General features: G+C 53.2%; 47 protein-coding genes (1 of these 47 running past the window's edge). 23 read left to right on the top strand and 24 right to left on the bottom strand.

The features are described 5' to 3' along the window. Together ABYA77_RS02950 and ABYA77_RS02945 are read left to right on the top strand one after the other, a co-directional pair. Window positions 1-690 carry the 3' portion of an AraC family transcriptional regulator ligand-binding domain-containing protein gene (locus ABYA77_RS02950; protein WP_372964452.1) on the top strand. Its footprint begins 231 nt before the window's first position, so the window shows 690 of its 921 coding nt (coding positions 232-921); its start codon lies off the left edge, out of view; the stop codon is at window positions 688-690. A gap of 150 nt (window positions 691-840) precedes the next feature. After that, complete coding sequence (locus tag ABYA77_RS02945) at window positions 841-2,052, top strand: L-lactate dehydrogenase (protein ID WP_372964451.1); 1,212 nt, start codon at window positions 841-843, stop codon at window positions 2,050-2,052. Here the strand turns inward: ABYA77_RS02945 and ABYA77_RS02940 are convergent. From ABYA77_RS02940 to ABYA77_RS02930, 3 genes are all read right to left on the bottom strand, one after another. Beyond that, a complete protein-coding gene (locus tag ABYA77_RS02940) occupies window positions 2,049-2,606 on the bottom strand; it encodes an SCP2 domain-containing protein (protein WP_372964450.1) in 558 nt (185 codons plus the stop codon). The genes ABYA77_RS02945 and ABYA77_RS02940 overlap by 4 nt on opposite strands. 69 nt (window positions 2,607-2,675) lie before the next feature. Continuing rightward, window positions 2,676-3,335 (bottom strand): two-component system response regulator NarL, encoded by a 660-nt coding sequence (gene narL, locus ABYA77_RS02935; protein ID WP_372964449.1) that lies wholly within the window; start codon window positions 3,333-3,335, stop codon window positions 2,676-2,678. A 29-nt stretch (window positions 3,336-3,364) separates the two neighbouring features. Beyond that, window positions 3,365-5,221, bottom strand: coding sequence for a histidine kinase (locus ABYA77_RS02930; protein WP_372964448.1), 1,857 nt, complete (start codon window positions 5,219-5,221; stop codon window positions 3,365-3,367). Window positions 5,222-5,406: 185 nt separating this feature from the next. Between ABYA77_RS02930 and ABYA77_RS02925 the strand changes: the two genes are divergently transcribed. The 8 genes from ABYA77_RS02925 to ABYA77_RS02890 all read left to right on the top strand — a co-directional run bounded on the left by ABYA77_RS02925 (window position 5,407) and on the right by ABYA77_RS02890 (window position 15,653). Beyond that, window positions 5,407-6,648 (top strand): nitrate/nitrite transporter, encoded by a 1,242-nt coding sequence (locus ABYA77_RS02925; RefSeq protein ID WP_372964447.1) that lies wholly within the window; start codon window positions 5,407-5,409, stop codon window positions 6,646-6,648. Window positions 6,649-6,821: 173 nt separating this feature from the next. Continuing rightward, window positions 6,822-7,571: a Crp/Fnr family transcriptional regulator gene (locus ABYA77_RS02920; RefSeq protein WP_372964446.1), complete on the top strand. Its 750-nt coding sequence runs from the start codon at window positions 6,822-6,824 to the stop codon at window positions 7,569-7,571. Between the two features lie 157 nt (window positions 7,572-7,728). Further along, entirely contained in the window at window positions 7,729-9,840 is a 2,112-nt protein-coding gene (gene nosR / locus ABYA77_RS02915; RefSeq protein WP_372964533.1) for a transcriptional regulator NosR, read from the top strand. Between the two features lie 73 nt (window positions 9,841-9,913). Continuing rightward, window positions 9,914-11,809: a TAT-dependent nitrous-oxide reductase gene (gene nosZ, locus ABYA77_RS02910; protein ID WP_372964445.1), complete on the top strand. Its 1,896-nt coding sequence runs from the start codon at window positions 9,914-9,916 to the stop codon at window positions 11,807-11,809. Between the two features lie 187 nt (window positions 11,810-11,996). After that, entirely contained in the window at window positions 11,997-13,265 is a 1,269-nt protein-coding gene (locus ABYA77_RS02905) for a nitrous oxide reductase family maturation protein NosD (protein ID WP_372964444.1), read from the top strand. After that, complete coding sequence (locus ABYA77_RS02900) at window positions 13,262-14,194, top strand: ATP-binding cassette domain-containing protein (protein ID WP_372964443.1); 933 nt, start codon at window positions 13,262-13,264, stop codon at window positions 14,192-14,194. The genes ABYA77_RS02905 and ABYA77_RS02900 overlap by 4 nt, the downstream gene beginning before the upstream one ends. Next, window positions 14,191-15,021 carry an ABC transporter permease gene (locus tag ABYA77_RS02895; protein WP_372964442.1) on the top strand — a complete coding sequence of 277 codons (831 nt, stop codon included), beginning with the start codon at window positions 14,191-14,193 and terminating at the stop codon, window positions 15,019-15,021. The genes ABYA77_RS02900 and ABYA77_RS02895 overlap by 4 nt, the downstream gene beginning before the upstream one ends. 23 nt (window positions 15,022-15,044) lie before the next feature. Further along, window positions 15,045-15,653 carry a nitrous oxide reductase accessory protein NosL gene (locus tag ABYA77_RS02890; RefSeq protein ID WP_372964441.1) on the top strand — a complete coding sequence of 203 codons (609 nt, stop codon included), beginning with the start codon at window positions 15,045-15,047 and terminating at the stop codon, window positions 15,651-15,653. A gap of 85 nt (window positions 15,654-15,738) precedes the next feature. Here the strand turns inward: ABYA77_RS02890 and moaA are convergent, their stop codons facing one another. Beyond that, complete coding sequence (moaA, locus tag ABYA77_RS02885) at window positions 15,739-16,731, bottom strand: GTP 3',8-cyclase MoaA (protein WP_372964440.1); 993 nt, start codon at window positions 16,729-16,731, stop codon at window positions 15,739-15,741. Between the two features lie 318 nt (window positions 16,732-17,049). On the opposite strand from moaA, the gene ABYA77_RS02880 reads away from it, so the two are divergent. Together ABYA77_RS02880 and ABYA77_RS02875 are read left to right on the top strand one after the other, a co-directional pair. After that, complete coding sequence (locus ABYA77_RS02880) at window positions 17,050-17,418, top strand: YbaN family protein (RefSeq protein ID WP_372964439.1); 369 nt, start codon at window positions 17,050-17,052, stop codon at window positions 17,416-17,418. A gap of 25 nt (window positions 17,419-17,443) precedes the next feature. Beyond that, window positions 17,444-17,884, top strand: a complete 441-nt coding sequence (locus ABYA77_RS02875; RefSeq protein ID WP_372964438.1) for an Rrf2 family transcriptional regulator — start codon at window positions 17,444-17,446, stop codon at window positions 17,882-17,884. Here the strand turns inward: ABYA77_RS02875 and ABYA77_RS02870 are convergent. Both ABYA77_RS02870 and ABYA77_RS02865 read right to left on the bottom strand, forming a co-directional pair. Further along, window positions 17,881-18,948: a fatty acid desaturase gene (locus tag ABYA77_RS02870; protein WP_372964437.1), complete on the bottom strand. Its 1,068-nt coding sequence runs from the start codon at window positions 18,946-18,948 to the stop codon at window positions 17,881-17,883. The genes ABYA77_RS02875 and ABYA77_RS02870 overlap by 4 nt on opposite strands. A 46-nt stretch (window positions 18,949-18,994) precedes the next feature. Then, window positions 18,995-20,101, bottom strand: coding sequence for a ferredoxin reductase (locus tag ABYA77_RS02865; protein WP_372964436.1), 1,107 nt, complete (start codon window positions 20,099-20,101; stop codon window positions 18,995-18,997). Window positions 20,102-20,299: 198 nt separating this feature from the next. Here ABYA77_RS02865 and ABYA77_RS02860 point away from each other — a divergent pair, with 198 nt between their 5' ends. Beyond that, window positions 20,300-20,923, top strand: a complete 624-nt coding sequence (locus ABYA77_RS02860) for a TetR family transcriptional regulator (protein ID WP_372964435.1) — start codon at window positions 20,300-20,302, stop codon at window positions 20,921-20,923. 10 nt (window positions 20,924-20,933) lie between these two features. Here ABYA77_RS02860 and ABYA77_RS02855 read toward each other — a convergent pair whose 3' ends face one another. Further along, entirely contained in the window at window positions 20,934-22,367 is a 1,434-nt protein-coding gene (locus ABYA77_RS02855; RefSeq protein WP_372964434.1) for a wax ester/triacylglycerol synthase family O-acyltransferase, read from the bottom strand. Between the two features lie 483 nt (window positions 22,368-22,850). Here ABYA77_RS02855 and ABYA77_RS02850 point away from each other — a divergent pair, with 483 nt between their 5' ends. Next, on the top strand, window positions 22,851-24,761 hold the full coding sequence (locus ABYA77_RS02850; protein WP_372964433.1) for a methyl-accepting chemotaxis protein: 1,911 nt from the start codon (window positions 22,851-22,853) through the stop codon (window positions 24,759-24,761). Between the two features lie 18 nt (window positions 24,762-24,779). Here the strand turns inward: ABYA77_RS02850 and ABYA77_RS02845 are convergent, their stop codons facing one another. The 4 genes from ABYA77_RS02845 to tmpT form a co-directional block, all read right to left on the bottom strand. Continuing rightward, entirely contained in the window at window positions 24,780-26,336 is a 1,557-nt protein-coding gene (locus ABYA77_RS02845; RefSeq protein ID WP_372964432.1) for a SpoVR family protein, read from the bottom strand. Further along, window positions 26,333-27,622, bottom strand: coding sequence for a YeaH/YhbH family protein (locus tag ABYA77_RS02840; protein WP_372964431.1), 1,290 nt, complete (start codon window positions 27,620-27,622; stop codon window positions 26,333-26,335). The genes ABYA77_RS02845 and ABYA77_RS02840 overlap by 4 nt, the downstream gene beginning before the upstream one ends. A 20-nt stretch (window positions 27,623-27,642) precedes the next feature. Further along, a complete protein-coding gene (locus ABYA77_RS02835; RefSeq protein WP_372964430.1) occupies window positions 27,643-29,565 on the bottom strand; it encodes a PrkA family serine protein kinase in 1,923 nt (640 codons plus the stop codon). 287 nt (window positions 29,566-29,852) lie between these two features. Further along, window positions 29,853-30,512, bottom strand: coding sequence for a thiopurine S-methyltransferase (tmpT, locus tag ABYA77_RS02830; RefSeq protein ID WP_372964429.1), 660 nt, complete (start codon window positions 30,510-30,512; stop codon window positions 29,853-29,855). Window positions 30,513-30,586: 74 nt separating this feature from the next. Here tmpT and ABYA77_RS02825 point away from each other — a divergent pair, with 74 nt between their 5' ends. After that, window positions 30,587-31,525 (top strand): D-2-hydroxyacid dehydrogenase, encoded by a 939-nt coding sequence (locus ABYA77_RS02825; protein WP_372964428.1) that lies wholly within the window; start codon window positions 30,587-30,589, stop codon window positions 31,523-31,525. Here the strand turns inward: ABYA77_RS02825 and ABYA77_RS02820 are convergent. Continuing rightward, window positions 31,516-32,781 (bottom strand): OmpP1/FadL family transporter, encoded by a 1,266-nt coding sequence (locus ABYA77_RS02820; RefSeq protein WP_372964427.1) that lies wholly within the window; start codon window positions 32,779-32,781, stop codon window positions 31,516-31,518. The genes ABYA77_RS02825 and ABYA77_RS02820 overlap by 10 nt on opposite strands. Window positions 32,782-32,988: 207 nt before the next feature. On the opposite strand from ABYA77_RS02820, the gene ABYA77_RS02815 reads away from it, so the two are divergent. Then, window positions 32,989-34,311: a YihY/virulence factor BrkB family protein gene (locus ABYA77_RS02815; protein ID WP_372964426.1), complete on the top strand. Its 1,323-nt coding sequence runs from the start codon at window positions 32,989-32,991 to the stop codon at window positions 34,309-34,311. 27 nt (window positions 34,312-34,338) lie between these two features. Here ABYA77_RS02815 and ABYA77_RS02810 read toward each other — a convergent pair whose 3' ends face one another. The 4 genes from ABYA77_RS02810 to ABYA77_RS02795 all read right to left on the bottom strand — a co-directional run bounded on the left by ABYA77_RS02810 (window position 34,339) and on the right by ABYA77_RS02795 (window position 38,938). Further along, window positions 34,339-35,376: an HDOD domain-containing protein gene (locus ABYA77_RS02810; protein WP_372964425.1), complete on the bottom strand. Its 1,038-nt coding sequence runs from the start codon at window positions 35,374-35,376 to the stop codon at window positions 34,339-34,341. A gap of 85 nt (window positions 35,377-35,461) precedes the next feature. Further along, on the bottom strand, window positions 35,462-36,691 hold the full coding sequence (locus ABYA77_RS02805) for a DUF445 domain-containing protein (protein ID WP_372964424.1): 1,230 nt from the start codon (window positions 36,689-36,691) through the stop codon (window positions 35,462-35,464). Between the two features lie 148 nt (window positions 36,692-36,839). Next, the gene (locus ABYA77_RS02800) at window positions 36,840-37,574 is read right to left on the bottom strand and encodes a 16S rRNA (uracil(1498)-N(3))-methyltransferase (protein ID WP_372964423.1); all 735 of its coding nucleotides are present in this window, start codon (window positions 37,572-37,574) and stop codon (window positions 36,840-36,842) included. A gap of 14 nt (window positions 37,575-37,588) precedes the next feature. After that, window positions 37,589-38,938 (bottom strand): adenosylmethionine--8-amino-7-oxononanoate transaminase, encoded by a 1,350-nt coding sequence (locus tag ABYA77_RS02795; protein ID WP_372964422.1) that lies wholly within the window; start codon window positions 38,936-38,938, stop codon window positions 37,589-37,591. Window positions 38,939-39,131: 193 nt separating this feature from the next. On the opposite strand from ABYA77_RS02795, the gene ABYA77_RS02790 reads away from it, so the two are divergent. After that, on the top strand, window positions 39,132-39,620 hold the full coding sequence (locus ABYA77_RS02790; RefSeq protein WP_372964421.1) for a DUF2505 domain-containing protein: 489 nt from the start codon (window positions 39,132-39,134) through the stop codon (window positions 39,618-39,620). A gap of 28 nt (window positions 39,621-39,648) precedes the next feature. Here the strand turns inward: ABYA77_RS02790 and ovoA are convergent, their stop codons facing one another. The 8 genes from ovoA to ABYA77_RS02750 form a co-directional block, all read right to left on the bottom strand. Then, the gene (gene ovoA / locus ABYA77_RS02785; protein WP_372964420.1) at window positions 39,649-41,820 is read right to left on the bottom strand and encodes a 5-histidylcysteine sulfoxide synthase; all 2,172 of its coding nucleotides are present in this window, start codon (window positions 41,818-41,820) and stop codon (window positions 39,649-39,651) included. Window positions 41,821-42,018: 198 nt separating this feature from the next. Then, window positions 42,019-42,765, bottom strand: a complete 747-nt coding sequence (locus ABYA77_RS02780) for an amino acid ABC transporter ATP-binding protein (RefSeq protein ID WP_372964419.1) — start codon at window positions 42,763-42,765, stop codon at window positions 42,019-42,021. Window positions 42,766-42,778: 13 nt separating this feature from the next. Continuing rightward, on the bottom strand, window positions 42,779-43,450 hold the full coding sequence (locus tag ABYA77_RS02775) for an amino acid ABC transporter permease (RefSeq protein ID WP_372964418.1): 672 nt from the start codon (window positions 43,448-43,450) through the stop codon (window positions 42,779-42,781). 71 nt (window positions 43,451-43,521) lie between these two features. Further along, on the bottom strand, window positions 43,522-44,277 hold the full coding sequence (locus ABYA77_RS02770; RefSeq protein WP_372964417.1) for a transporter substrate-binding domain-containing protein: 756 nt from the start codon (window positions 44,275-44,277) through the stop codon (window positions 43,522-43,524). 215 nt (window positions 44,278-44,492) lie between these two features. Further along, window positions 44,493-45,362: a methylenetetrahydrofolate reductase [NAD(P)H] gene (gene metF, locus ABYA77_RS02765; protein ID WP_372964416.1), complete on the bottom strand. Its 870-nt coding sequence runs from the start codon at window positions 45,360-45,362 to the stop codon at window positions 44,493-44,495. A gap of 12 nt (window positions 45,363-45,374) precedes the next feature. Then, window positions 45,375-46,748, bottom strand: coding sequence for an adenosylhomocysteinase (gene ahcY / locus ABYA77_RS02760; RefSeq protein WP_372964415.1), 1,374 nt, complete (start codon window positions 46,746-46,748; stop codon window positions 45,375-45,377). Window positions 46,749-46,808: 60 nt separating this feature from the next. Continuing rightward, window positions 46,809-47,999, bottom strand: a complete 1,191-nt coding sequence (gene metK / locus ABYA77_RS02755; RefSeq protein WP_372964414.1) for a methionine adenosyltransferase — start codon at window positions 47,997-47,999, stop codon at window positions 46,809-46,811. 117 nt (window positions 48,000-48,116) lie between these two features. Continuing rightward, window positions 48,117-49,145: a metalloregulator ArsR/SmtB family transcription factor gene (locus tag ABYA77_RS02750; RefSeq protein WP_372964413.1), complete on the bottom strand. Its 1,029-nt coding sequence runs from the start codon at window positions 49,143-49,145 to the stop codon at window positions 48,117-48,119. Window positions 49,146-49,326: 181 nt separating this feature from the next. On the opposite strand from ABYA77_RS02750, the gene tkt reads away from it, so the two are divergent. From tkt to ABYA77_RS02720, 6 genes are all read left to right on the top strand, one after another. Further along, window positions 49,327-51,327 (top strand): transketolase, encoded by a 2,001-nt coding sequence (gene tkt / locus ABYA77_RS02745; protein ID WP_372964412.1) that lies wholly within the window; start codon window positions 49,327-49,329, stop codon window positions 51,325-51,327. Continuing rightward, on the top strand, window positions 51,327-52,355 hold the full coding sequence (locus ABYA77_RS02740; RefSeq protein WP_372964411.1) for a type I glyceraldehyde-3-phosphate dehydrogenase: 1,029 nt from the start codon (window positions 51,327-51,329) through the stop codon (window positions 52,353-52,355). The genes tkt and ABYA77_RS02740 overlap by 1 nt, the downstream gene beginning before the upstream one ends. A gap of 38 nt (window positions 52,356-52,393) precedes the next feature. Next, on the top strand, window positions 52,394-53,554 hold the full coding sequence (locus ABYA77_RS02735) for a phosphoglycerate kinase (RefSeq protein WP_372964410.1): 1,161 nt from the start codon (window positions 52,394-52,396) through the stop codon (window positions 53,552-53,554). Window positions 53,555-53,602: 48 nt separating this feature from the next. Next, window positions 53,603-54,667 carry a class II fructose-bisphosphate aldolase gene (gene fba, locus ABYA77_RS02730; RefSeq protein WP_372964409.1) on the top strand — a complete coding sequence of 355 codons (1,065 nt, stop codon included), beginning with the start codon at window positions 53,603-53,605 and terminating at the stop codon, window positions 54,665-54,667. A 134-nt stretch (window positions 54,668-54,801) separates the two neighbouring features. Further along, window positions 54,802-55,851 (top strand): TRAP transporter substrate-binding protein DctP, encoded by a 1,050-nt coding sequence (gene dctP, locus ABYA77_RS02725; RefSeq protein ID WP_372964408.1) that lies wholly within the window; start codon window positions 54,802-54,804, stop codon window positions 55,849-55,851. Then, window positions 55,848-56,834: a diguanylate cyclase gene (locus ABYA77_RS02720; RefSeq protein ID WP_372964407.1), complete on the top strand. Its 987-nt coding sequence runs from the start codon at window positions 55,848-55,850 to the stop codon at window positions 56,832-56,834. The genes dctP and ABYA77_RS02720 overlap by 4 nt, the downstream gene beginning before the upstream one ends. The last annotated feature ends 837 nt before the right edge of the window (window positions 56,835-57,671 follow it).

Genomic DNA, 57,671 nt, shown 5'->3' with positions numbered 1-57,671 from the left:
TGCAATACGGTAGAGCAGGCGCTTGCGCTGGCTTTGAAGTACCTGCCTCTGACGTATGCATTCAGCGGAGTGGATTACCGTGAAGACGGCGATCAGGCGGTTTTGAGTTTTACGCCGCCGCCGCTTGAACCAGACATCAGTCAGTTTCTACTTGCCCGGGATATGGTTGCGGCAGTCCTTTTGGTTCGGGAGCTGGTAGGCGATAGCTTTAACCAGATTGTCAATTCCCCGGTTAGTTATGGTGCCGGCAGCAACGATGTTGTGTTCCCTAAAAAACTGCTGGACCGGAGTCTCCCTCAAGCCAATGCGGTTACTGCGGCCATGTGTGAGCAACAGTGCCGTGAGTTAATACATCGTCGCAGGATTAGTTCCGGGGTGACTGCGGATGTTGAGCAGTTTCTCCGTGGTCAGCGCTGGCAGAAACCTGTACTGGCCGAGGTGGCGCAGTACCTCAACATGAGTGAGCGTAGCCTGAAACGCCATCTGCAGCAGGAGGGGGCATCGTTTCGGGAGCTTGTAGAACAGTACCGCAGCTCTGAGGCGTGCCGCTTATTGCAGCAACATGATTTGCTGGTTAGTGAAATCGCGCTCAGGCTGGGTTTTAGTGACACCTCTACGTTTTCTCAAGCCTTCAAGCGGTGGCATGGGATATCGCCATCCAGCTATCAGAAAAAGTGCCGGAATCTTTAGTTCCGGTCCTGAAATGGCAAAGATACTGAAGACAATCTTGTGGTGGTTCTCAGGCTTACATTCTGGGCGAAAAAGTGGTTCTGCGTGGAAGCCCTTTTCCGATTGGCGTAAAGTGTAGGGCTCTGACTTCTAATAAAAACAGTGAGCTAAATGCTCCGTAATATGAGTAACTTCTCTATGCTCGCGCCTGCGTCTGTCTCTGATTACCGCGTGCTGGCAAAGCGTAAACTGCCACGCATGCTGTTTGACTACCTGGATGGTGGTGCCTTCTCTGAACATACTCAAGCGGAGAATCGCCGTGCGTTTACCCAGTGGTGTTTTCGCCAGCGGGTGATGAGTGATGTATCTCAGGTTGATACGTCCGCTACGCTGCTGGGTGCGCAGGCATCCCTGCCTTTGGTGATGGCACCCATGGGGTTAGCAGGCATGCTTGCGAAGCGGGGAGAAGTTCAGGCGGCCAGAGCCGGAGCCAGGGCGGGCATTCCGTTTTGTTTAAGTACCGTGGGCATTTGTTCGGCTGAAGAGGTCGCTCGGGGAGTGCCGGGCGCGGATCTCTGGTTTCAGCTTTATGTACTGAAAGACAGGGGCTTCTCAGCGGATTTGTTGGCAAGGGCCTGGCAGTCTGGGTTCAAAACGTTAGTGTTTACTGTTGACCTGGCTCGCCTGGGGTTGCGTTACCGGGATGTGCGCAATGGCATGAATGGAAATCTGCCGTTACCGGCAAAAGTACGCAAAGTACTGGATCTGGTAAGTCATCCGCGCTGGTTGGTGGATGTGGCTATCGGAGGCAAACCGCTGACGTTTGGCAATCTGGCCAGTGTGGTGCCTTCTGGCCGCAAACCAGAAGATTTTAAGGCTTGGGTTGAAAGCCAGTTTGATCCCTCCGTGACCTGGAATGATCTGGATTGGATACGTCAGAATTGGCCGGGCAAGCTGGTGATCAAAGGCATTATGGAGGTGGATGATGCACTGTCAGCGATTAATGTTGGTGCCGATGCAGTGGTTGTGTCTAATCACGGTGGACGTCAGCTGGATGGTGCGCCGGCAACTCTGAGTGTGTTGCCAGCTATTGCCGGTGCTGTAGCCGGAAAATCTCAGGTGCTGATTGACGGGGGCATTCAGACGGGACAGGATCTGGTGCGCGCACTGTGCCTTGGGGCTGACGGCTGTCTGATGGGGCGGCCCTGGGGTTATGCCCTGGCTGCAGGTGGGCAAAGTGCAGTAGAAGATTTACTGAACAACATTCGCCTGGAAACCGAGCTGACCCTGTCCTTGATGGGCAAAACCTCGATCGGCCAGCTCAGTCGGTCTGACTTGCTGTCGCTGGCGGAAGTGCAGGCTATGAGCAGCAGAGCCTGTTAGTTTTTCCGAAACAACAGATCCCGGAGGCTTAGGTCCCATTCCAGGCTATCGAGCAGGTTTTTCAAGGCCAGCCCAAGCTCTGTATCACCTTCAATGACCAAACGGCGCTGAAAAAACAGCTGGTCCGGGTCTTGTTTGCGTTCGGCCAGAGTTTTAAAGGCCGGAAGAGAGCCTCGAATGGTGGCTTCCCCGGGGCCTTCCAGCACCCGTAACCGACCGGCCCAAAAGCCCAGAGTTACGCCAGGATGGCCGCCGTTAACCTCAAGGCGAATCCGGCGTCCTTCAAAATCATCAAACTCTCCCTCAGCCATCGCCTCGGCGAACAGACGGTTCAGTGGAGCTTCTGCTGCCAGTTGTTTGACCGACGTTGGAATGCTGCGATCAATGGCCCCGAATAATGGGCTGGGAGATGGGAGGTATTCTTGCAAAACCGCCAGTGACTGGCTGAACAGCGAGCTGGCCTGAATGGATTGGCTCAGCGCCGACAGGGCTTCCTTGCCGGGTAACGAATGCAGGCTTGGGGGTGTCGGTAATTTGGGCAGGCTCAGGTGCATGTCGAACTCCAGCAGCACATTTAACCCTGGCAGAATAGTCGAATGCAGCCCTGAGCGATTTGATATAGCTCAGCTCTTATGCAGACCTTCTTCAACGGCCCATACAGCAACTTCCACCCGAGAACGCAGGCTTAGTTTTTTCAGCAGGTGTTTAACGTGAACTTTCACGGTGCCGTCACTGATGTCCAGCTTGCGGCCAATCATCTTGTTTGACAGGCCTTCGGCAATCAGCTTCAGGATGTCTTTTTCTCGCGGGGTCAGACTGTCGAAATCCGGGCGAGAAGATTTCTGAGGTTTGTTTGATCGAAGAGCTTCTGCCAGAAGGGTGGTTAAACGGTCGCTGATGACCATTTTGCCAACGGCCGCCTGGTGCAATTGGGCGATCATGTCGTCTGGTTCCATATCTTTCAGCAAGTAACCATCGGCGCCAGCCCTGAGGGCTGATACCACGTCATCTTCCTGGTCCGATACGGTAAACATAATGATACGGGAGCTGATGTTATGCTCACGCAACTGCTTCAGTGCCTCTATGCCGTCCATTTCTGGCATGTTCAGGTCCATCAGAATCAGGTCGGGCTCAAGGCGGAGGGCCTGCTCAATGCCTTCAAGAGCATTGCTGGCCTCACCAACAACTTCCATTTCCGGCTCTAATTCAATTAACTGTTTGATGCCCCGGCGAAGTAAGGGGTGATCGTCAATCAGCAGAATGCTTGCGGGTGTGTCAGCCATGGTTTATCTCGTCAGTGTGGTGTCTTGGCTCAGGCAGGCGTCGTCTGGGCCGGAATCAGGCTACGGCTTTTGGGAACAAATGTTAAGGTCACTTCCACGCCGCCTTCATCCCGGTTTTTTACGTGAATATCGCCGCCCAGGTTGCGGGCCCGGTCTGCCATGATGATCAGACCATAGTGATTGACCGGCTGGCCGCTATCGGGCAAGCCTTTACCGTTGTCGGTGATGCAGGCCCAGACCTTGGGCGACTCGAACATGACCCGTACAGAGATCTTGGTTGCATCTGCATGTTTAACTGCGTTGGCCAATCCTTCCCGAATAATCTGTAACGTATGAATCTCTTCATTGGGTGACAGCGTTTGAGGTGGCAAATTGTATTCAAACTCGATTGGTTTACCCAGACGTTCAGAAAACTCGTCGATGGTTTTATTCAGTGCTGCTGCCAGGTCTGGGGTGTCCAGTTTCAGCCGGAAGGTGGCCAGCAATTCACGAAGTTGCCGGTAGGCACTGTTCAGGCCAGTACTGAGCTCATTAAGGATGTCGTCGTGGACGGGTTTCTGGTCTCCATCAATATCCAGACGGCGCAAGCGTGTTACTTGCATCTTCAGATAAGACAATGACTGGGCCAGTGAGTCGTGCAACTCTCTGGCAATCACCGTGCGCTCTTCTGCCAGGGTCTGTTGCTGCTCCTCGGTAATTTGTTTTTCGAGGAAGATTGCGGTGGCCAGCTGATCCGTCAGGGTTTCCAGCAGCCGGCGAGTAGTATCTGGCAGCCCCTTGTCAGCGGGGTACCAGACTTCCAGAGAGCCTAATATGTGGCCTGGGATGCGAATGGGTAGCAACAGCCGCCGCCCATCGTTGTTGCTTGCTGGTAGTTCATCATAGGCTTCCGGGGTCACGAGGCAGGCGTTGCAATGATGGTCACGGCAATAGAATGGGCGTTTATTCGTGGCCGTGGTGACGGCCTCCACGGGCTTGTCGGTTTCTTTGTCGTGGAGATACAGGCGAATAGGGCCAAGATTCAGGATTTTCTCAAGTTCCTGAAGCATCGGAATGGCACCGCTGCACAGGTCATGGTTAGCAAAGAGATTTCGGCTGGTAGCGTGCATAACCTGCAGAGCGGTGTGGCTTATTTCCAGCTCTTCTGTTTTTTCCCGGGCTCTGTCTTCAAGCTGTTGATAGGTCAGGGCCAGTTCACTGGTCATCTGGTCGAAGGCCAGCCCTAACTGAGCCAGCTCGTCAGACCCTTTCAGATTGGCCCGCTGTGAGAAGTCTTTCTCACCAACGGCAGTTGCGATACTGACCAGTTTCCAGAGCGGTCGTACAACCCGGTTTTTGAGGTCCAGGAAAAGGGCTATCACGATCAATATGGAGAACACCATGCTAATGACCTGAATAACGTGCAGAAGGTCGATGCGCGCTTCTGTCCGCTTCTCCAGCATAAGAACCAGAGTGTCCACTTCTTTCGCAAACTTCTCCACGGCGGAAACCATGTTCCGTGTAATTTGGGTGCCTTCCGGGTGCGATTCAATCAGGGGCCTGAGTTGCGTCTTCCAGGAATTGATGATCAGGTGATGTTGTGTTGCCAGAGGATGGTCGCTGGCGCTTGGGATTGAGTGGGCAATAGCGTTGTCGGTCAGGCGCCGTTGGTAATTATCAAGGTATTCGGCGGTGGATGTTGTATCGTCCCGCTGACCCAGAGCCCCTGACCGGGCCACCAGCTGAAATGCGCCCATGCGAAGTGATCCGGCCACGTTAATGGCGGTTGCATTGCCTTCGATACTGTTGGATATCGCAAGGGTAGAGGCCATGCTGACGATAGCCGTCAACATGAGAGCGCTGATCACTATGGCAAGCCGGTTTACTAAAGGGCTTCTGGATGTCATGAAATAAATTGCCCGAAAGGTTTTGAAAGCTTGTCGTGCCGCCTGGGATTATGACCCATAACGCGGATCCCTGATACCTCTTTGAGGATAGCGAGTTACCCCAAGTGGTTGTAACCCATCATAGCCTTTGACCCTTTTGTCAGCAAAAGTTGAAACTGACGGGTGGCTTTCAGAAGGGTAAGGGAATGCTGGCACAACAAGAAAGGAAAGATGACAAGATTGCATCGCTGGCGATTATCCTGCCGCTTGCGGTGACAGGATTTATTGTTGCGGCCGGCTGCTGGACCCTGTTTGCTGTGGTGGGGGTTCACCTGAGAGCTGAGCTTGCGTTAAGTAGTTTGCAGTTTGGTGTATTGCTGGCGGCGCCAATGGCAGTGAGTGCACTACTGGCTATTCCAGCCGGCCTGGCTGCGCAAAGGTACGGTGCCCGCCTGGTCATGCTGTGGTGCCTTGCCGGCCTGGCTTTATGCATGCTGTTGCTGCTTGTTGCCAACAGTTTTTCGGGATATCTGATTGCCGCCAGTGGCCTGGGCTTAGCTGGTGGTTTCTACAGTGCGGGTTTGCAGTTTGTTACCAGCCACTGTGAAACCCGGTACATGGGGCTGGTGTTGGGCATATTCGGTGCCGGAGTAACCGGTGCTGGCGTCACTTACTATCTGGTGCCACTGGTTCATAACGCTTATTCCTGGCAGGGCGTGCCCTTGGCTTACCTGTTGGTCTTGTTGTTGGTTCTCGCCTTGCTAGTGATGGTGACGGATGACGATCCGTCAATTCGGGAATCCTCCCTCAAAACGCCCTTTCAGCAACTCTTCTCTCTTCTCTGTCATGGGCGGGCTTTATCGCTTTGTCTCTATTTTGGTGTTGTTGCAGGAAGTTTTTTTGCCTTGGCTCTGTGGCTGCCTGACTTTCTCTCTGCTCAGTTCCGGCTGCACTTGGGTGCCGGCGCAAGTTTAGCTCAGTGGTTTGTGATACCCGGGGCTCTTGCACAAATTGTCGGTGGCGGCCTGTCGGATCATTACGGTAGCACGAAGGTGGCTGCCCGGGCCTTGATTGTCTGCCTGCTGGCGTTGGCAGGCCTGTCATTCTCTCACGTGACGTTGTTTGTCCGAGGGGGAGGGGGTGTTATTGAGGTTCAGTTTGTTTTGCCCCTCGTGTTTGAAGCTGCGTTCGTAGTAGTGCTTGGTGTTGCCATGGGGTGTGCGATGGGAAGCCTTCAGCGCATGGTGATTCTGGCAAACCGGGCTGAAGCAGCATTATTTGCAGGTTTTTTATTAGTAGCAGCCTGTTCCGTGGCTTTTGTCTTGCCCGTTCTTTTTAGCGCCGTTTACCAGTGGTTGGGAATATCTACGGCGGTTTTCATGATTTTATTTCTTTTATTCAGTGGAAGTTTACTGATGCTGGCTCGGGATATTCGGTGTGATGGGTGAGTAAGGTTTTAAAAGATTGTTAGTTGGTTAGTTTTACAAACGATTGAGTTAAGTCAAATGTTGAGGATGATATGTGATTTATACCCCCATCGGGGGAGCGCTTTTTACAACCTATCCTTCTAGTATCAAAAAACAAGATTCTGAATACATGAATAAGCGCAGAGGATACGACCATGGCCGCAACACAAATCGCCGACAATCAAGCCAGAAAGCCGGTCCTTGTTGCTGTGAATAATTTTATGAATGAAGGCGACGGCCTAAAGGCTTTGCGCAGTCATACACTGTTTAATTCAATGCATACCGATGATTTGGAACGTGTGGTTCAACAATCCCGTCGTATTCGGCTTGGGCATCACCAGCTGTTGTATCGGCAAGGGATGCCTGCCCACCACTTTTTCTTTGTGATCTCTGGCCGCCTGCGCTTATACCGCCTGGACTCTTCAGGCATTGATCGCACGCTCGACAGCATAGCACCGGGTGACTGCTTCGCCGAAACAATGATCTACGCTGACCCGCCAAAGTACGCGTGTTACGCCGAAGCATTGAAATCCAGTGAGGTGCTGATGATTCCGGTGAGCGCCTACAAGGATCTTCTGACAAAGAACCCGATATATGCTCAGGCTGCTTTGCGGCATTACGCCATGCGTGCGGTTACCCGCTTTCATGATTTGGAAATCATGACGGTTCAGAATGCTCGGGATCGTTTAATACGCTATCTCATTGATTTGCTGCCCAACGGTGTGAATGAGGGAGGAGAGGTTGAATTGCCACTGCCCAAGTGTTTGGTGGCTTCTCGCCTGGCGATGCAGCCGGAGACATTCTCTCGCATTCTTGCAGATCTCAAATCAAGCGGCTTAGTGCGGGTAAATCGCAGCAAATTGTTTATTTCTGATCCGAAGCGTCTGGTTGCTCTCAGTCAGTAGGGGCAAGAAGTTTAAGGTGTGAGAGGCCTCTGAATTTAGCTGAGCTATTCAAATAGAGGTATGTTTTTTCTCAAGCATTTAATCCACCCTTTGTTGTATTCGATATGAGTTGGGGGTTTAAGTGATTACCGCATTACGTTTCTGTTTTGCACTGCTGATGATGGTGTCATCGGCAGTTATGGCTATGCCGTTAAAGAATTACGAGCCGATTTCAGGACGCCAGGTCATTCAGAAAGCGATGCCGGAGGTCACCGACTTCCAGCCCCGTGAAGATAATCGGGCAATCCAGGAGCTTTATGCTGGTGAGGAGCTTGTAGGCTTTGCTTACCAGACTCTCGACTTTGTGCAAACACCTGCTTATTCAGGTAAGCCTCTTAACGTCATGGTGGTGCTTGATACCACCGGCGCCATCAAGGGGGCCCGCGTTATTCATCACAACGAGCCGATACTTCTTATCGGTATTCCCGAAGCAAAAATGCATGCCTTTACAGATCAATATACCGGTTTGAAGGCAGACCAGCGCGTAACTGTGGGTGGTAAATCATCAGAGCGCCGTGTTGCGGTGGATGGTCTGTCGGGGGCGACGGTGACCGTCATGGTCATTAATGAAGTGATCATGAAAACGGCTCATCGGGTAGGGGGTGAGCTGGGGCTTATTGAAGTCGCTGCCGACAGCAAGCGTCCTCCCCTGGCTGAGGTCGATAAGAGCGTTTTTGAAAAGAAGAACTGGGAAGCATTAACTGGTGACGGTTCCATCCGGCGAATGCTGCTGACCCGGGGCATGGTCGATGATGCTTTCAAAGGCGGCCCTGCGGAAGGTATCGATACTGCAGATCCCGACCAGCGTGATGATACGTTTATTGACTTGTATGCAACCTACCTCGACGTACCTTCCATCGGTCGCAATCTGCTGGGAGACAGTCAGTACGAGTGGTTAATGTCTGAGCTGAAAGACGGCGAACACGCGATCGCCGTTATGGCGGATGGCACTTATTCTTTCCGTGGTTCAGGTTATGTGCGCGGCGGCATTTTTGACCGGGTGCAGATTCGCCAATTCGGTGACACCTTCAACTTCCGTGATCTGGACTATTACCGGCTCAGCGATGTTTATATCGAGGGCATGCCCCGGCTTCCGGAAATGGCGATTTACATCATTCGTCAACAATACAACTTCGACCCTGGCACGCCCTGGTCACTGGAGCTGACAATCAAACGCCAGACAGGTCCGCTGGACAGTGAATTTGCCGTGGTTCCGTTGGAGTATCAGTTGCCTGATCAGTACTACACCCGTGCTGAGGCCGTCGTGTCTGAAGAAGAGTGGCTGGAAGATCAGCCGCTGTGGGTTCAGGTCTGGTACCAGAAGGAGTTCCAGATTATTACTCTGGGCCTTGGTATTGCCGTACTGCTGTTCATCCTGTTTTTCCAGGATTGGCTGGTTAAGAAACCGAAGATGATGCGCTGGATTCGCCATGGCTTCCTGACATATACCCTGTTCTTTATTGGCTGGTATGCGCTGGGTCAGCTTTCCATCGTGAACGTGCTGACCTTCGTAAACAGTCTGATTGCCGGATTTAGCTGGGAAACCTTTCTGATTGACCCAATGCTGTTTGTGCTTTGGTCTGTCGTTGCAGGGATCGTGTTGCTCTGGGGACGCGCTGTGTACTGTGGCTGGCTCTGTCCGTTCGGTGCCTTACAGGAACTGATAAATGAAATTGCCCGGAAGTTAAAAGTACCCCAGTACACCGTGCCCTTTGCGTGGCATGAGCGCTTGTGGGCCATCAAGTACATCATTCTTTTGGTGCTTTTTGGCATCTCTCTTGAGTCTTTAGGGGCTGCGGAGCAAATGGCTGAAATCGAACCGTTTAAAACGGCCATCACGCTGCATTTTGACCGTAGTTGGCCTTTTGTTACATACGCAGCGCTGTTGCTGGTAGTGAACATCTTTACCCGCAAAGTTTACTGCCGGTACTTGTGTCCGCTGGGTGCTGCCTTGGCCCTGCCGACCAAGCTTCGGGTGTTCGATTGGCTCAAGCGTCGTAAAGAATGTGGTAACCCATGCCGCTTGTGCGACCACGAGTGTGAAGTTCAGGCGATTCACCCGGATGGCACCATTAATTACATGGAGTGCCATTACTGTCTGGACTGTCAGATGACCTATTTTGATGACAATAAGTGCCCGCCACTGATTGTGAAACGCCGTGGTAAACGGCGAGGCCAGAATGCGCCAGGGCGCCCGGAGGAAATCCCGGTCGTTCAGGTGCACGGGTAAGTACCGGAACCACTAAGAGTTTCGGACGGAATGAGAAGCTAAACCGCCATAACTAATAATGGAGTTGGACGCTATGAAGAAAAGAGATGAACTGAGCAACGACACGCCGGAGGCTCCGGACAGCGGTCTCAGTCGTCGCCGCTTTATGGGCGCTGCGGCACTGGCTGGTGTTGCAGGCGCGACGGGACTTGGTACGTCAATCATGAGCCGCGAAGCCTTTGCCGCTGCAGCCCAGGAAGCCAAGAACAAGGTCCACATCGAGCCGGGTGAGCTGGACGAGTATTATGGTTTCTGGAGTGGCGGCCACCAAGGCGAAGTGCGTGTTCTTGGTGTGCCATCCATGCGTGAGTTGATGCGTATTCCAGTGTTCAACGTAGACCCCGCTACGGGCTGGGGCATTACTAATGAAAGTAAAGAGATTATTGGCGGCGATCGCCAGTATCTGAACGGTGACTGCCACCACCCGCACATCTCTATGGAAGATGGTCGTTACGATGGCAAGTATCTGTTCATCAACGATAAAGCCAACACCCGGGTAGCCCGTATTCGTCTGGATATCATGAAAACAGACAAAATTACCCATGTCCCTAACGTTCAGGCTATTCACGGTCTGCGGCTGCAGAAAGTGCCTCGTACGAACTATGTCTTCTGTAATGCCGAGTTTGTTATTCCTCAGCCGAATGACGGCAGCGAATACAGCCTGGAAAACAGCTACACCATGTTCAGTGCTATCGACGCTGAGACTATGGAAGTAGCGTGGCAGGTCATCGTAGACGGCAACCTGGATAACACCGATGCCGACTACACGGGTAAATACGCAGCCTCTACATGCTACAACTCAGAGAAGGCCATCGATCTGGCTGGCACCATGCGTAACGACCGTGACTGGGTTGTCGTGTTCAATATTGAACGCATTGCTGCTGCTGTTAAGGCTGGTAAGTTCAAAACCATTGGTGACTCTAAGGTTCCTGTTGTTGATGGTCGCGGTAAGTCTGAGTTCACCCGTTACATTCCTGTACCTAAAAACCCGCACGGTCTGAACACGTCTCCTGATGGCAAGTACTTCATTGCTAACGGCAAACTGTCTCCAACCGCTTCTGTGATTGCAATCGATAAACTGGATGACTTGTTCGATGACAAGATCGGGCTGCGTGATGCCATCGTTGCGGAGCCAGAGCTGGGGCTTGGGCCTCTGCATACAACCTTTGATGGTCGTGGCAACGCATACACCACGCTGTTCATCGACAGTCAGGTTTGTAAGTGGAACATTGAAGACGCGATCAAGCACTACAACGGCGAGAAGGTGAACTATATTCGTCAGAAGCTGGATGTTCATTACCAGCCTGGTCACAACCACGCGTCTTTGACCGAATCGCGAGATGCTGACGGTAAGTGGCTGGTGGTTCTGTCCAAGTTCTCCAAAGACCGTTTCTTGCCGGTTGGCCCGTTGCATCCGGAAAACGATCAGTTAATCGATATCTCTGGCGAAGAAATGAAGCTGGTCCACGATGGCCCAACCTTCGCCGAACCGCACGATTGTATTCTGGTTCGTCGTGATCAGATCAAGACCAAGAAAATCTATGATCGTCAGGATCCGTTCTTTGCCAGCTGTCGTGAGCAGGCCAAGAAAGATGGCATTACTCTGGAGGCTGATAACAAGGTTATCCGTGACGGCAACAAGGTTCGTGTTTACATGACCTCTGTTGCCCCCATGTACGGTTTGACTGAGTTTAAAGTGAAGGAAGGTGATGAGGTTACGGTGTATGTGACCAACCTTGATACCATCGAAGACGTGACTCACGGTTTCTGTATGGTTAACCACGGCGTGAGCATGGAGATCAGTCCTCAGCAGACTTCATCTGTGACCTTTACTGCCGGTAAGCCTGGTGTGTACTGGTACTACTGCAACTGGTTCTGCCATGCGCTGCACATGGAAATGGGTGGTCGTATGTTGGTAGAGAAGGCTTAATTCGCTTCTCTTTGAATGGGGGCCCGGAGTTCGGGCCCCTGTATCTGTGCTTTGGAGTAGTAACCCAAGCGAAAAGCCCTTTCCAAAAACCGCTCCCATGGCTGCGCACATTTTTGGAAAGGGCTTTTCGCTTGGATTGCCGCACTGTGTTGCGTGCCTTCGGTTTTCACTTTTTAGAGAAACATAGATGTACCAAATATTGCGTTATGGGGTGGCCCTGTCAGTCGCTCTTTTATCGCTTGCCGCCAACGCGGACCTGCAAGAACAGCTCGATAACCTTGAACCGGGTTCGTCCATCGAGCTTCCGCCTGAAACACTTTCGTCGCTGGCTATCAGAGTGCCTGGGGTAACGGTGTCTTGTGTTCCGGAAACAGTAATTGATGGTGCCGGGCAGGGGAATGCGGTGGATATACTGGCCGAGGAAGTGACGCTTTCTGGCTGCCGGGTGCAGAACTGGGGTAGGGATCTGAACACGTTGGATGCCGGGATCTTTGTGGCTCGGGAGGCCCGGGGTTCAGTGATTGAGAATAACCACCTTCAGGGGCCAGCGTTTGGCGTATGGCTGGATGCAACGCCGGATGTCACGGTGCGGAACAATCACATTCGTGGGGAAATCAGTATTCGGTCTCAGGACCGGGGGAATGGCATTCACCTGTTTAATACTACCGGAGCGTTAATTGAGGGGAATGATATTTCCCAGACCCGGGATGCGATTTATATCGAAACGGCCAACCACAACAAGATCCGGAACAACCTGATGACGGATCTGCGTTACGGCATTCATTATATGTATTCGATGCATAACCTGCTGGAAGGTAACGTGACCCGGGGTACACGCACGGGGTATGCACTGATGCAGAGTAAGTATCTGACGGTGCTGAATAACCGCTCTGAAAACGACGAGAACTACGGCATTTTGATGAATTTCATCACCAACTCAAAGCTACGCCGTAACGTGGTCATTGGCGTGTCGGAAGGTCAGGGCGGGCGTGTGATGCTCTCCGGGGGAGAGGGTAAAGCCGTTTTTATTTACAACTCTCTGTACAACGTTTTTGAGGGCAACCTGTTTGCGGACAGCAATATCGGTATTCACCTGACGGCAGGCTCTGAAGACAACGATGTGTTTGATAATGCGTTTGTGAACAACGAGCGGCAGGTGAAATACGTGGCGACCCGCACTCAGGCGTGGTCGAAGGATGGTAAAGGAAATTTCTGGAGCGACTATCTGGGCTGGGATCGTAACCAGGATGGCCTGGGTGACGTCCCTTACGAGCCCAATGACAACGTAGATCGCCTTTTATGGAAATACCCGGAAGCCAAGGTACTGATGTTCAGTCCGTCAGTGGATATCCTGCGCTGGGTTCAGAATGCATTTCCCGTGGTGAAGTCTGCCGGTGTTAGTGACCCTCACCCTTTGATGCGAATTCCCGAGTATATGCAATCGGAGATCCGATGAACTGTTTTCAACTTGAGAACGTCAGCCACTGTTACGACAAAGCAACGGTGCTGCACGGTGTTGATCTGCGGCTGAAGCCAGGAGAGATTCTCGGGCTTTTTGGCCATAACGGGGCGGGAAAAACCACCTCGATCAAACTGATTTTGGGGCTGATGAAGCCAACAGTCGGCAAGGTGACCGTACTCGGCGGTGAAGCCGGAGATCCGCAGGTTACCCAGCATATTGGTTATCTGCCGGAGAACGTCATGTTTTACCCGCAACTTACCGGACGCGAGATTCTCCGCCACTTTGCCCGGCTCAAGGGTGCGCCTCTGCACCAGGTGCCGGACTTGCTGAAACAGGTGGGTCTGAATGATGCCATGGACGCTCGCACTAAAACCTATTCCAAAGGCATGCGCCAGAGGTTAGGGCTTGCTCAGGCATTATTGGGCAGGCCGAAATTGCTGATGCTGGACGAGCCTACCGTCGGCCTGGACCCGGTTGCAACAGCCGACCTGTATCGTTTGCTGCGCAGCCTTCGGGATGACGGCACCGGGATTGTGTTGTGTTCCCATGTGTTGCCGGGGGTAGAGCCGTATATCGACCGTGCGGCTATTCTGACCGACGGCACGCTGAAGGCCGCGGGTGACCTGCCATCACTACGGCAGCAAGCCAATATGCCGGTGACGCTTACAGTACAGCCGGCCGGTCACCTGGCTGATCTGGAAGCGGTGATGGGGCAGGCCAAGGTGAACACTGGCCTGGTGGTGAAACATGATCACGGAAGCTTGCTGGTGGATGTCCGACCGAACGACAAGATGGAGTTGATCAAAATTCTGATGAATTCTGGCGAAGTGGCTGATCTGGGGATTCATCAGCCCAGCCTCGAAGATATTTACGTACACTTTATTGGCTCGGGTGGCCTGGCACACCGGGGGGCGGCCCAATGAATGCTATCTGGACCATCGCCCGAAAAGAACTGAGCGACAGTTTCCGCAACCGCTGGCTTGTTGCGATCTCTCTTGTGTTTGCCACTCTGGCGCTGGGCATTGCCTGGTTTGGCGCGGCAGCATCTGGCCAGGTAGGCTATGCTTCCACGCCAGCCACCATAGCCAGCCTTGCGAGTCTGGGTATCTTCCTGATTCCTTTGATTGCTCTGTTACTTGCCTACGACGCTATCGTGGGAGAAGAAGAAGGCGGCACGTTGTTGTTACTGATGACCTATCCCCTGAGCAAAAGCCAATTGCTACTCGGTAAATTTCTCGGCCATGGCCTGACTCTGGCCTCGGCGACCGTTATTGGCTTCGGGGTTGCCGGTGTTGCCATCGCGTTATTAGTGGAGGACGTTGCTATTGGTGCGTTAGCTGCAGCCATGGGACGCTTTATCGGCTCCACCATCTTATTGGGGTGGGGCTTCATTGCATTGGCGTACCTGGTCAGTGTGCGGGTCAGTGAGAAGCCTGTCGCCGCCGGCATGTCCTTGGCTATCTGGTTCTTCTTTGTCCTTATTTTTGACCTGGTACTGCTAGGAGTGCTGGTTGCAAGCGAAGGTAAATTCAATCCCGAACTGCTGCCTTGGCTGCTCATGCTCAACCCCACAGATATCTACCGTTTGCTCAACATCGTCGCCTTCGGTGATAGCGGACAGCTAAGCGGTGTGTTGAGTTTAGGTTCCGATTTACCCATCGGCGCTGGCGGCCTTTGGCTTGGCCTTGCTCTATGGTGCGCTGTCCCGCTGACGGGTGCACTGTTGTTGTTCAAAAACCGAAAAATATAATTCAGACCGGAGAAATACGACACATGAAAACCCCAATCAAAACATGGCTGATCGCCGCTCTGGCCGCAGTCACACTGGCGGGCTGCTCTGGCGCAGAAGAAGAAACCCTGGCCAAGCCTGACCCGGTCCACTTCGAATCCGGTGACGAGTGCCATGTCTGCGGTATGGTCATCACCAACTTCCCTGGGCCCAAAGGCCAGGCGTTCACCGAACGCGAGCAGAACATCCGCAAATTCTGCTCAACGAAAGACATGTTCGCCTGGTTTCTTCAGCCCGAAAACGAAAATCGGGATCACACCCTCTATGTTCATAATATGGCTCAGACTGAGTGGGATCACCCGGAAGACACCCACCTGATCGACGCCCGTGAAGCCTTTTATGTAGTGGGTTCCGAACGCACCGGAGCGATGGGCCCAACCCTGGCTTCCTTTGCCTCGGAAGCCAGCGCAACCGATTTTGCCGCCCAGTACGGAGGCCAGGTGCTGGCATTCGAAGACATTACCATGGACCACCTGAACTCAGGCATGGCTATGCACAGCATGCATGGTGGCCATGACATGGATGCGATGGAAGGTATGCATGAAGAGCACGAAATGGAACACATGGCTGGTGATCATGCTGTAGAGCATTGAATCAGCGCTGATTTCGCTTTATGACGCTTCTGTACGGCGCATTCATGCGCGGGGGTACAGAAGCATCATAAGAGAGGTTTAAATCTCAGCCGCCAGTCATATTCATGAACCGGAGAATCTCCACATCGCCTTTACTGGAAAAATGATGCCGCTCTGGCTTCAAATCCATCGCTGCAATCATTGCCTCCCGAAGCAGCTCATCATCCCCGGGGTGCTCACGCAAAATCTGCAGTAAGTCCACCGAATGCTCATTCCCCAGGCACAACAGAAGTCGCCCTTCTACCGTCATCCGAACCCGGTTGCAGGCAGAACAAAAATTGTGAGAATGAGGAGAAATAAATCCGACTCGAATAGAACTGTCGGGCATCCGGTAATAACGGGCTGGCCCCCCGGTATCGTCACCCGTCAACTTAAGTTCATGATGTTGACCGATGATTGATCGCACCTCATCACTCGTGCACAAAGCCAGCCCACGGTCATGCTCAGAAATTTTGCCCAGGGGCATCTCCTCAATAAACGTGATATCCAGATTTCTGGTGCGGGCAAACGCGATCAGATCAGGAATCTCCTCATCGTTGCGCCCCTTCATCACCACCGTGTTGAGCTTGATCTTCTCAAATCCGGCTTCGCGGGCTGCATCAATGCCATCCAGAACCTGGCTGAGCGTTCCTGTACGAGTTATGGCATGAAATTTTTCGGCATTCAGAGAATCCAGGCTGATATTGAGCCGGTGCAGGCCGCCCTTACGCAGTTCATCTGCCAGGGCAGGGAGATGACTGCCATTAGTCGTCATGGCAAAATCACATAAACCATAGCTGCCGATTTCACGGACCAGATCGAGAATACCCCTTCTGACTAAAGGTTCACCGCCCGTCAGCCGGATCTTCCTGGTGCCCAGCGAAACAAAATTACGGGCAACCTGAGCAATTTCTTCAAGAGACATGATGTCGTCCCTTGGGAGAAATGTCATTTCTTCTGCCATACAGTACACGCAGCGAAAATCACAGCGATCGGTCACTGACAGACGAACATAATTCACTGTGCGGCCGAAGCGGTCTTTTAGTCCAGAGTGGGACATAGTGATGATCCTTATAGTGCTCAGGCGCTGCATTGATTGCTCAGTATGCCAAAGCCTGCGCCAGAGTCGATCTCCGTTTTTTACGAATGCGTGGATTTCGGTGGATTGACCCCGGCGATGTTAGTTCTTGCGACTATTTTGATTTACATCTATAACATGGATAGAAAATAAATGTTAATAGTAGGAAGGTGTCGTAGGGTCGTATGACACGTGGCTGGCCGTGCTATCAGAGGTGTAGTGACTTCGCTCGCGGTGCAGACCTACGCATCAATTAATAGTAGAATTAGGTTATAAGCAAACAGTCTTGAGGCTTGTGCTATGGCTGTGCAATCAGGTAAAACCGGATTCCGGATTCTTGCATACATATCAGCGGGGCTGGCGGTAGTGGGTGTTGTTTTGCCGTTATTGCCAACAACGCCTTTTGTACTGTTGGCAGCTTACTTTGCGAGTAAAGGTTCACCGGCTTTTGCTCAATGGCTTGAAAGGCATCCTCGGTTCGGGCCGGCGATTGAACAATGGCGACATCACCGTGCAATACCGGCCAGAGCTAAAATCCTGGCCTGCAGCATGATGGCTGTCAGTTGGAGTGTGTTGCTGCTACTTGGGTCGCCTCTGCTGGTTCTTGTTATATCCGGGCTTTTTTTATCGGTCGTCGCCGTTTATATGGTGACCCGGCCATCTTACTAATGTTTCCAAAATTCTGGAGTGTTGCATGCACATTACCCGTTATACGGACTATTCTCTGAGGGTTCTGATTTACCTTGCGGCACAGGATGGCGACCGCCTGTCGACTATTCAGGAAATTGCTGACAGTTACGGTATCTCCAAAAACCACCTGATGAAAGTGGTGCATCAACTCAACAAGAAGGGATACATAGAAACCGTTCGCGGCAAGAAAGGCGGCATGCGCCTTCACCGGGCCCAGAAAGATGTCAATATAGGTGTACTGGTGCGAGAAACCGAGCAAGATCTTAGCCTTGTTGAATGTTTTTCCGGGAACAATACCTGCAGAATCACACCTGTTTGTGGATTGAGGAATATATTTGACGAAGCGCTGCAAGCCTTCCTTAGCGTGCTGGATAACTATACGCTTGCCGATGTGGTGCAGGGTAAGCAGGAGTCTCAGTTGCTCCGGCTTCTGCAGATTGCTTAGCCTTGGCCTGAAAACCCTGGCTCCGGCAGGGAATAACGAAGTATTCGCTTCACCACAGTGCCGTACTGTTTGCTGAAACTACCCGTGTTGTATCGAATTCCATGTTTGCGGCACACCTCCTGAACCTTTTCTGAAATTTCAGGGTAGCGGTGTGCGGGTAAATCAGGAAAGACGTGGTGTTCAATCTGGTAGCTCAGGTGGCCGCTGAGTACGTGCAGCCATTTACCGCCGGTAAAATTTGATGAGCCTGTGAGCTGCCGGAGATACCAGTGGCCCTTGCTTTCCCCTTCGCACTCTTCTTCGGTAAATGTCTCTGCATCTTCAGTGAAGTGGCCGCAGAATATGACATTAGACGCCCAGAGATTTCGCATCAGGTTAGCGCCGGCATTGCCGGCTAAAACAACCGGTGCGACAGGCAATGTGAGCAGTGGAAAAAATACATAATCTTTGAAGGCTTGTCGGCCCCCTTTTTTGGCAGCCTCTTTCAGGAATGGCAACTTGTCGCGCAGGCTTAGCTCTCCGCTGGCCAGTTTTTCCGTTTCCAGTTCGTGCAAGCCCACACCCCATTGAAACAGAGTACTTAAAGCTGCATAGGTCAGGGGCTGGAGCAGATGCCTGGGTTTCCAGGGTTCATCGTTGCTCAGTCGTAAAACGGCGTAACCGTAATCCCGGTCTTTACCGATGACATTGGTGAACGTGTGGTGTTCAAAGTTGTGGGTGCGGCGCCAGGATGCACTGGAGCAGACGGTGTCCCATTCGTAGGTCTGCGAGTTCAGGCTGGGGTCGTTCATCCAGTCATACTGGCCATGCATTACGTTGTGGCCAATCTCCATATTCTCGAGAATTTTTGCGATACCCAAAGAGGCGGTAGCGGCCAGAAAGACCGGCGGAATGAAGCCGAAGGGCATCAGTACCCTGCCTCCAAGTTCCAACTTACGATGCAGCCGAACCATGTTGCGGATGTGTCTGGCATCCCGCTCTCCAAGGTCGGCCAGTACGTCGTTGCGAATGGTATCCAAATCCTTCTGAAGTTCGTTCAACTGGGTGTCATTCAGCTTTTTCATGGTCTGCTCCTTACGGCCGGGGCTGGCCGTAGTGAAAAAAAAGGGGTTATGCGTCCAGAACCACCGGGCCTTGTGGGATGGAAATGCAGAGTTGCACGCTTTCTTCGCCCGGTCCGGATACTTGCCCTGTGAGCCGGTTTACCACCGTGCCGCTGGTTTTCTGACAGCTGCATTGATGGCAGATGCCCATACGGCATCCATGTTGGGGCTTAAGGCCCGCAGCTTCGGCAATCTCCAGCAGGTTGGCATTGCCTTTGGAATCTATCTTGAGGTTGCTTAGGCTGAAGGTGATCTCTCCTCCAATTTGATCAGTTTCCAGTTGCGCGGCTGCGGGCGGCGCAAAGAAGGTGCTGTGAATCTGCTTGTCGTTCACGCCACGCCGGGCCAGTAAGTCAGAGGCAAGATCCATTAATCCTTTGGGACCACAGAGATACACCTCTCTGGCTTCAAGGTCGGTTATGGCCGTTAGGTCTGTGTCGCTCAGCAAACGCGGTTGTTTGCTTTCGTGGGTGCTGATGATGTGCAGAGAAAGGGCAGGATAATTTTTAGCCAACGTGGTCAGCTTTTCTTTCCCGATTACATCATGTTGAGTACGCACGTAGTAAAGAAGGGTGACTGGTTCCGGATAATTCCCGGAAGCCATAGTTTGCAACTGGCTGAGTACCGGGGTGATACCACTGCCGCCTGCAATAAACAGGACGGGTTTAGCGGGCTCTGGAATCAGGAATTCTCCAAAGGCATCCGTTAGCCCGATGACATCACCCTTCCTCAAAGTGCTGTGCAGCCAGCTGGTTACCAGCCCGTCTGGTAATCGCTTTATGGTCAGGTTTATTAGCCCCTGACGTTCCCAGAGTGTGGGTGAGCTGGAAAGGCTGAATGTACGGGTGCGACGAACTCCGTTGATGTCGATACAGATGTTCACATGCTGCCCGGCCCTGAAACCCGTCCAGCGTTTGGCCGGTCTTAGTACAAATGTTTTAGTGTCTGGGGTTTCTTCAGTAATACGCTCTACCATAGCCGGTGTGTACTGTTGTACCCACATGGGGTTGATGGTTTCGGCCAGGGGGTCAAAAAATGCGGCCGGGTCGTCACGGTTGAGTAATTGCTGGCCTAGCCAGTGTAAAGCCTTAGACTGCGTGATTCTTGTCAGCATCGCATTTCTCCGTGTTCGCGGCGCATGAAATATAATCTCATGTGTACAGTTGTTCACTTGTGTGTACAACTGTACACATGAGGTGCCAGGTGAGCAATGGGTGCTGCTGGAAGCTGGCTCAGAATGACAAGCTGTCTAGGTTTTTGGTCAATCTAATGTGTACACTTGTGAACTTGACCCTGTAGTGCGGACTAATCGATGTCAGAAGTACAAAGGCGAAGGCCTGGAGAAACCCGCGAGAAATTGATGAATGCGGCGCTGGCGCTGGTCGGAAAAGGCCGGCACTTTGCCAGTATTGGTATTCGTGAAATTACCAGGCAGGCAGGCGTTGTGCCCACATCCTTTTACCGGCATTTTCGGAGTGTTGATGATCTTGGATTGCAGCTGGTTGATGAGCTGGGGCTGGTCTTACGACGGATGATGCGGGAGGCGCGGGCAAATGTGCTGCATGCTGACAGGCTGATAGAGGAGTCTGTCGAAATTTTCGTAGCTCATGCTCAGGCTAATCGTAGTTTCTTTCTGTTTATGGCTCAGGGGCTGGCGGGTGAGAGCCGGGCGGTGCAGGAAGGTATTCGAAGTGAAATGCGCTTCTTTGCCAACGAACTGGCTAACGATTTGCGTAGACTCAGGCTGTTGGAGAATCTGAGTGATGCGGACCTGGATATGACTTGTGACCTGGTTGTCCGGACGGTGGCTTTCAGCCTTGCGGATATTCTCAGTATTTCGCCGGATGATGATTATCAGGTCGGGCAGGTGCGCAAGCGCACCACCCGTTTTCTGCAATTGGTCTTTCTGGGGGCTGGCCACTGGAAAAGTGGCTAGCCCCCATTCGTTATTTTTTCTTGCTGCCAGCTCGCTGCTTTTTAGGTTTGGGTGGCAGCATCAGGCTTTCAAGTTCGTCCAGCGCTTCACCGGTATAGACTGCGATTTTCTGCATGCTCGGCAGAGTATCCCGGCAGCCGGTGTAGCCAAAGTTGAGCGTGCCCGCATAGCTCAGGCAGGTGATGTTCAGCGCGCCACCATGGGCGATCAGCGACACCGGGTAGGTGGCTTCCAGTTTTGCACCTTCAAAATACAAGGTTTCATTGGGGCCAGGTACGTTGGAGATGGTCACATTGAATACCGGCCGCATACGCCCGCCCAGTCCTGACATCAGCTGCAGAATATACGGTGACATCAGAAGCATGGTGTACTGGGTCAGTGCGCTTTTGGGCAGCTTTTGCAGATGCTCCTTTGCACGGCAGCTGGATTCTTTGATTTGATGCAGGCGGGTGAGTGGGTCGGCTTCGTTTGTTGCCAGTGAGGCGATCATGAAGCTGATCTGCGTGCCTGTGCCCTGATCATCGGCAGGACGGATATTGACCGGAATCCCTGCTGTTAACGGGGCGTCTGGCAGGCTGTCCTGTTCCAGCAAGAAGCGGCGTAAGGCTGTTCCGCACAGGTACAGCACAATATCGTTCAGGGAGCCGCCAGAAGCATGAGCCAGCGCTTTAAGTCGGTCTAATTGGTATTGCTGAGTGGCCAGACGGCGCTGACCTTTTACCCGGTGGTTGAGAATGGAAATCGGGCCAGTGAAGGGTGCGGTGGGGCCATCCTCCGGGTGCCTGACCGAGTGCATCAGCCGGTTACCCGCCTGCCACAAGCGAGGGGCCATATCTGCCTGGATCTTTAACGCATCCATGGCCTGGGAAAAGGCGGCCGCGACACTGGCTTCCTGGTCAGACTTGCTGCCCCGACGCTTTTCCGGCCGAACCGACCAGGGCGGAGGCATGTTTCTCAGGTCCGGGTCAGTGGTTAGAACACGCTGCATCAGACGTACACCACTGATGCCATCAATCATGGAATGATGCATTTTGGTATACATGGCAAACCGGTTGTTTTCTAACCCTTCAATTACGTGGCATTCCCAGAGCGGTCGGGAAAAATCCAAAGGATTAGAGTGCAGGCGTGAAACCAGAATACCGAGTTCCCGCTCTCCACCGGGGCGTGGTAAGGCCGAATGTCTTACGTGGTAATCGAGATCGATATCCTTGTCTTTTTTCCAGGCCGGGGCGAGTAGGCGCCCGAGGAAGCCGGACCAGGCCAGCTTGTCTCCCCAGGGCGCTGCAACCTCTCCGGATTCCTTCATGCGGGTGACCATGTCCCGCAAAAATGTCTCAGACGCACCCTCTGGCAGCGAAAAGATCTGAAGCGTGCCCACATGCATAGGCGTGTCTTCAGATTCTACGGCCAGCCAGGACGCATCCAGTGTATTGAGACGTGTCATTCCTTTGTAATCTCCACGATTCGTCGCATTTCAATCAATGTTAGAAGTATAGCGTGTTGGTCTCAGTTGCACGACGAAAACTAAAGGTTACTTGCTGAGCTTATGAGGAGTTTCACGTTTACATAGTGCCTCTCCGGCTGTCGTAGGTTTGATTATTATTGCCAACGACACTCAAATTTCCGTCGCCCTGAGGTCGCTCTTCCCAGTATCAAAACGTAACGAAACTTTGCAATATTCGGCTAATGATCACTTAAGTAAGAAGTATGATTAATACATATATTAGAGGGTGCATGAAGAACGTCGCGTTTCTGATTAGTGCTCATAAAAATAAAAAAGATTCAGCTTAGAGGTTCCATCATGGAAGTCCTGTTACGACCCGGCACGGCACTGTTAAACAATCTTCGATACCCTCATAAATTCCTTCTGATTTCTCTCGTTTTTTTCATTCCCCTGTTTAGCCTCGGTTATCTGTTGCAGGCGGAAATGGCATCTCAGATTCGCTTTGTTGAAAAAGAGCGTCAGGGGCTTGAAGAGATTAATCTGGTTCGGGAACCGCTCGCGTTGATTCAGGAGCACCGAGGCTTTTCTGCGGCTTTTCACGGCGGCAATGAGGCCTTTCTAAGTGATATGAGGAACAAGGCTGCAGAAATCGAACGGTCTCTCTCCGGTCTGGAGCAACTGGTAAGCCGAAAAATCAGCACAAACGAGGTGGCTGGAAGTGTGAAGACCATTCAGAGGGATTGGGCCCGGATTTCAGGTTCTGTGACTGGGATGACCGCATCGCAAAGTTTCGAATCGCACACCGAACTCATCGAGCAGCTTTTTTTGCTGACAGGGCTTCTCGCCGAGAACTCAAATCTTATTCTGGACCCAGAGGTGGACACCTTTTACCTGGTCGGTATGGTTATTAACCAGCTGCCGTCGTTAACAGAGTCCATGGCTCAGGCGCGCGGAATCGGGGCTGGAGTTGCTGCTGCTGGAACGCATCAGGGGCGTTCATGGGCAAACCTGGCTGTCCGTGAAGATAGAATTGTCCAGCAGTTGGATGCGTTGACGTACAGTCTGGAACGGGTTTTTGCCTATAAGCCGGAGCTCGCAGGTGAGCTCAAAGAATTGGGTGATCAGACGCAAGGCAGCATTCGTAAACTCTCGACTCTTCTTGAAGCTCAACTACTCGAGCCGGATATCCTCTCCGTGTCGGCAGGGGAGGTTATGCGAGTGAGCACTGAGGCGATCAACCAGGTGTATGACGTTTTTGACCGGACGTTACCAGTGCTGGACCGGCTGCTGGATGCCCGAGAGAATCGTTTTGTGCAGATCAGGACCGGAGCGTTGGTTGTTATGGCTCTGGCTTTTTTGATTGTGCTTTATCTGTTTCTATCGTTCTACCGTGGTGTTATCAGTAGCATTGAAGCGTTCCAGGCAACAACGGGCAGGCTCGGAGAAGGTGACCTGACCGCCCGCTTTACGGTAAAAGGCCGAGACGAATTGGCGGGAGTGGCGAATTCTCTGAATGAAATGGTGTCCGGGTTTGAGGAGGTTGTCAGGCGCGTAATTCAGTCAACAGAGCATGTCGCGCAGGCTGCGGAAGAACTGTCAGCAGTAACAGAGCAGACGGCATCAGGGGTTTCTCAGCAGCGATCAGAGACTCAGCAGGTAGCTTCCGCCATGAGTGAGCTCAGTGCGACGGTACGCGAGGTCGCCAGTAATACGGTGGCGGCTGCAGAAGCCGCTAATCAGGCCAATGGTGAAGCCGGCGAAGGGCGGGTGGTGCTTCAGAATTTGATTGCCAAAGTGAACAGGCTTGCAGAGGCCATGGAAGATGCTGAACAAGTGATGGTTCAGCTTCAGTCGCAAAGCAGCGAGATCGGTTCAGTCCTGGAAGTGATCAACAGCATAGCTGAGCAAACCAACTTATTGGCATTGAACGCCGCAATTGAGGCGGCGAGAGCCGGCGAAAGTGGCCGGGGATTTGCGGTTGTAGCCGATGAGGTTCGGTCATTGGCGGGCCGCACCCAAAGCTCAACAGAGGTGATCAACACCACGATAGAACGGTTGAGAAGTGGTGCTGCTGATGCGGTTAAAGTGATTGAATCAAGTCGGCAGAATACGTCGGAAAGTGTCAGTCTGGCGAACGTGACCGGGCAGTCCCTTGACTCCATCCTTGAGCGGGTGGCGGTGATTAATGACATGAATGCTCAGATTGCCAGTGCTGCCGAGCAGCAGACAACGGTTGCCGATGAAATGAATCTGAATGTTGAGAATATCGCTGAAGTGGCTGAGCAAGCCGCATCGGCATCCGGGCAAACGGCAGAGTCCAGCCGGAACCTGTCACAGCTTTCGCAGGACCTGTTGCAGTCTGTGGTTCACTTCAAGGTTTCCACCGTGATGTGACCCCGGTTTGCTTCAGGGTTATCCTTCGCTGTCAGCAGGGCGGGGGCAGTGGTGTGCCTTGGTCACCACACCCTCGTCTATACTTTCCAGATGCACATCAAAGCCCCAAAGTCTGTGAGCATGCCGGAGTACTTCATCAGTTTCTTTGTCCAAAGGAATATGATCGACGGGGATGTGCCGCAGCGTCAGTGAGCGGTCCCCCCGCACATCTACGTTCCAAACCTGAATGTTGGGTTCCCGGTAGCTCAGGTTGTATTGCCCCGCCAGTTTTTCCCGCAGCGCCCGGTAGCCATTTTCATCGTGGATGGCTGTGACGGTGTAGTGGTCGTCCTCTTCGTCGTTTTCGATTGCAAACAATTTAAGGTCCCGCATTACTTTGGGGGACAGGTATTGCAGGATAAAGCTCTCGTCTTTGAAATTCGCCATGGCAAAATGAAGGGTTTCCAGCCAGTCTGTACCCGCAATATCAGGGAACCATTCCCGGTCTTCCCCGGTAGGAGATTCACAGATTCTGCGCAGGTCGGTGAACATGGAAAACCCAAGCGTGTAGGGATTAATGCCGGAATACCATGGGCTGTTGAAGGGCGGCTGGTAAACCACCGCAGTATGGCTTTGCAGGAGTTCCAGCATGAAGCCATCCGTTACCAGCCCTTTTTCATACAGGCGGTGCAGTAGCGTGTAATGCCAGAAGGTGGCCCAGCCTTCGTTCATCACCTGGGTTTGGCGTTGGGGGTAAAAGTATTGGGCCAGCTTGCGCACAATCCTGACCAGTTCTCGCTGCCACGTTTCCAGTAAGGGCGCGTTCTTTTCGATGAAGTACAGCAGGTTTTCCTGTGGCTCGGAGGGGTAGCGGGGTTTGCGCGTGACCGGGTCATTCTCATCAGGCTTTGGAATGGTGCGCCAAAGATCATTGATGCGGCGTTGCTGGTACTCTTCTCGTTCCGCCTGGCGCAGGATCTCATCCGCCGCCGAGATTGGGGGTGGGCGCTTATAGCGGTCCACGCCGTAATTCATCAGGGCATGACAGGAATCCAGAATTTCCTCAACAGCATCAATGCCATGGCGTTCTTCGCATTCAGAAACATAGTTCTTGGCAAATACCAGATAATCGATGATAGCGCTGGCGTCGGTCCAGGTTTGGAACAGGTAATTACCTTTGAAAAAGGAATTGTGACCATAGCCGGCGTGGGCAATGACCAGAGCTTGCATTGGCAAGGTATTCTCTTCCATCAGGTAGGCGATACAGGGGTTAGAGTTGATCACGATTTCATAAGCCAGCCCCATTTGTCCGCGCTGATATCCCTTGGAGGTTTGTAAAAACTGCTTACCGAAGGACCAGTGGTGGTAGCCAACCGGCATGCCCACAGAACTGTAGGCGTCCATCATTTGTTCGGCGGTGATTATTTCGATTTGATTGGGGTAGGTATCCAGACCAAATTCGGCCGCGCATTTTGCAATTTCCTCGTCGTATTTCTGAATCAGCTCAAAGGTCCATTCTGAACCGGTAGAAATGGGTGTTCGGGCAGGGGGGTTCGGTCCCTCCGGTTCGTTTGGGCAATCAATCCGGTCGTTCATGCGGCTTTCCTCTCGAACAGCTTTCGGAAGACAGGGTAAATATCCGCAGGGTCTGCAATCTGTTGCATGGCAAAGCTTTGTGGATGCTGAGCCATCAGCTTTTCGTATTCATGCCACAGGGTTTGGTGCTCCAGGGGCGTGATTTCTATGTATGAGTAGTACTGCACCTGCGGCAGGATGCTTGTGGCCAGAAGTTTGCTGCACGCTGGCGAGTCGTCGTTCCAGTTATCGCCATCGGAGGCCTGAGCTGCGTAGATGTTCCATTCAGTGGGGCAGTACCGGTCGCTGATGATCCGGTTCATCAGCTTCAGGGCGCTGGATACAATGGTGCCGCCGGTTTCTCTGGAGTAAAAAAACTCTTCCTCACTTACCTCCTTGGCGCTGGTGTGGTGGCGAATAAACACCACATCGATCTTCTTGTAGTTTTTTTTCAGGAACAGATACAGCAGGATAAAAAAGCGCTTGGCGATGTCTTTGTGCATCTGAGTCATAGAGCCAGACACGTCCATCAAACAGAACATAACCGCACTGGTGGCTGGCTTGGGTTTCTTTTGGTGCTGGCGGTATCGAAGGTCGATTTCGTCAATAAAGGGAATACGTTTTACGTTGGCTTTAAGGCGGGCGATTTCCTCCGTAAGCACCTTGATTTGATCCTCGTGGCTGAACGCAGGGTCCAAATCATCCGGCGCACTATTCAGGGTTTCTAGCTGAGCCTCCAGGTCCCGGATCTTTTTCTTGCGGGCGCCACCCAAACCTAATCTTCGGGCGTGAGCTCCCCGTAAAGAACGGATGATATCCAGTTTGGCGGGCACGCCCTGGCTGGAGAAACCGGCTCGCACGTAACTGAAGGCCTCAGTGTCTTTCAGCTTTTTCCGGGCCAGATTGGGTAACTCCAAATCATCGAACAGGAATTCCAGAAATTCTTCCTGTGTGATCTGGAAGGCAAAGTCATCCATGCTTTCACCGTCCGGGCTGGCCTGACCCGGGCCTCCGGCGTCTCCGTTCTGGGGTTTCGGGATGGTGTCCCCGGCAACCCATTCCTGATTGCCGGGGTGCACGGCCTCCCTGCGGCCGCCAGGGCCATGACGGAAGGTGGGCTCCTGAATGTCACGAGCCGGAATGCTGACTTTCTCACCTCGCTCAATGTCTGTGATCGAGCGCCGCTGAACCGCTTCAGAAACAGCCTTTTTGATGTGATGCCGGTAGCGGCGCAGGAACCTTTCGCGGTTCACGGTACTCTTGTTTTTGCCGTTCAGGCGCCGGTCGACTATGTGGGTCATTCCCATGGTACTGCTCCCGGTCGCCGTTAATGGGACTTACGCACACGCAGGTACCACTCGGCGAGCAAGCGGACCTGTTTCTCGGTATAACCCCGCTCGACCATGCGCTCGACAAACTGCTTGTGCTTGTTCTGATCTTCCTGACTGGCTTTCGGGTTGAAGGATATAACTGGCAGCAGGTCTTCGGTGTTGGAGAACATTTTTTTCTCGATCACGCTGCGCAGTTTCTCGTAACTGAGCCAGGATGGGTTTTGTCCCTGATTGTTGGCTCGGGCCCTTAGCACAAAGTTGACCACTTCGTTTCGGAAGTCTTTGGGGTTGCTGATGCCTGCGGGTTTTTCGATTTTTTCCAATTCGTCGTTGATGGAGCCCCGGTCCAGTATGTCTCCGGTTTCCGGGTCTCGGAACTCCTGGTCCTGAATCCAAAGGTCGGCGTAGGTGACATAGCGGTCGAAAAGGTTCTGCCCATATTCGCTGTAACTTTCCAGATAGGCTGTCTGGATTTCTTTGCCAATAAACTGCACGTAGTGAGGTGCCAGGTATTCCTTGATGAAGCGCAGATACTTTTCCTGAATTTCAGGGGCGTACTGTTCCTGTTCGATCTGTTTTTCCAGTACATAGAGAAGATGGACGGGGTTAGCCGCGATTTCTGCCGTGTCGAAGTTGAAGACTTTTGACAGAATCTTGAAGGCGAAGCGGGTCGACAAGCCATCCATGCCTTCCATCACGCCGGCGGCGTCCCGGTATTCCTGAATAGACTTGGCTTTCGGGTCGGTGTCTTTGATGCTCTGGCCATCATACACCTTCATTTTTGAGAAAATGCTGGAGTTTTCCGGGTCTTTAATGCGCGACAGCACGGAGAACTGGGCCAGCATATCCAGCGTGTCCGGAGCACAGGGCGCGCCAGAGAGGGAGCTGTTTTTCAGAAGCTTACGGTAGATCTCGATTTCTTCAGTGACCCTCACGCAGTAGGGCACTTTGACGATATAGACCCGGTCGAGAAAGGCTTCATTGTGCTTGTTGTTACGGAAGGTTTGCCATTCCGATTCGTTGGAGTGGGCCAGGACTACTCCGTCAAAGGGTACTGAGCTCATGCCTTCGGTGGTGTTGTAGTTGCCTTCCTGTGTGGCGGTTAATAAGGGATGCAGCACCTTGATGGGCGCTTTGAACATCTCTACAAATTCCATCAGTCCCTGATTGGCTTTACACAGTCCGCCGCTGAAGCTGTAAGCATCCGGGTCATCCTGAGAGTAGTCTTCCAGCATGCGAATATTGACCTTGCCTACCAGTGCAGAAATGTCCTGATTGTTGTCATCTCCGGGTTCGGTTTTAGAAACAGCAATCTGATCGAGTATCGACGGATAGCGTTTGACCACGCGGAACTGGCTGATGTCGCCGCCGAATTCGTGCAGGCGCTTCACCGCCCAGGGGGACATGATGTTTTTCAGGTACCGGCCCGGGATGCCATATTCTTCTTTCAGAATCGGCCCGTCTTCATCCGGGTCAAACAAGCCCAGCGGGCTTTCATTTACCGGTGAGTCTTTGATAGCGTAGAAAGGTACTCTCTGCATCAGTGATTTGAGTTTTTCGGCCAGTGAGGATTTGCCGCCACCAACAGGACCGAGCAGGTAGAGGATCTGTTTTTTCTCTTCCAGACCCTGGGCAGCATGGCGGAAGAAGGACACGATATTTTCTACGGCTTCTTCCATGCCGTAGAACTCGTAAAATTCGGGATATCGTTTGATGACTTTGTTGGAGAAGATGCGTGATAGGCGAGGGTCACGGGAGGTATCCGTCAGTTCTGGTTCGCCGATGGCTATCAGCATTCGCTCGGCGGCGGTGCTGTAGGCGGTTGGGTCCGTTTTGCAGATCTCCAGGTATTCATCAAGGGAGTACTCCTCCTCTTGGGTGGCTGCATACCGGTCTTTGAAATGCTGCAGAATGCTCATAGGTGCCCCTCGCTTGCTTTTGCTTGTTATAGATAGCTCTAACCCACGTAATGGCTCCGTTTTGGCACCCTCTGCCCAGGCAGAGTGGTTGGTTCATGGATGAGTAGACTGGATTTCGGCCGGTGTGTTATTGGTTACTGTATTCCGGCCTGATTAATCTGAGCTTAGTTCAGACTCCGGGGGTTGGACAGGTCAGCGTTAGATTGGGTTCATTAAATAATGCAGAGGTGATGACTTTGGAGATAAGGGCCCCCTTTGGTCAGACGTTCTAAGGGGCCCTGAAAATTTTATTTTCTGGTGAGCTTGAAAACGCTTTCCTTCGCGCCGTTTCTCAAGCCTCTTCGTTTGGCAAAAGGGTTGTCTCTGGCCATGTCCTGCCGGAGTATCTGGGTGATGTTGTAGTCGTCGCCGTAGAGCGTATGGACTTCTTCATCACTGACGTTGAATGGAGGGCCCTTCATTTCGTTGCTGTCATAGTCCAGGGTGATCAGCAACATCGTGATGTCGTCTGGTGTTACAGCTGTCAGGTGCTCGACGTAGCGTTTACGCATTTCCGGGGGCAGGGCAATCAGGGCCGCGCGGTCGTAGACCAGGCGAATGTGTTTGAGGTCTTCGGGCACCAGTTGGAAGAAGTCGCCGCACCAGAGTTGCAGATTATCGTGTTTGAAGGTGATGAACGGCTCGCCTGGATGTACCATGGCCTTTTCAGCAGCTTCCTCAAAGAAGTCTTTGCAGGCGATATCGCTGAGTTCTACGCCAATAATGGGGTGGCCGCGGTCGTGTAGCCACCACATGTCGTGCGCTTTTCCGCACAGGGGGACGAAGACGGCGTCAGTTCCGGAGCCTGCCAGTTCCTGCCAGTGGTCTTGCAGGTATTTGTTGACGGTGCCTTCGTGGAAACCGGTTTGATTTTTTTCCCAGCGTTCATGCCAGAATTCGTGTTCCATGTTGCGTCTCCGGGTATTTGTTCGTTTTCCCCAGTCTACCTTAATCTGTATCAATCTTGAGTCAGGAGAAAAGTATGAGAGCGGTTTTTCTGGACACCAGTACCCTGGGTGATGACGTGGATCTTTCGCCGATTGAGCAGGTTGCTGGCGGTTTGACTCGTTATGAGCGAACGGTACCGGAGCAAGTGCCGGAGCGTATTCAGGGGTTTGATACGGTATTGGTGAACAAGGTTCAGCTTAACCGTGAGCATTTTAAGGCTTGTCCGGAACTGAAAACGATTGCGGTGACGGCTACTGGCGTTAACAACATTGATATGGTCGCGGCGAAAGAACATGGTGTGGCAGTACTGAATGTGACTCAGTATGGTCGTGCCACCGTGGCCCAGCACACCATGGCATTGATTCTGGCCCTGGCTACGCGGCTGTTGGATTACAACCGGGATGTACGTGAAGGTCGCTGGGCCCGGAGTGATATGTTTTGCCTGATGGATTACCCGATCATGGAACTGGAGGGAAAAACGCTGGGCGTAGTTGGTTTTGGTGATTTAGGACAGGGTGTGGCGGAACGCGCCAGGGCTTTCGGCATGAAGGTTGTACTGGGCTGTCGGCCGGGGCAGGAGCCGGGGAGCGTAGGGGGTTATCCACGCATTCCTTTGGATGACCTTTTGGCTCAGGCGGATGTGTTGTCACTGCATTGCCTGCTGACGGAAGAAACCCGCAATATGATTGGTGAGCGGGAACTGAAGCTGATGAAGCCAACAGCGCTGCTGATTAATACCAGTCGGGGGGGCTTAGTGGATGAAGCAGCCCTGGCGGTGGCGCTGCGTGAAGGGCAGATTGGCGGGGCAGGGTTTGATGTGTTGACCGAGGAGCCTCCGCGCAACGGTAACCCACTGCTGGCGGAGGGTATTCCGAATCTGATTGTTACACCCCATTCCGCCTGGGCCAGTCGTGAGGCCCGTCAGCGGATTGTGGAGATTACTGCGAGGAATCTCGACTCCGTTCAGAACTGATAACCCACACTGAGGGACGTGCCGACCTGGCTCATGCTTAGCTCGATCTGTTGACCTGGGCCCATCGGGTTTTCACCACGGATGGTTTTGCGCGGTGAGTAGAACGCCATGCCGGACACTTCCAGCGCATCGCTGACACGGTGCGTGAAACCTCCGGTGAAGTGCCACTCCTGCACGCCCGGTGCGAGGATGTTGAACAGCACTTCTTCATCAGGAACCGGCTGTTCTCCGTAACTGACGCCAGCGCGCCAGGTTTGCTGTTCGTCTTGCTGCCATTGCCAGCCCAGTTTAACGATAGTCATGTTGTCCCAGCCAAAACCAGCGCCTTGATCAGCTCCGAGCGGGGCCTGCATCAGGTTGGGCATCATCGGGTTGCCGATGCTGTTGATGTCGCTGTAACGGATGTGTTGCACATCCAGAAGCAGCCAATGGTTCCGGATGCCTGACCAGGCGATACCCGCGTTGAACATCTGGGGAATATCAAACCCCCCTTGTTCTGCAAACAGACCTTCGTATTTACTGAATTCTTCCATTTCAAGAATGGTGCGCCAGCTCAGGCCAGCACGTAAAGTATCTGTTACTTTGCCCTGCCAGCCGATTTGCAAGCCATAGCCCCAGGCATCATCTGTGCCGTTGTTGGTGAGGGCATTCGGGTTGGATGAAAACCCCAGTGCGCCAAATGCACCAAGCCCTTCGGCTTTAAATCGTTGATAAGCGATCAGTGGGGATATGCCAATGGCCTGACCTTCAGAGAACTCCCAGGACCAGGTCGGGGCAATGAACAGTTGCTCCAGGTTGACGCCGGTTTTGCCTGCACCGAATGTGCCGCCCTGGGCCCCGCTGTATTCTGTGTTCATGCCGCCATTAGCGAAGATCGATAAGCCCAGGCTATGACCGTTGTTCAGACTTCGGTTATAACCGAAGTGGGGAATCAGGAACGCCCCGTTCTTGCTCGAGACGGAGCCGGGCGCCAGATAAAAGGTCTGATTGGGAATGTTTGGCGCTCCGCCTTCTACGCTATAGCGCCTGCGCGGAGAGAAGGCTTCCAGCCCGCCGTCAATACGACTGCCAACAAACGCCATGCCAGCCGGGTTTGTGGCCGCCGCGATACTGTCCTGAGACAGAGCGGTTCCCGCACCTGCCATACCTGCATTGATGGTGCCGTAGCCATGGCTGAAGTAGCCGTTGGTTGCTGCGGCCGTGCCAGGTAGCAGAGCGGTGAGGGCAATGGTGGCCCAAAAACGGGAAAGGCGCATAAGAAATTCCTGTGTCGTTACATCAGACAGATATCAGAGACCGCTTTTTTACGCGAATTTGGTTATAAGTGAAAGGAACTAAATTCGATATGGATATAATATATTCGTAGAAAGGGCCGTTTTCAGGTGTGCAAAATGCGCAGTATCTGGTTGTTTACTGCCATCTGCCTGATAAGCTGTAGAAAAGACTGTTAATTAGGAAGGTACGTGGCGTCTATCCAATTGAAAGAGCGGCTTCAGGCCGCAGAAGACTGGATTCTTTCCAACCCCAATCCCCCGCAAAAGTGGCCCTGGACGTGGCTCTACAAGACCGGCCGTTCGGTTTATGCGTTGGTTCGGGATCTGATCAGTGGTCAGCTGACCCTGCATGCGATGAGCCTGGTGTATACCACGCTGCTGAGTATTGTGCCGTTACTGGCATTGAGCTTCTCGGTACTGAAGGCTCTGGGCGTGCACCAGAAAATGGAACCGTTCCTGTTCCAGTTTTTCGAGCCAATGGGCCCGCAAGGCATAGAGATTGCAGAGCAGATTCTCGGGTTCGTCGATAACATCAAGGTTGGGGTGTTAGGGTCCGTCGGGTTGGCCATGCTGGTGTATACGGTTGTTTCGCTGGTCCAGAAAATCGAACGTTCTTTCAATATGATTTGGCGGGTGCCAGAGATGCGCTCCATGGCTCAGCGCTTCAGTAATTATCTGAGCGTAATCATGGTTGGGCCGCTCTTGATGGTTTCTGCTGTAGGCGCGACAGCGACTCTGCTCTCATCAGAGGTTGTACAGAGCGTGATGTCGATTGAGCCCTTTGGCTCACTGATAGTGCTGGTCAGTCGCCTTACGCCCTTCCTTCTGGTGGTGGCTGCGTTTACCTTCGTCTACATCTTTATCCCGAATACCCGGGTGAAGTTTCGCTATGCTTTCATTGCAGGCCTGGTTGCCGGTATTTCATGGCAGGCAGCGGGTATGCTGTTTGCGTCATTTGTAGCGGGTTCTGCCAAGTATGCGGCTATCTACTCCGGCTTCGCAGTGGGAATCATCTTGCTGATCTGGATCTATATGAACTGGATGATTTTATTGCTGGGTGCGAGTTTGTCTTACTACATGCAGAACCCCGGATCTGTGGCCAAGAAACGGAATGTACAGATGGCCCCGGAGCTTCAGGAGCGTGTCGGCCTGGCTGTCATGTGGATGGTGGCTCAGCCATTTAGTCGAGGCGAGCCAGCACCGCAGCAAGAGTCACTGGAGCACGAGTTGCGAGTGCCCGGCGAAGTTACCCGTAAGGTCAGCGATAAGCTGATCCGTGCCGGTATACTCAGTCTGGCAGGGCGAAATGGCGACCAGCTGGTGCCAGGGCGAGCTCTGGACCTGATTACTGTGGGCAGTGTCTTGCAGACTGTGCGCAGGGATGAAGACCGGGTGGTTGACCGGCTACCGGCCAGTGCGCTGCCTGCACATTTGATGAGCTCAGCAACAGATCGAGAAGAGGTGAGTTTTGCTGAGTTACTGCGCAATGAAGATGGTAATGGGCCGGTCTGACGGCTCAGTTTCTTCTCTTTGCCGCGGCTATTTGGCGGCTTTGCTTTCCTTGAGCATGGCCAGAACGGCCGTTCTGACAAGACCAAGCTGCTCCGAAGAAAGGTGAGTAATCTGAAGCAGATCTTCTTCTGCCAGGTTTCGCTGGCGGGCATTGCGCAACACTTCCCGAGTACCTATTAGCAAACCATCAGTTAATGCCCAGTGCGATTGTTTTGGCGCTGGGCGTTCTGCGGCCAGCAACCAGGCATGGTATTTCGGGGGCAGGTTCCAGACATTGGCAAGTAGTTGGCAGGCTGCCCACTGATATCTGGCTAAAGCGACTCGAAGCAATGCGGCCTCGGGTTCATTGTCTATGCCTTGTGCTCTGAAAATACTCGCTATTTCCCGGCGGATGGTGATGTAAGCCAGTGATGGCAGCAAACCCACCATAAAGTGAGCACTGGTGTCGTCATTGTTGAACTTTGCAATCATCTCCGCTGACCGGGCGCAAGTCAGGCCCCAGCGCCATGCCCGTTGTGCAAACAGTGCTTCCGTGCTGTTTCTTGCAGCCATCATGGGGCGCATAACGGCAGCGGCTATAACATTCCTGATGCCATTCAGACCCAGCACGAAGACGGCTTGATCAACCGACTCGATAAGGTAGTCGCCTGGTCTGAATTGCGGGCTGTTAGCAACCTGCAACAACTGGTCCGTCAGGGATGGGTCACTGAGAATAATGTCAGTCAGTTGCTTGCGGTCGGTACTATCTCCGGACAGCGCCCGCATCAGCATAGGCAGGGTGCCGGGCTTTCTGGGCAGCTCTTCCATGGCGTTGGTGCTTAGCCGTCTTTCCAGCTCTGCCAGAATCTTTTCATAGCCAGGCGTTACTTTACGAAGTTGAGCGGGCTGTGAGTCCAGTAGCCAGCAAAACAAATGGTATTCTAACCGTGGAGGTGTGTCTGTTGTCGTGGGTGAGGAATCCGGTTGTTCACTTGGGGCCCGGTTGAATAGCCGGGTTTCCGCAGCAGCTTGAGCAGGTTGCTGCGGAGAGAATAAACCTGCAATCCAGGAGAAAAAACCTGGCATTCACTGCCTCCGGGTTGATATGTATCCAATGGTTAACCAAGCCAGTATAGAGGTGTGGAGCTTCTGTGCACAGTGTAAGAAGTATTTAGAGTAGCGTTTCACCGAATACGAAGATCAATTGACTGATACCTGCCACCATACCCAGAAAGGCACCGACCATGATCAGTTTGATTTCGTCTTCCTGAAAGCAGGGGCGCAGCAGATCCTGAAATTGTTCAGAGGAGAGTGCAACCATCCTCTCAACCATAATGGACTCAACCGCCCGTGCGCGGTCTTGCTCGAACATGGGGTTGTTGAAGGAGCTTTGGGAAATACTGATGGCTTTTTCACCCACCTGGTTTTTCAGGGTAGCGAATCCGGCGGGGCCGAATGCCATCTGGGTGAGCGCCTTCCCCATGCCGGCTGTTTCGTCGACCAGCGGTTTGATGTGTTTTTTTACCATGTTACGGGCCCGGTCGCCTTTGGGGCCTTCGAGAATGGCGGTAATGATGTTGCCAACGGTAAGGATTTCATGAGTGACGATGTGGCAGAAGGATGCTGCAACGGCCGGTTGGCGTTTCAGGAACAGCCCCTGGATGCGGAATGGGCCGACTTTGTGTTCGTGCAGAGGCCGGAAGATGACGTTCAGGGCAATCCAGTTAGTGGCCCAGCCCACCAGTAAACCGAAGACCGGCAGTACCCATGGCGCAGGGTACAAGTACCATACGCCCATTTGAATGAGTCCGAACAGGAAGCCAAAGTAGAGCCCGGAGTTGATGATAAAACGGAATTCTACGTCGCCGCACTCCAGGAATATGCGGTTCAGGAGTTGTTTGTCTTTGGCCAGCCGGTCTATCACCATGCCTTTGATATCAAGCAGGTCTTCGATGTTATCGGAAACGTCTTGTACGAGGTTGTCGACCAGTTGAGGCGTGGCTTTTCGTACCCGCTCATAGACCATTCTTCGGGCGGAGGCTGGCAGGTTTTCCCAGAACGTGGGGTGTTCTTTGAGCATGAGCTCGTCTACGTACTCTTCTATACGTGGGTCGACGGTGTGAATGATGTGGGCGCCGAGGACTTTCGGGTCTATGTGTTCGAAGATTTCCTGGACGGTGCCGATTTTTGAGATGGTGGCGTCAACGCTGATGGCGGCCATTTTCCGGGCTTTGGAGGGGATAATGCCTTGCCAGCCGAGCAAGGGTGGTTTGCCGACGAATTCCAGTGGGTAGAAGGTCATTTTGATGGCAAGCCAGTTGGTGCTCCAGCCAATCAGGGCGGCGATAACGGGGATGCTTAGGTATTGCCAAAATTCTGGATTGTTCAGGAGACTGGTCATCCGGTACTCGCTAGTTGTTCTGGTTTTTGTTCTGGAAGTGGTACTTCGGAACGTGTGCCCGCACTCACAAAATTGTCAGACAATGATAATGTTGAGCCTTGCTTTCTGTGTCAATGACTTGGGTGACGCCAAATCAGTCATAAGTGTGTTATCCGCCAATATCCCCCCACAACCACTGGCACAGAGCCACGGCTGCAACCGGTGCAGTTTCAGTGCGCAGAACACGGGGGCCGAGGGCCACCGGCAGGAAACCGTTCTGTTCTGCTTGAGCTATTTCGTCGGTAGTCAGGCCGCCTTCAGGGCCGATCATCAGGGCGATGCTGGCGGGTTTGGTTAAGGTGTTCAGAGATTGTTCAGTCCGGTGGTGCAGAACCAGTCGTAAATCACAGCTTTGGCTGTGTACCAGCCACTCCTGTACGGTCATAACCGGCAGGATCTCTGGTACTTTCGCCCGACCGCATTGTTCAGCGGCGCTGATGGCGACTTGTTGCCAGTGGCGCCGACGTTTTTCTTCCCGGTCACCTTTGAGTTTTACATCGCTACGCTGCGTGCTGAGGGGAACGATGGTGGTAACGCCCATTTCCACCGCTTTTTGTACCGCGTAGTCCATGCGGTCGCCTTTGGAGAGGGTTTGTCCAAGAGTGATGCTGAGGGGGGACTCGGTCGGTTTTTTTTCAGCACTTTGGATGTCAACCGTGACGTTTTTTTTGCCCGCCTGGGTAATGGTGGCGCTGTAGTCGTGGCCGTCGTTATTGAATAGCCGCAGCTCTTGTCCTGGTTGCATGCGCAGTACCCGGCCTACGTGGTTGGCAGCGTTTTCATCGAGTTCACACTGGCTGCCGACTTGTAACGGGCTGTCGGTAAAGATTCTGGGTATGCGCATGTGATGTCTTTTCCTCAGTCTTTGGCGGCAATGGCGATGCCTTCGGTGGCAACCTGAGCCAGGTGGCGGATCTGGTCTTCAGTGATCACGTAAGGCGGCATGAAGTAGATAACGTTCCCCAGCGGACGCAGCAGGGCCTGGCGGCTGAGGGAATGTTGGTAGACTTTCAGGCCTCGGCGTTCCTGCCAGGGAAACGGGGTTTTAGAGTTTTTGTCTTTGACCATTTCGATGGCCAGTGTCATGCCATGCTGGCGGATATCACCCACGTTGGGGTGGTCGGCCAGGTGAGCGACGGAATCGGCCATGCAATGAGACAATTGGCGGTTGTTTTCGATGACATTTTCGTCTCGGAAAATGTCCAGTGTGGCCAGTGCCACGGCGCAGCCAATGGGGTTGCCAGTGTAGCTGTGGCTGTGCAGAAAGGCCCGCATGGTTTCATAGTCGTCATAGAATGCGTTATAGACGTTGTCGGTGGTGAGTACTACAGACAACGGCAAGTAGCCAGCGGTGAGCCCTTTAGACAGGCACATGAAGTCTGGCGTGATGCCTGCTTGCTCGCAGGCAAACAGGGTGCCGGTGCGCCCGAAACCTACGGCAATCTCGTCGGCAATCAGATGTACGCCATAACGGGTACAGGCTTCCCGTAATTTGGTGTGGTAAACCGGGTGGTGCATGCGCATGCCGCCGGCGCACTGGATCAGGGGTTCCACTACCACCGCACAGATTTCATCATGCTTTTCGGCCAGCAATTGTTCCATGGCCTGGAACTGGCGCAGGGCGTAGTCTTCGTCGGTTTCGCCCGGTTCTTTGTTGTAGGCATCGGGGGAGGGGGCGGTCAGTACTTCCATCAACAGTGGTTGGTAAGTGTCTTTATACAGAGCGACATCGCCCAGCGCCAAGGCTCCGAGTGTTTCACCGTGGTAACTGTTGCTCAGGTTTACGAAGTTCTTTTTGCTTGGCCGACCCTGGTTTTTCCAGTAGTGATAGCTCATTTTCAGGGCGGCTTCGATAGCGGATGAACCGTTATCGGCGTAGAAGCATTTGTTCAGGCCTTCGGGGGTCAGTTTGATCAGGCGTTCTGACAGGTTGACCACTGGCTCATGGGTGAATCCAGCCAGAATAACGTGCTCCAGCTGGCCGATCTGTTCCTGGATGGCGTTGTTAATGCGTGGATTTGCGTGGCCGAAAAGGTTGACCCACCAAGAGCTGACGGCATCGATATAGCGGTTACCTTCCATATCTTCCAGCCATACGCCTTCACCGCGCTTGATGGGGATCAGCGGTAGTGTTTCGTGATCTTTCATCTGGGTGCATGGGTGCCAGACGGATTTCAGATCCCGAGCGACCAGGTCGGCATTACGCATGATTATCTCCTGTCTGCCCAAGTGGGTCAGTTTGAGTTAGGAATGCACATGATACTTCCCGCAAAGCCGCCTTAACAGCGCTGAAATGTGAACCAATCGCTCTGGCTTGCATGCCTTGGCCAATTGCCGTCACGGCCAATGTTGCCTGGGCTTTGTGTGGCAACAATAAGCAGTAACACACAATGGAGGTTTTATGGAGCTAACGCTGGAGCATCCTTACAATGCGGGGATTGATCATGTGATCAATCATTTCTTTTCTGAGCACCATATTCTTAAGAAAAACGAAAAACTGGGTGCCCGTAATGTAAACATTGCCGAAATTCATAAAGACGATACAGCCGGAAAGCTGGTTGTCGAACGTGAAATGATGGCCTCTGCAGACGTGCCGGGTATGCTGGCGAGTTTTCATCGTGAGTGGAACCAGATCCGACAGGAAGAACATTGGTTCCGAAAAGACGATGGCGAGTGGCACTGCGAGTTTCGGGTAAAAATTGAAGGCGTTCCTGCAAAAATTAAAGGAAATATGCGTTTGCAGGGTAACGGTGACCGGTGCATCAATTATGTGAATTTATTGGTGTTGTGTGATGTCCCTTTCCTGGGTAAAAAAATCGCCCGTTTTCTGGTTGAAGACTCCCGTACCAAGATTGACCAGGAACATAACGCCATTACATCCCTGTTGTAATGGCGTTATGAGCGGCAGCCTTTCGGGCTCAGTCTGATGAGCGGGGTTGCCGTTCCCAGATAGTCACTTCCGACAGAGTATGCTGGAATTTGTGCTGGGTTTCCCGGATTACGAACGGCACTTTTTCCGGCGTTTTCACCAGTCGGAAGTGTCGGCCAAGAATGTCCTTCAGGCCGTCCAGTGTCGTGTAGTTTTCACCATCTTTTTTGAAGCCCCCGATCCATTCTTCTTTTGGTGTGTGTTCCTCCATCCAGGTATAGGGCGAGGCAATGATCAGAATGCCGCCGTCATTTATGCGCTCGTGGATGCTGTTCAGGAAAAGTTTTGGTTTATAGAGCCTGTCGATCAGGTTCGCGGCCAGGACCAGATCGTACCCGGTGAACTGGGGCTTGAGATTGCAGGCATCGCCTTGATAGAAAGACACTTTGTCTGCGGTGTCTTCCAGCCCCGATTCCTTCAGGGAGCGGGTGTGATAGCTGACCAGATCGCCTTCTTCCGTCAGCGCGTAGCGAACGGAGCCTTGCTCCGCCATCTCCACGCCCAGGCGAATAAAGTTTGCTGAGAAGTCTACGCCTTCCACTTCATCAAAATGCCTCGCCAGTTCAAAGCTGGAACGGCCACAGGCGCACCCCAGATCCAGCGCTTTGCCGGCCGGCTTGCCAGCCATAGATGCCAGCGCCCGTTCAGCCAAAGCTTTCGGAAAGTTCTCTACACCGTACCAGGTGTCGCCGAAGTGGAATTCAGCGTATTCGGCCAGTAACCGGTCGCTCTCATAGTAAGCATTGGGCTGCACGGCCTCGGACTCTGACGCAACATAGCGGAAGCCCGCATGTTGGAAAAAATGACGCCTGAACGCATAACGGGCAGACAGGCGTGTTTCATTGCCGCAGGAAACCCAGGAGCCGCCCTTGATCAGGTTGTGCTGACCATCAAAGGTGGGGGTGGTGAAATCATCGTACAAGGGGTGAACCTTGAAATTGTTGAATGGATAAATGGGCGTTTCGGTCCACTGCCAGACGTTACCCACCACATCAAACCAGTCACCGTGGCGGAAGCGGCTGACCGGGCAAGACGACGCACCGTGATCCAGGTGCAGGTTGGCGTTGGCTTTCTGGTGACCGACTTCTTCTATGCCTGCGGCAGAACAGAGCCGATACCACTCGTCTTCTGTGGGCATGCGAATAGGTTGGCCGGATTGCTCCTTCTTCCATTCGCAGAAAGCCTTAGCCTCAAGGTAATTCACCTCAACCGGCCAGTCCCAGGGCATTTCAACTTCTTCTGTCATCAGACGCAGGTGCCAGCCGTTATGCCAGCGCCAGAAGGTTGGGTGTTTGGCATTTGCAAATTTCCGCCAGGACAGGCCCTCGTCGCTCCAGTAGCAATCTTTTTCATAACCGCCTGCTTCGACAAATTCCAGAAATTCCTGATTGCTGACCAGATACTGGCTGGCTTTGAATTCCTTTACTCTGGCCTGGTGTTGGCCGTATTCATTGTCCCATCCGTAGTAGGCATCATCGTAGGGTTTTCCCAGACTGACGGTCCCTTCAGGTACAGTGATCAGCTCATTTGCTGGCGCATCCCCGGTCTCACGAATCGGAGCCCACTCCGGCTGAGGCTGAACCTTTGTCAGATCATGCTGGCGGATGAGTACTGACGATGTTTCGAGATGAATGCGCTCGTGCTCAATGCCCATCATGATGGGCCACCACGGGCTTTCCCAGTTAACAGGCAGATTCAGGGGCAGTGTTTCGATCAGCCTGAGTACCTGGGCGCGTACTTTGGCGCGGTAGTCCATGACATCCGGCACGCTGGGCCAGTCGTAGTGGTCGTCGTTCAGGTCGTCCCAGCTCATTTCGTCCACGCCCACGGCAAAAGTGGATTCCATGTGCGGGTCAACGCGCTCGGACAAGAGTTTGGCTAATATCAGTTTGTTGACGAAAAATGTCGCGGTATGGCCGAGATAAAAAATCAGGGGATGCCTCAGCGGAATAGATTTCTGATAATACCCGGAGTCATCGGCCAGACAATTAAAAAGCCGCGTGTAGGTGTCAAAGGTGTTGGCGAAGTAGAGCGCAATTTCTTCGCGTTTTTGCTCTGGATCTCCGCTGTCCAGCCTTGGCGTTCGGAGCAGTGTTAAAGGACTTTGCAACGATTCGGGTGGGTGGCTGGACGAATGATTGTCTTGGGTTGGCAATGTCATGGTCGAACACGTCCTCTTCGTGTGAATGCTTTCAGTTTATCTCACTGAACCCCGGTGGCCCGACTTTTTCAGAAAGTGAGTGCCGGGACTGACCAGAGACAAGCATGAGGTGAGCGTGTTCCCCGGCCTCGATAAATCCACCAGGATTACCGAAGCCGAGGCGCTGAAACGCGGCAGGCAAGGCGCAATGCCTGTTTTCTAGTGAGACAATACCCGGGACAAAAACGCCTGAGTGCGTTCGTTCTGGGGGTTATCGAACACATCGGCCGGTTTGCCTTCTTCCACAATTTGCCCTTCATGAATGTAGATCACCCGGTCGGCCACTTCCCGGGCGAAGCCCATTTCGTGGGTAACCACCATCATGGTCATGCCTTCTTTGGCCAGCTCCCGCATGACGTCCAGTACCTCACCGATCATTTCCGGGTCCAGGGCTGAGGTGGGCTCATCGAACAGCATCAGCCTGGGTTCCATGGCCAGGGCGCGGGCGATGGCTACCCGCTGTTGCTGGCCGCCAGACAACTGGTTGGGGTATTTGTCGGCCTGATCGCCAATGCCTACACGCTCCAGCAGTCTTTCAGCTGTTGCATTCGCCACCACTTCCGGTGTGTTTTTTACTTTCATGGGGGCCAACATGATGTTCTTTCTCACCGTGAGGTGAGGGAACAGATTGAAAGACTGGAACACCATGCCCACTTCTTTACGGATTTCTGAGAGCGTTTTCTGGTTGCCACCTTTGGGAGCCAGTATATGGCTATCCACTTTCAAGGTGCCGGATTCATATTCTTCCAGGCCGTTTACACAGCGAATCAGAGTGGACTTGCCAGAGCCACTGGCACCGATGATCACCACCACTTCGCCTTGTTCTACAGACAAATCAATATCTTTAAGGACATGCAGCTTACCGTAATACTTGTTCATGCCCTTCATGTTTACAATCTGAGTCATAGTTCGGGTTCCTTCAGATCGATGCAATGCCACGGCGTTCGAGCAGCCGCAGAATCAGGGACAAGGACAAGGTAATCGCCAGATACATAAGAGCCACCACAAAATACACCTCAAACGCGGTGAAGGTGTTGGCAATGTAAACCTGGCCCTGACGAACCAGTTCACCTACGCCGATAACCGAGAACAGGGAGGTATCTTTGATACTGACGATGGCCTGATTGCCTAGTGGCGGAATCATACGCCGGAAAGCCTGGGGCCAGATGATCGACCAGAACGTCTGAGTGCGAGACAAGCCCAAGGACAGGCCCGCTTCGCTTTGGCCTTTAGCAATGGATTGAACGCCGCCCCGGACGACTTCTGAAATGTAGGCGCCAGAGTTCAGTGCAATGGCGGCAATACCTGCTACCAGTGGGTCAATCGGGCCGCCGACCAGGTCGGGCAGGCCGTAGAAGATGAACAGTACCTGAACCAGAATAGGCGTACCGCGAAATATTTCGATGTAAGCGGTGGCCGGCCAGCGCAGAAACCATTTTTTGTTGATGCTGAGCAAACCAAACAGTATGCCCAGTGCAAAACCGATGGCAAGGCCACCGAATGAAATCATCAGAGTGTAGGGAATCCCCTTGGCGAGATAGGGGATGGCATTAATAGCTGCCTGCCAGTCAAACTGAAACTGGAATTCCACAGTGTGATTCTCCGTTGGGTTGGGAGGAACCGGTCAGGGTGTTGTACACCCTGACCGGAACGAGTGGAGGTTTATTTGTCTTCAGGCATTGGGCCAAACCATTTTTCATAAATGGTTTTGTAGGTGCCGTCTTCTTTGATTTCAGCCAGTGCTTTGTTGACCGGGCCAACCCACTTGCTGCCTTTCTTCAGCGCAATACCATACTGCTGACCTTCGTACAGCGGGCCAACAGCCATGACCTTGCCTTTGCCCTTAGTGCTGGCAAAGTAACCGACGTTCGGCGCATCGTAGAAGACTGCATCAATGGCGCGGGACATCAGAGCCATATACATGTCGGAGCTGCCCGGGTAAGGAGTTACGCCATCGTTTTTATCGAGAGCTTTCATCAGGTGGTCGTAGCTGGTGCTGCCAATTTTGGTGCCGATTTTTTTGCCTTCAAGGTCAGACAGTTCTTTAGTGTCGTCACCGACTCTCACCAGAATGCGCAGACCAGAGTCATAATACGGGTCGGAGAAATCGACGATCTGACCACGCTCTTCGGTGATGGTGATCCCGGCGATAGCGATATCCACGTTGCCGGTTTGCAGGGCGGGAATAATGCCGTTGAAATCCATGGTATTCAGGTCGTAGTCAAAGCCTGCGCGTTCGGCGACGGCTGCAATGACTTCCATATCAAAACCGATCATTTCGCCGGTTTCCTGATCCATCATTTCAAATGGAACGAAACTGGGGTCTGTGACCACCCGAAGGGTTTCCGCACTTACAGATGTAGCGGCAATGGATAGTGCAAGACCTGCGCCCAGTGTTTTCAGCCATTTGGTGTTCATGCTTTCTCCTAGCTCTTGTTATGGCTCCTTCTGCCCGATAAGACAGACCGCGATCACACAGGGTTTTGACTGTGCATCGTGGGGAGCAGTGATGGGAATGCATCAGATACACTCTAGACTAAAAAGCTAAGAGTTTCAGGTGATCAGGGCGTTTCGATGTGCTGGGGAGGGAAGGCCCCCTCTCCCTGAGCAGGAAAGGGGGAATTGGGGAAGAATCAGAAGGCAATCTTTTCCCGGTCAGTAATGCCCAGATTTTTCCAGATGGAAAGGCTGGGTTCAGTCTGGTTCAGCGTGTAGAAGTGCAGCCCCGGCGCGCCCGCCTGGAGCAGCTCTTCACACATACGAGTCACAACTTCTTCGCCGAATTTCCGGATGCTGACACTGTCATCGCCATAGGCTTCCAGCTGTTTGCGAATCCAGCGGGGGATTTCTGCACCGCACATATCGGAGAAACGCACCAGGCTGGAGAAGTTGACGATGGGCATAATGCCGGGTACCACCGGAATGGTAATGCCCATCTTTTCCAAGCGGTCAATGAAGTAGAAGTAGCTGTCCGCATTAAAGAAATACTGAGTGATGGCGCTGTTGGCGCCAGCCTGTACCTTGCGGGCAAAGTTCTTCAGGTCATCTTCCGCGCTGCGGGCCTGCGGGTGAAACTCGGGGTAAGCGGCCACTTCGAGGTTGAAATGATCACCACTGTGCTCCCTGATGAATGCCACCAGCTCGTTGGCGTAACGCAACTCACCGGAAGCTCCCATACCCGAGGGCAGGTCGCCGCGAAGTGCGACGATCCGGTTGATGCCGTTCTCTTTATACAGATCCAGCAGCTCGCTGATTTCTGCGCGGGTGCCACCCACGCAGGACAGGTGTGGTGCTGTGGAAATACCCTGCTTATGCAGGTTCAGCACGGTTTCAATCGTGCGGTCGCGGGTTGAGCCGCCTGCACCGAATGTGACCGAGAAAAAATCCGGGTTCACCTCGGCGAGCTGATCGCGTACAACCTGGAGTTTTTCTTTACCCGCATCTGTTTTTGGCGGGAAAAACTCAAAGCTGAAGCGACGTTTGAATTGCTTCTGGGATTCCATGATTCTGTCCGCTTAGTACCTGTAAGTTTCCGGCTTGTATGGGCCTTCTACCGGCACACCGATGTACTTGGCCTGATCCGGAGTCATTTTGGTGATTACGCCGCCGAAGCCTTCAACCATGGCGCGGGCCACTTCTTCGTCCAGTTGCTTGGGCAGAACCTGAACGTATACGCCTTTGGCCCGGGCGTCTTCTGGCAGGTCAGCAAACTTGCGCTCGAACAGGTGCATTTGAGCCAGCACCTGGTTAGCGAAGGAGCCGTCCATGATTCGTGACGGATGGCCAGTTGCATTGCCCAGGTTCACCAGACGGCCTTCAGACAGCAGAATAAGATGGTCATTAGTGGCTTTGTCGCGGTAAATCAGGTGTACCTGCGGTTTAACCTCGTCCCATTCCCAGTTTTTGCGCATGTAGGCGGTGTCGATTTCATTATCGAAGTGGCCGATGTTACAAACCACTGCGCCGCTCTTGATGGCTTTCAGCATGTTGGCATCACACACATTCACGTTACCGGTGGTGGTGACCAGCAGATCGGTGGTACCGAGCAGTTCAGTGTTAATGCCTTCGTCGGTGCCAGTGTTGACGCCGTTGATGTATGGAGAAACCACTTCAAAGCCGTCCATGCAGGCCTGCATGGCGCAGATTGGATCGGCTTCGCTTACTTTTACGATCATGCCTTCCTGGCGCAGAGACAGGGCAGAGCCTTTACCTACGTCGCCGTAGCCGATAACCAGCGCTTTTTTACCAGACAGCAAGTGGTCGGTGGCGCGCTTGATGGCGTCGTTCAGACTGTGGCGACAGCCGTACTTGTTGTCATTTTTAGACTTGGTAACCGAATCATTCACGTTGATGGCCGGAATTTTCAGGGTGCCATCACGCAGCATTTCCTGGAGACGGTGCACACCCGTGGTGGTTTCCTCGGTCACGCCGTGGCAGTTTGCGATGATCTGTGGGTACTCTTTGTGCAACAGTTCGGTCAGATCGCCACCGTCGTCCAGAACCATGTTGGGTTCCCAGCCGTCTACGTCTGCACCGACGGTTTTGTGCAGGCACCACTCGTATTCTTCGTCGGTTTCACCTTTCCATGCGAACACAGGAATACCCTGAGCCGCGATGGCGGCTGCGGCCTGATCCTGGGTGGAGAAGATGTTGCACGATGACCAGCGTACGTTTGCGCCCAGTTCAATCAGTGTTTCGATCAGTACGGCGGTCTGGATAGTCATGTGGATGCAGCCCATGATGTTGGCACCTTTCAGCGGCTGCTCTGCTTTGTACTTTTCGCGCAGCTTCATGAGGGCTGGCATTTCGCCTTCGGCGATTTTGATTTCCTTGCGGCCCCAGTCGGCGAGGGTGATGTCGCGGACTTTGTAGTCGTCGAAGTTGCTCATTGATATTCTCCGGTTAGTTCTGTTTTGGCACATGAGGATATTCATGCGCCAGGCAATTAATTAGATACCCGCGGCGTCTTTCAGTGCGGCAGCCCGGTCGGTTTTTTCCCACGGGAAGGCGGTGAAGGTTTTGCCGCCTGAGGTCATTTCGTATGGGTCACGGCCAAAGTGGCCATAGGCTGCCGTTGCACGGTACATCGGGTGCAGCAGGTCAAGCATGTTGGTGATCGCGTACGGGCGCAGGTCGAAGTGCGCGCGTACCAGATCAATGATTTTGTCATCGCTGATTTTGCCGGTACCAAAGGTATTCAGAGAGATGGAGGTTGGTTGTGCCACACCGATGGCGTAGGACACCTGAATCTCACATTTCTCAGCCAGGCCGGCAGCAACAATGTTTTTGGCAACGTAACGGCCCGCGTAGGCCGCAGAACGGTCAACCTTTGAGGGGTCTTTGCCGGAGAAGGCACCGCCACCATGGCGAGCCATGCCGCCGTAGGTGTCTACGATGATTTTACGGCCGGTCAGGCCGCAGTCGCCCACAGGGCCACCAATCACAAACTTGCCGGTTGGGTTGATGTGGAACTCAGTGTCTTTGTGCAGCAGTTCAGCAGGCAGAGTGTGCTTGACGATCAGTTCCATCACCGCTTCTTTCAGGTCAGCCTGACTGACTTCCGGGTCGTGCTGGGTAGACAGAACGACTGCGTCGATACCAACAACCTTGCCGTTTTCGTAGCGGCAGGTTACCTGGCTCTTGGCGTCCGGGCGCAGCCAGGGAAGAAGGCCACTTTTACGGGCTTCGGCCTGGCGCTGTACCAAACGGTGGGAGAATGTGATGGGGGCCGGCATCAGTACTTCGGTTTCGTTGCTGGCGTAGCCGAACATCAGGCCCTGGTCGCCCGCGCCCTGATCTTCTGGCTTCTGGCGGTCAACGCCCTGGGCGATATCGACAGACTGTTTACCAATGATGTTGATCACGCCGCAGGTATCGCCGTCGAAGCCTACGTCTGACGAGGTGTAGCCGATGTCTTTGATCACGCCACGAACCAGGTCTTCGAGGTCGACCCAGGCGTTGGTGGTGATTTCACCGCCAACAATGGCCACGCCGGTTTTTACCATGGTTTCACAGGCAACACGGGCGTGTGGGTCGTCGGTCAGAATGGCATCGAGTACCGCATCAGAGATCTGGTCAGCCAGTTTATCCGGATGGCCTTCAGAGACCGATTCGGAAGTAAAAATGTTGTAGTCAGACATACGTGTGCCCCTCTGTGAGCGTTTTCATGTTCGTACCGGCGTTGTCGGGAAGATTCGCCAGATGTTTGTTGTGTTTTAAGGGTGTAGGTATTTACACCTATTTGTATATCAAAGTTTTTAGATATTCCGTGACGCAAGTGCTTTTCGGGCAGATTTTGTCGTCTTCCAGAACTCTCGAACCTGTATCTGGAAGCCATTTCTCAGCCCGATAAACAGCTGCTCACCAGCGTTAAGGCCCGCATCGGCCGCCCAGGCCGTCAATTCTTCCGGCTCAAAGCCCAGCCAAAGGTCACCGCAGTTTGTTTTGGCCCAGTCCTGATCATGGCTGCACAGGTCGCTGACGATGAAGCATCCACCGCTGTTCATCAGCGCGGCGGCATCCAGAAATATGTCGGCTGGGCTGGGCACATGGTGTAGCACCATGTTGGCCACAATCAGGTCAAAAGCGTCGCCACTGGCCAGTACGGTGTCGGTTACCCCTTCGATGAGGTCCACGTTATTCAACCGTTCGTCAATACAGGTTCGGGTAGCTTTGGCGAGCATGTCTTTGCTGTTGTCCAGACCAACCACATGGTCAAAGAGTTCAGACAGCACCGGTAAAAAACCGCCTTCACCCGGGCCGATTTCCAGCACGCTGCGCCAGTTCTGCTGATTAACCCGCTTGCGGATCAGCTCGGCAGTGGGTTCTGCATACAAATCAAAGGCTGCGATCAGTTCTTGCTGCTCCCGGAACTGTTCCGAGTGGCGGGAGAAAAACGCCTGAGACTGTTCAGCTCTTTGTTCCCGGATGGCTTCAATCTTTTCTTCAAGCACCGAAGGCAAAGGAATGCGGTCGACTGTTTCAAAGATTTGCCGAATAGCCTGGTCGGCCAGTTTTACGCTATCCAGATGCAGCGGGCGGCGGTAAAAAATCGCATTGCCTTCCCGCTGGGGCTCCAGCAAACCGGCTTTGTGCATCACTTTCAGGTGATGACTCATGCCGGACTGGCGCATATCAAACAACTGGCTCAGCTCAAGTACGCCAAAGGTGTCCCTGCGCAGTACCCTCAGAATCTCCAGGCGCAGCGGATCACCGCTTGCTTTGAAGATCGGTGCCAGTACGTCTACGGAGGACGTTTCGGGTGTGTGAGCGTTGAGTGATGTCATGAGCAGCAAGTGTAAGGAGGTTCTTTTCCTCGATCAATAGCAATATCAAAATTTTTTGATATAGATTTAATGTTCTGTGAAATTTGCCCCCGCGTGCCCTAATCGGCGAAAATACGCGCCTTCTTTTTGAGCAGTTTTTGCAGCTTGAAGTCTTTTCCTGAAAAACACTGGAGAATTGTCAATGCCGTCTCGTAAAGATCTCGCCAACGCCATTCGCGCGCTGAGCATGGATGCGGTTCAAAAAGCCAAATCCGGCCACCCGGGAGCGCCCATGGGGATGGCGGATATCGCCGAGGTGCTGTGGAACGATTACCTGAGCCACAACCCAGCCAATCCGCAATGGGCCAATCGCGATCGTTTCGTTCTGTCTAACGGCCACGGCTCCATGCTGCAGTATTCGCTGCTGCACCTGAGCGGGTACGACGTTTCAATTGATGACATCAAAAACTTCCGTCAGCTGCACTCGAAAACTCCGGGGCATCCTGAATATGGTTACACCCCTGGCGTTGAAACCACCACGGGCCCGCTGGGGCAGGGTATTGCGAACGCCGTCGGTTTTGCGCTGGCAGAAAAAGCGCTGGCGGCTGAGTTCAACCGTCCAGGCCTGGAAATTGTTGATCATTACACCTACGCATTCCTGGGTGACGGCTGCCTGATGGAAGGCATCTCTCACGAAGTGGCGTCTTTGGCCGGTACTTTGGGCCTGGGCAAGCTGGTGTTTTTCTACGACGACAACGGCATTTCCATTGATGGCGAAGTAGAAGGCTGGTTCACCGACAATACTCCGCAGCGTTTTGAATCATACGGCTGGCAGGTTATCCCGAACGTTGACGGCCATGATGCGGACGCCATTCGTGCGGCCGTTGAAGCTGCGCGTGAAAACACCGGGCAGCCCACATTGATTTGCTGTAAAACCATCATCGGCTTCGGTTCTCCGAACAAGCAGGGTAAAGAAGATTGCCACGGTGCCCCGCTGGGTGATGACGAAATCGCTCTGACCCGTGAAGCGCTGGGCTGGAAGTATGGTCCGTTTGAAATTCCGTCTGAAATCTATGCTGCCTGGGATGGCAGAGAGAAAGGCGCAGCTGCGCAAGCCGCCTGGGATGAGACCTTCGCTGCGTATGAAAAAGCTGACCCGAGAATGGCCCGTGAATTCAAACGCCGCATGGCCGGTAAGCTGCCTGATGACTTCTCTGATAAAGCGCAGGAGTATATTCAGGAATGCCAGGATAAAGGTGTCACTATCGCCTCCCGTAAGGCTTCCCAGAATGCCTTGAATGCTTATGGCCCGCTGCTGCCGGAACTGCTGGGTGGCTCGGCTGATCTTGCCGGTTCCAACCTGACCCTCTGGTCAGGCTGTGAAAGTATCACTAAAGACGACGCCTCCGGTAACTACATCCATTACGGTGTTCGTGAGTTCGGCATGGCGGCTATTATGAACGGCATTGCCCTGCACGGTGGTTTTGTTCCTTACGGCGCTACCTTCCTGATCTTCATGGAATACTGCCGTAACGCAGTGCGCATGGCGGCCCTGATGAAGCAGCGCTCAATCTTTGTATTTACCCACGACTCTATCGGGCTGGGTGAAGACGGCCCAACGCACCAGCCTGTTGAACAACTGGCCAGCCTGCGTACCACACCGAACATGAGCACCTGGCGCCCTGCTGACTCGGTGGAATCTGCGGTAGCCTGGAAGTATGCGCTGGAACGCAGCGACGGCCCAACCGCCATGGTGTTCTCCCGTCAGAACCTGCCACACCAGCAACGTGACGCCGAGCAACTGGCCAACGTTGCCAGGGGAGGATACGTATTGTCTGGCGGAGAAGGTACTCCGGACCTGATCCTGATTGCGACCGGCTCTGAAGTTGGCCTGGCTCAGGACGTTGCGGATAAACTGCGTGAACAGGGTAAAACGGTACGTGTAGTCTCTATGCCGTCTACCGATGTATTCGATGCACAAAGCGCCGAATACAAACAACAGGTACTGCCGCTGGAAGTCACCAATCGTATTGCTATCGAAGCCAGCATTGCTGACTACTGGTACAAGTACGTTGGCCTGGATGGCCGGATAGTCGGCATGACCACCTTTGGTGAGTCTGCGCCGGCGGGTGAACTGTTCAAAGAGTTCGGTTTCACCGTCGACAATATTCTGGAAGTGGCTTCAGAACTGCTGGACGCCTGATGACCAACTCAAAGCCTTTTCGGATTGCCATCAACGGGTACGGCCGCATTGGCCAGTGCGTGTTGCGGGCATTGTATGAGAACGGCTTGCGCGACCACCTGCAGGTGGTCGCGATTAATGAGTTGTCGGATATAGAAACCATTGCCCACCTGACCAAATACGATTCCACCCACGGGCGGTTTCACGGAGAGGTGGCGGTGGAAGGCAATAACCTGGTGGTTAACGGAGACTGGATTCGCATACTGCGTCATCCAGACCCGGAAGACTTGCCCTGGGGATTGCTGGATGTGGACCTGGTGCTGGAATGCTCCGGCGCCTATTCCGACCGCGCAACGGCGGAAAAGCACATAGCTTCGGGCGCCAGGCGCCTGCTATTTTCCCAGCCAGCCGAAGCCGATGTAGACAGAACCGTGGTATTTGGCATTAACGACTACACTTTGAGCCAGGACGATGTCATCGTGGCTGCGGGCTCGTGTACCACCAACTGTTTGGTACCGGTTATCAAAGTGCTGGACGACGCTTTCGGAGTGGAGCAGGGCAGTACCACCACAATCCACGCCGCAATGAATGATCAGCCTGTTATTGATGCATACCACCACCAGGATTTACGCCGCACCCGAAGTGCTTTGCATAACATAGTGCCGGTAGATACTGGTTTGGCGCGTGGCATTGAGCGTTTGTTGCCGCATATGGAAGGCCGGTTCAGTTCCGTTGCGATGCGGGTACCCACGCTGAACGTATCGGCGATCGACATGGTTGTTAACGTGCGTACAACCACCGAGGTAACGGCGGTAAACCAGCTTCTGAAAAACGCCGCCCAAGGGCCGCTCAAAGGCATACTGGGCTACACCGACGAACTGCTGGCCAGCTCCGATTTTAACCACGATACCCATTCCGGTGTGGTGGATGGCGGCCAGACCAGAGTGACCGGCGGCACCATGGTAAAAGTGCTGTGCTGGTTTGATAACGAATGGGGCTTCGCCAGCCGGATGCTGAACGTTAGCCTGGCGTGGCTAACCAAAGCCTAGACATTAAACGATTGAATCCATAACTACGGACCTTGATTATGGCCATCAAAAAAATGACTGACCTGAACCTCGCCGGCAAGCGGGTTCTGATTCGTGAAGACCTGAACGTACCGGTAAAAGACGGCAAGGTATCCAGCGACGCCCGCATTCGCGCCTCTCTGCCCACCATCAAAGCAGCGAAAGACGCCGGTGCCAAGGTTATGCTGATGTCCCATCTGGGTCGCCCTGAAGAAGGCGTGTACGACGAAGCCGCGTCCATGAAGCCGGTGGCTGAGCATCTTTCCAGCCTGCTGGGTCAGGAAGTTCGTCTGATTAAAGATTACCTCGGCGGCGTTGATGTGGCCGATGGCGAAGTGGTTCTGTTTGAAAACGTTCGCTTCAACAAAGGCGAAAAGAAAGACAGCGAAGAACTGGCCCGGCAATATGCAGCGCTGTGCGACATCTATGTGATGGACGCCTTCGGCACAGCACACCGCGCTCAGGCATCTACCCACGGCGTAGCACGTTTTGCCCCGGAAGCCTGTGCAGGCCCGCTGCTGGCGGCCGAACTGGACGCCCTTGGCAAAGCCCTGGATAACCCGGCCAAGCCGGTTGTTGCGATCGTTGGCGGCTCCAAGGTTTCTACCAAACTGGACGTACTCAATGCCCTGGAAAAAGTGTGTGACCAGATCATCGTAGGCGGCGGCATTGCCAATACCTTCCTGGCGGCCGCTGGCCACCCGGTTGGTAAATCCCTGTGTGAACACGACCTGATCGACACAGCTAAAGACATTGCCAGCCGAGTAGAAATCCCACTGCCGGTTGATGTTGTGGTTGCCAGCGAGTTCGCCGAAACCGCGACCGCGACAACCAAGCAAATTGATGAAGTCAGTGCCGACGACATGATTCTGGACGTAGGCCCGGAAACCGCAGGCCAGTTCGCTGAACTGCTTAAAAACGCGAAAACCATCCTATGGAACGGTCCTGTAGGCGTGTTTGAGTTCGACCAGTTCGGAAATGGCACCAAAGCACTCGCCGAAGCCATTGCCCAAAGCGATGCCTTCTCTCTGGCTGGCGGCGGAGACACTGTGGCGGCCGTTGACAAATACGGCATAGCTGACAAGATTTCGTACATCTCTACCGGAGGTGGCGCCTTCCTCGAATTCGTGGAAGGTAAAGTGCTGCCCGCCGTGGCCGCACTGGAAGAGCGCGGCGCGTAAACATTCAGACCAGATTTCAAACTACTGTGTAACCAAGGAGACAACCAAATGGCCCTGATTTCGATGCGGCAAATGCTGGACCACGCCGCCGAGCATGGTTACGGTGTGCCAGCCTTTAACGTAAACAACCTGGAACAGATGCGCGCCATCATGGAAGCCGCCGACAAAACCGACTCTCCGGTTATTGTTCAGGCCTCTGCCGGTGCCCGTAAATACGCCGGTGCTCCCTTCCTGCGCCACATGATTCTGGCCGCTATTGAAGAATGGCCGCATATCCCGGTGGTTATGCACCAGGATCACGGCACCAGCCCTGCGGTTTGCCAGCGTTCCATTCAGCTTGGCTTCAGTTCCGTAATGATGGACGGCTCACTGGGTGAAGACGGCAAAACCCCCACAAGCTACGAATACAACGTAGACGTAACCCGCCGCACCGTAGACATGGCGCATGCCTGTGGCGTTTCCGTAGAAGGCGAGCTGGGTTGCCTTGGCTCTCTCGAAACCGGCCAGGCCGGTGAAGAAGACGGCATCGGTGCTGAAGGCACCCTGGATCACGATCAGATGCTGACTGATCCGGAAGAAGCCGCCGACTTCGTGAAGAAAACCCATGTAGACGCACTGGCCATTGCCATCGGCACCAGTCACGGCGCCTACAAGTTCACCCGTCCGCCAACGGGCGATATCCTGGCCATCGACCAGATTAAAGCCATCCACGCCCGCATCCCAGACACCCATCTGGTCATGCACGGCTCCAGCTCCGTACCCCAGGAATGGCTGAAGGTCATCAACGAATTCGGTGGTGAAATTCCGGAAACCTACGGTGTGCCGGTGGAAGAAATCGTGGAAGGCATCAAACACGGCGTGCGCAAGGTCAACATTGACACCGACCTGCGCCTGGCAAGCACCGGCGCTGTGCGCCGCTTCCTGGCCCAGAATCCGGCCGAGTTTGACCCGCGCAAATTCCTCAAGGCCACCATGGTAGCGATGACCGATATCTGTATCGCCCGCTACGAAGCCTTCGGCTGTGCCGGCCAGGCCAGCAAGATCAAACCGATCAACCTTGAACAAATGTTCGAGCGCTACGAGTCTGGTGAGCTGGATCCGAAAGTTAAGTAAGACTGCCGTACAACAGCCCTGGGCGCCTTGCCCGGGGCTGTGATATTCCCTCCGAGCTTCATTCCTTCATATTCTGTACGCCTGGTTGGCTGCAAGCAGGATTCGTCAGCGCACACTTTGAGGAAATTGATCATATGTGGGGTCGAGTTCTAATAGCGATCATTTTGATTGGCGGGTTTTCCATTGCCTGGAAAATATATGACCGTATTCCGGTTCAGGTTGTTGGTCAGCAGCATGCATCAGGTGCAGTTTACATCGAGGAACAAGCGTTTTTTGAGAGCCTTGCTGCAACGACCGGCCTGCCGCTTGAAATTAGCTATACGCCAGTTGATGCCCTTGGGGTCAAGGATACTCACCAGCTAATCATGCTAAGAGATGGTGCGCTTGACCTTGTTTCTCTGCGATTTTTGCAGAATGCCTGGGCTGAACCTGCACTGCTCGGCGTGGACCTGTTTGGCGGAACTGTTGATGTTGAGATCGCCTATGCGGTGATGCAAGCCTATTCTCCGGCACTCGACCGGCGGCTGCAGGACAGCTTTAATGTGAAGTTACTGGGTATGTGGCCGTTTGGCCCTCAGGTGTTTTTCTGCAGAGCACCGGTTGAGTCCCTACAGGATTTCAAGGGGCTGCGGGTGCGAGTGGGTAATGAAACTTTTTCGCCTCTCATAGAATACTTTGGCGCGACCCCTGTCATTATGCCGTTTGAAAACGTTCGAACGGGCTTGCAAAACGGCCTGGTCGATTGTGCTATCAGTAGTGCTGCCTCGGCTAATGCGGCCGGTTGGCCTGAGTACTCCACCCACTTTTTCCGGCTTCCTACACAGATGGGGATCAATGGCTATGTCATTAATCTGGATCTCTGGAATCGCTTGTCGAGTCATCAACAGGCGAGTCTGAGGCAAGCCTTTGAAACCTATGTGGGCTCCATATGGGCATCTGTTGAGCGGCTTCATACACAGTTTTCAGCGTGCAACACGGGGCAGCCTTGTCGTGAGGGTTCGCCTTATAACCTGGTTGATGTTGAACCGGGTGAGCAGGACTATCAGTTGCTGCGTCAGGCCTTTAATGAGGCCGTTTTTCCAGGATGGGCCGAGCGTTGTGATCAGCTCTACCCTGGTTGCTCCGACGAATGGCGTGAACTGGTAGAACCTGTCCTCATAAGAAAATCAGGAGCTAATCAGTGAGAGAGTTGGTTCAAACCCCCTGGTTACAAAGGGCAAGACTGCCGCTCAGCATGGTCGGTGTTCTGAGCGCACTGATACTTGCACTGAATTTCAGCATGGATCTTCTGTCTTTGCTCGACATACAGTGGGAACACCAGCTTTTAATGTTGGGACTGCTGATTTGCCTTGCGGCCTGGGCATTAGCAGAGGTGATGGTGTTGCACCTTCAGCGAAGCCCGGGCGAGCCGCTTCTTAATCCACTAAAAACGTTGCTAATAATCCAGCTTGCTGTCCAGTGTGTGCGATTAGGATTATTCCTGATGGGAAGCTCGATCACAGTCGACAGGACATACGGAATCAGGGTTGTAGATCTTGGTCTGGTCTTCGTGTTTTTGCCTGTTTATCTGGCGGTGTTTCTATTGGTCGGTCGCGCCCTGATCTCGAACTATGTTGCTGAAATAAAGTTTGCATACCGGAAGTTGCAGAAGTCCAGTCAGGCGTTGACGAAGCTGGCAACCACGGACCCTCTTACAGGAGCGTTTAACCGACGACATTTTGAAGAGAGAGTCGAAGCGGAAGCTGCGCGAACACTGCGCCATGGAACGCCTCTTTCATTGATAATCTTCGATATTGATTACTTCAAGAAGATCAATGACCGCTTTGGTCACCACGGTGGGGATGAGGTTTTAGTCCGACTCACTGAGTTGACCCTTCAAAATCTGAGGTCCAGTGATGTTCTGGCTCGTTGGGGAGGGGAAGAGTTCATCATCTTACTACCTCAGTGCGATGCCGAAGAAGCGCAAAAAGTTGCTGAAAAGCTGCGCCGTTCGATTGCTGGACAGGTTTTTGGTCGGGTCGGGAAGATTACCTGCAGTTTTGGTGTTGCGGAAGTTTCGCGCGGTGACCTTCTGGACAGCTGGGTTAACAGAGCAGACCAGGCCCTCTATCGGGCTAAGAACAGTGGCCGTAATACAGTTTGTGTTGCTGATCTACACCTGAGGTAAAGTGGTTTCAGGGCGCTGCTGATGATTCAGAAATCGAAAAATTTTTATTAAACGTAAGAGATAGAATATGAAAAAAATAATAGGGTTGGCTTTGTTTTTATGTTTTGCGCCTCAGGCGTTTTCGGATGAGTTGGCGGCTACTTGCGCAGCACTGGAAATGCAGTTGTCGAAGCTTGATTCTGAGAGCAGGGCTATGCTGAAAGAGCAAATGGCTTCAATTGTTGATATGTGTGCGAAAGAGGATACAGACTCGTATAAAAAATCTATGACGACTGGAACGCTTTACTGTAAGTCTGGTGATCTATGTGCAAAATACGATTTCGAATACCCCTCTGACAGAAAGCTATACGAACCATCATGCGCACAGGTGGCAAGCTGCCCATCAAATTACAGCGACAAGTGTTCCTTAAGTAACGATAAAGTACGTAACGGGAAAGGAACCGTAGACTGGACTATATATGCGTACAACGGATTGGTCCGAGATACAGCTAAGAACCTAAAGTGTAATTAAGATGTGGGTTTGTGCATGATGGCGTGGCCGTTTTAACTGTCAGATTTTACCTTACTTATTTTAGTTTGGCTTCGTCATTGTGCACAAAAGTTACTAATATAATATAGCTTATTCCGCGTTACTTCCATTTCGCAGTTTGCTAGCCCCTCCCCCGAAAGGCCAGTCACAATTCAGATACTAATGTTCGGTGCTTTGGCCGCCAGGCTGGCTTCGGTATCCTCGTGGCTGGCCTCCGGGGCAATACCAAGTGGAGCTGATCAGCGCTGAAGAAGGCCTGGATGTACTGGCCTCTCAGCCTTTTGAAGTGCTCGCCCCATAGCCTACAG

The sequence above is a fragment of the Marinobacter sp. genome (genome assembly GCF_041595835.1).
Lineage (GTDB): Bacteria > Pseudomonadota > Gammaproteobacteria > Pseudomonadales > Oleiphilaceae > Marinobacter.
Note: the sequence above shows the minus strand (reverse complement) of the source record. Positions and strands in the feature narration are given on the sequence as shown.

Bases quoted from the DNA above. Each gene is read 5' to 3' on its own strand.
- ABYA77_RS02895 (WP_372964442.1), top strand. From the start codon at position 14,191: ATGAATGCTATCTGGACCATCGCCCGAAAAGAACTGAGCGACAGTTTC.
- ABYA77_RS02855 (WP_372964434.1), bottom strand. From the start codon at position 22,367: ATGACACGTCTCAATACACTGGATGCGTCCTGGCTGGCCGTAGAATCT.
- narL (WP_372964449.1), bottom strand. From the start codon at position 3,335: ATGGCTGACACACCCGCAAGCATTCTGCTGATTGACGATCACCCCTTA.
- ahcY (WP_372964415.1), bottom strand. From the start codon at position 46,748: ATGAGCAACTTCGACGACTACAAAGTCCGCGACATCACCCTCGCCGAC.
- ABYA77_RS02790 (WP_372964421.1), top strand. From the start codon at position 39,132: ATGGAGCTAACGCTGGAGCATCCTTACAATGCGGGGATTGATCATGTG.
- ABYA77_RS02920 (WP_372964446.1), top strand. From the start codon at position 6,822: ATGGCCGCAACACAAATCGCCGACAATCAAGCCAGAAAGCCGGTCCTT.
- metK (WP_372964414.1), bottom strand. From the start codon at position 47,999: ATGTCTGACTACAACATTTTTACTTCCGAATCGGTCTCTGAAGGCCAT.
- tkt (WP_372964412.1), top strand. From the start codon at position 49,327: ATGCCGTCTCGTAAAGATCTCGCCAACGCCATTCGCGCGCTGAGCATG.
- ABYA77_RS02740 (WP_372964411.1), top strand. From the start codon at position 51,327: ATGACCAACTCAAAGCCTTTTCGGATTGCCATCAACGGGTACGGCCGC.
- ABYA77_RS02750 (WP_372964413.1), bottom strand. From the start codon at position 49,145: ATGACATCACTCAACGCTCACACACCCGAAACGTCCTCCGTAGACGTA.
- ABYA77_RS02800 (WP_372964423.1), bottom strand. From the start codon at position 37,574: ATGCGCATACCCAGAATCTTTACCGACAGCCCGTTACAAGTCGGCAGC.
- ABYA77_RS02900 (WP_372964443.1), top strand. From the start codon at position 13,262: ATGAACTGTTTTCAACTTGAGAACGTCAGCCACTGTTACGACAAAGCA.
- ABYA77_RS02865 (WP_372964436.1), bottom strand. From the start codon at position 20,101: ATGCTGACAAGAATCACGCAGTCTAAGGCTTTACACTGGCTAGGCCAG.
- nosZ (WP_372964445.1), top strand. From the start codon at position 9,914: ATGAAGAAAAGAGATGAACTGAGCAACGACACGCCGGAGGCTCCGGAC.
- ABYA77_RS02840 (WP_372964431.1), bottom strand. From the start codon at position 27,622: ATGGGAATGACCCACATAGTCGACCGGCGCCTGAACGGCAAAAACAAG.
- ABYA77_RS02805 (WP_372964424.1), bottom strand. From the start codon at position 36,691: ATGACCAGTCTCCTGAACAATCCAGAATTTTGGCAATACCTAAGCATC.
- ABYA77_RS02835 (WP_372964430.1), bottom strand. From the start codon at position 29,565: ATGAGCATTCTGCAGCATTTCAAAGACCGGTATGCAGCCACCCAAGAG.
- ABYA77_RS02770 (WP_372964417.1), bottom strand. From the start codon at position 44,277: ATGAACACCAAATGGCTGAAAACACTGGGCGCAGGTCTTGCACTATCC.
- ABYA77_RS02825 (WP_372964428.1), top strand. From the start codon at position 30,587: ATGAGAGCGGTTTTTCTGGACACCAGTACCCTGGGTGATGACGTGGAT.
- ABYA77_RS02905 (WP_372964444.1), top strand. From the start codon at position 11,997: ATGTACCAAATATTGCGTTATGGGGTGGCCCTGTCAGTCGCTCTTTTA.
- ABYA77_RS02940 (WP_372964450.1), bottom strand. From the start codon at position 2,606: ATGCACCTGAGCCTGCCCAAATTACCGACACCCCCAAGCCTGCATTCG.
- metF (WP_372964416.1), bottom strand. From the start codon at position 45,362: ATGGAATCCCAGAAGCAATTCAAACGTCGCTTCAGCTTTGAGTTTTTC.
- nosR (WP_372964533.1), top strand. From the start codon at position 7,729: ATGATGGTGTCATCGGCAGTTATGGCTATGCCGTTAAAGAATTACGAG.
- ABYA77_RS02735 (WP_372964410.1), top strand. From the start codon at position 52,394: ATGGCCATCAAAAAAATGACTGACCTGAACCTCGCCGGCAAGCGGGTT.
- ABYA77_RS02795 (WP_372964422.1), bottom strand. From the start codon at position 38,938: ATGCGTAATGCCGACCTGGTCGCTCGGGATCTGAAATCCGTCTGGCAC.
- ABYA77_RS02930 (WP_372964448.1), bottom strand. From the start codon at position 5,221: ATGACATCCAGAAGCCCTTTAGTAAACCGGCTTGCCATAGTGATCAGC.
- ABYA77_RS02780 (WP_372964419.1), bottom strand. From the start codon at position 42,765: ATGACTCAGATTGTAAACATGAAGGGCATGAACAAGTATTACGGTAAG.
- fba (WP_372964409.1), top strand. From the start codon at position 53,603: ATGGCCCTGATTTCGATGCGGCAAATGCTGGACCACGCCGCCGAGCAT.
- ABYA77_RS02820 (WP_372964427.1), bottom strand. From the start codon at position 32,781: ATGCGCCTTTCCCGTTTTTGGGCCACCATTGCCCTCACCGCTCTGCTA.
- ABYA77_RS02850 (WP_372964433.1), top strand. From the start codon at position 22,851: ATGGCATCTCAGATTCGCTTTGTTGAAAAAGAGCGTCAGGGGCTTGAA.
- ABYA77_RS02810 (WP_372964425.1), bottom strand. From the start codon at position 35,376: ATGCCAGGTTTTTTCTCCTGGATTGCAGGTTTATTCTCTCCGCAGCAA.
- ABYA77_RS02860 (WP_372964435.1), top strand. From the start codon at position 20,300: ATGTCAGAAGTACAAAGGCGAAGGCCTGGAGAAACCCGCGAGAAATTG.
- ovoA (WP_372964420.1), bottom strand. From the start codon at position 41,820: ATGACATTGCCAACCCAAGACAATCATTCGTCCAGCCACCCACCCGAA.
- ABYA77_RS02870 (WP_372964437.1), bottom strand. From the start codon at position 18,948: ATGAAAAAGCTGAATGACACCCAGTTGAACGAACTTCAGAAGGATTTG.
- ABYA77_RS02875 (WP_372964438.1), top strand. From the start codon at position 17,444: ATGCACATTACCCGTTATACGGACTATTCTCTGAGGGTTCTGATTTAC.
- ABYA77_RS02890 (WP_372964441.1), top strand. From the start codon at position 15,045: ATGAAAACCCCAATCAAAACATGGCTGATCGCCGCTCTGGCCGCAGTC.
- moaA (WP_372964440.1), bottom strand. From the start codon at position 16,731: ATGTCCCACTCTGGACTAAAAGACCGCTTCGGCCGCACAGTGAATTAT.
- tmpT (WP_372964429.1), bottom strand. From the start codon at position 30,512: ATGGAACACGAATTCTGGCATGAACGCTGGGAAAAAAATCAAACCGGT.
- dctP (WP_372964408.1), top strand. From the start codon at position 54,802: ATGTGGGGTCGAGTTCTAATAGCGATCATTTTGATTGGCGGGTTTTCC.
- ABYA77_RS02925 (WP_372964447.1), top strand. From the start codon at position 5,407: ATGCTGGCACAACAAGAAAGGAAAGATGACAAGATTGCATCGCTGGCG.
- ABYA77_RS02945 (WP_372964451.1), top strand. From the start codon at position 841: ATGCTCCGTAATATGAGTAACTTCTCTATGCTCGCGCCTGCGTCTGTC.
- ABYA77_RS02845 (WP_372964432.1), bottom strand. From the start codon at position 26,336: ATGAACGACCGGATTGATTGCCCAAACGAACCGGAGGGACCGAACCCC.
- ABYA77_RS02880 (WP_372964439.1), top strand. From the start codon at position 17,050: ATGGCTGTGCAATCAGGTAAAACCGGATTCCGGATTCTTGCATACATA.